We start from the raw sequence: 57,671 nt of genomic DNA, 5'->3' as shown, positions 1-57,671 counted from the left end.
AGACAAGGTGCTTGATCCAGCCTGTGGCACAGGCGGCTTTTTAACCTGTACTATCGAGCATAAGCGTAAGCATTACGTTAAAACCCCAAGCGACGAGCAAGTGCTGCAAAGCAGTATTTTTGGGGTAGAAAAAAAGCCACTGCCACACTTGCTGGCCACCACCAATATGATTTTGCACGGCATTGAAGTGCCGTTTCAAATTCGCCACGACAACACTCTGGCAAGGCCGCTAATCAGCTGGGGGCCTAAAGAGCGGGTCGACTGCATTATTACTAACCCGCCGTTTGGTGGTATGGAAGAAGACGGCATTGAAACCAACTTCCCGCAGGCGCTGCGCACCCGTGAAACCGCCGATTTATTTATGACATTAATCGTCCACCTGCTAAAAGACGATGGCCGCGCCGCAGTAGTCCTGCCAGACGGCTTTTTATTTGGCGAGGGCATGAAATCGCGCTTAAAAGAAAAGCTGCTGGAAGAGTGCAATCTGCACACCATAGTACGCCTGCCCAATGGCGTGTTTAATCCCTATACCGGCATTAAAACCAACCTGCTGTTTTTTACCAAAGGCACACCCACTAAAGACATTTGGTTTTACGAGCATCAATACCCGGAAGGCGTTAAAAACTACAGCAAAACCCGGCCAATGCGTATTGAAGAGTTCGCAGTAGAAGAAGCCTGGTGGGGCAGTGCAGATGATGGTTTTGCTACGCGGGAGGAAAACCAGTTTGCCTGGAAGGTGTCAGCAGAGGATATTAAAGCGCGTAACTACAATCTGGATTGTAAAAACCCGCATATTGGCGAGCTGATAAGCCACGACCCTGAAGAGCTATTAGCCAGTTATGCCCAACAGCAGCAGGAAATACAGCAGCTGCGCGACCAGCTAAAAAGCATACTGGCCGAAGCCCTGGCACCAACTAGCGGCAGAGGTTAAGCGCATGGCCGTACAAGTAGAAAAGCTAATTACCGAGCATTTAGACCTATGGACACAAGCCCAAACCGCCAAAAGCACCAGCGGGCGGGGCAGTAATAACAAAATTGAGCTAACCGGCATTAAAAAGCTGCGCGAGCTGATTTTAGAGCTGGCCGTGCGCGGTAAGTTAGTGCCGCAAGATCCGAATGATGAACCAGCCAGTGAGCTGTTAAAGCGGATTGCAGCTGAGAAAGAGGCTCTGGTTAAAGCCGGTAAGCTGAAAAAGCAAAAGCCACTGCCGCCGATTAGCAATGAAGAAAAACCTTTTGAATTGCCTGTTGGTTGGAAGTGGGCGCGAATCGGGGAAATTGGTAATGTTTTTAATGGAAACAGTATTAATGCTAGTCAGAAAGAGTCTGAATACACTGGTTTGAGTAATGGATACCCATATGTTGCGACAAAAGATGTGGGATATGGTTTTACGGAATTGGATTACGATAATGGAGTTTTAATTCCAAAAAACATAGAAAAATTTAAAGTTGCACACAAAGGGGCTGTATTAATATGTGCAGAGGGTGGTAGTGCAGGTAAAAAGTGTGGAATAACCAATAGGGATATTTGCTTTGGTAACAAACTATATGCAAACGAATTATTTTGTGGAATTTCACCTAAATTTGTACTGAGTTGGTATCTAACTCCAACGTTGTTTTCGATTCTAAGTGAATCAATGACCGGGATTATCGGCGGTATTTCTACTGCAAAATTTTGTGAACTTGTTATACCTCTTCCGCCAATTTCATACCAAAATAGGCTGATAGAAAGAATAGACAATTTAATAGAGCTTTGCGATCAACTAGAGCAACAAAGCTACCAGCAGCTTGACGCTCATAACCAACTGGTTGATGCTTTGCTCGCCACCTTAACCCAAAGCCTGAATGCTGACGAACTGGCCAGTAACTGGCAGCGCCTTGCTGCACATTTTGATACGCTATTTACCACCGAATACAGCATTAACGCGCTAAAACAAAGCATCCTGCAACTGGCTGTAATGGGCAAGCTATGCAAACAAGACCCCAATGACGAACCTGCCAGCGAACTGCTAAAACGCATCGCCTATGAGAAAGACGCCCTGGTAAAAGCCGGTAAAATCAAAAAACAAAAGGCGCTACCGCATATAACTGACGATGAAAAGCCGTTTGAATTACCGGATGGGTGGGAGTGGGTAAGGTGCTCAGATATCTGTTTTAAAATAACTGACGGCGAACATGCCACACCTAGAAGATCAGAGATAGGACATTATCTTTTATCTGCAAGAAATGTAACTAATCAGGGAATTGTTCTCCATGACGTAGATTTTGTACCCGCAGATGAATTTGAACGAATTAGACGCAGGTGTGATCCAAATATCGGTGATATATTAATTTCTTGCTCAGGGAGTATTGGTCGTGTTGCATTAGTGGATAAAAGTGACACATATTCGATGGTTAGAAGTGCGGCAATGATTAGACCAGCAACAACCTTAAATATCGATTATCTTGCAATGATGCTTCGTAGCCCCTTCTTGCAAATCCAAATGACTAACAAGTCTAAACAGTCGGCTCAAGCAAATCTATTCTTGGGAGCCATCTCCCAATTAGTTGCAATAATTCCTCCCGTAAATGAACAGGCACGCATAATAAGCCGTGTTAATGAAATTTTCAAAATATCTGGGTTACTGTGTTGTCAACTTGCTTCGACAAAAAATACCCAAGCTGTTTTAGCTGAAGTACTCGTAGAACAGGCGGTGCCATGAGCATTTTAGATGAACGCTACAACCGCCTGCTTCCGTCAATTGACTTACTATCAGACGAAGCTGTTTTAGCCCAGGCTTGGAAAAAATCCGATACATATATTCGGTATCGCAATTCTTACGCCGATATTTTAGAGCTCGAAGAAACGGCAATTTGTCTACCCAATAAGCTAACCGAATGGTCTGAACAAATCAGAACAGCTAATCATGCAGATAAATGCCTAGCTAAGTATGTACCGTGCCCCAAAAATGCTGAATGGCAGTTTAATGATAAATCGTCTTTAAAAACTGCGTGGAAGGTGAGTAAAAAGGGTCAGGATCTGAGACCTCTTGCACATCTTTCAGTGAGAGATCAGGTTATGGCGACCTGCGTCATGTTGTGTTTAGCTGATACGATTGAGAGCTTGCAGGGAAACCCAGATCATACAAGTTACTTGAGTAAGAAGAATGCCCGTAAACAAGTTGTTAGTTACGGAAACCGGCTGTTTTGTGATTGGTCATCCAATAAAGCATCAGATCAGCAGCAAGCAAGATTTCGTTGGGGAAATGCTGGTGCTTACTCGCAATACTATACCGATTATCAATTATTTTTAGAAAGGCCTGTTGAAGTTTGCATAGACGCTGATCAAGATGCTGATTTGCTTTATATTATTAGCCTTGATTTTGAGAAGTTCTTTGACTCCATCAGCCAAGCCGACCTTGCAGCACGTTTGAAGAAAGCATATGAACAGTATTGTGCAGCTTTCCAAGAACCAGAACTGAAAGATGAGACATTTTGGGATTCGATAACGCAAATATTATCGTGGCAGTGGGATCCTGAGTCATTGAACTTACCTGAAGAGCAACCATTAGGTATTCCTCAGGGGCTTGTCAGTGGTGGTTTTTTTGCAAATGCGTACATGCTGGAGTTCGATACAAAATTAAAAGGCTCAATTGGAACATCGCACTTTATTAATCCCGGAGAGTTTGCAAGCTTTCAGTTACTGGATTATTGCCGCTATGTCGATGATATTCGGCTTGTTGTAAAAGTTGATAATCGGTTTGATGGTTGTATTAAGTCTCTTGCAGATGCGGTAACAAGTTGGTTTGAAAACATTATCTTTATGGTTTTCGCTAATGATGACTCTGAGCCTAGAATTAAAGCGGAAAAAACCCAGATTACTGCATACCGTAATTTTACTTTAAACGGTGCGACTTCTGCTTTAATGAAAAATGTTCAGAATCGAATAAGCAATGCACCTGATCAAGAGGTTTTAGAGCAGACAGCTGCCGCTCTTGACCATTTGCTCGTTATTTCAGAATCAAAAACGGCTGAAAATAAAGATACAAATCCTCTTAAATTGGCACATATTGTGATTCCGCAAGCGGATGTGCGAGATGACACCATCAAGCGGTTTTTAGCATACAGGTATCGAAAAGTACTACGTCAAAGAAGGTTGATGGCGGATTCAATTACACCTATCACAAACCCTTCAAATGGCAAACTTTTCACTGAACTTGATCTCGTTGATCATGAAATTGAAACGGTAGCAAGAAAGTTAATTTCAGTTTGGTCTCGTAACCCTTCATTAGTTACCGTGTTGAGATGTGCTCTAGATTTATATCCAAGCACTGAGCTTGTCTATCCAGTTATTGAAGCTCTAGAAAGCAAGTTGGATGCAAAAAATAGCAGCGAAAAGTTAACGGCCTATTATATTGCTTCTGAGCTGTTTAAAGCTGCAACAGTTGAGACGGGTTTAAGTGATACCGTTGAATATCCACAAAAGTCCAATATTACTGCATACAGAATGGAGCTTAAAAAATTTGCTTTACGTCTGTTGGATAGATCTTCGAAGTTACCTTGGTATTTAAATTCGCAAATTCTACTGTTTTTAGCAGTTATGAAAATTCCTGTAGACATTTCGAATACACAAGGTCTCGAAAAATATGTAGGTCTGCATAAGGCAATGAATTTTAGGGATAAACTATCAGCTGGGAGTGCTATTGCAACGCTTGTTCTTAGTTTAATTGCGACGCGACAATCTCAAAATTGGAATCAGTTCCACTTGTGGTTTGGTGATGGCCTCACCAAATTAAAAAGCAATAAATTGAAAGACCAACTCATCCAGATATTTTTGTCTGCTCAACCGGATCAAATTCCCTTTTTAATTAAGACCTGGCAAACGAGTAAACCGAAACTCGCACACAATTGGCTAAGTAAAATTTCTCTTTATCATCATGAAGTTGAAAAAGATTTTTTAGCACTTCCTCTTAAAAAATGGCCCTCATCGCCTTTAGCACTTATCGATGTTGTGATGCACACCGAGAACCCGTTTACGCATGAAAACGCGCTCACTAAATTGGCAAAAGCACTTCTGTCTAATGAATCCTTTCTTGAAGAAGATGGCGTTGAGTTAGCAGATTTTAGAATTTTTATGAAGGATTGGAATGATATACAAAATCCTAGGGTTGAAAGCATCACGCTGGAGTTTGACTCAAGTTGGCGAAATGGGACAAATAAAAATTTAAATATTGCTCCATCGTGGGTGATGCAGGATAAGCAATTTGCATATCGATTGGGGCGATTATTAAGAGCTGCGGTTGTTGGTGAAATGGATTTTACCTCACGTAGTTTTATTGTAAGAGAACACCAAGTGGGTCGTTTTGTTGGCTTAAACACTAATTGGTTTAAACGAAGAATGGGACTAATGCCTGTAAACTCTGGATTAGGTAAAGAAAGTGTTCCTATATCGCCATGGTTGACACAAACAATTATGTCTTTATTACAATGGCCTGGTTTGTATTTAAGTGATGACTAGAAGCTAGGGAAAAGGATTTAGCATTATGAATATAAAACATTCAGATATGACTAACAGAAAAACACTTAAAAAGTTCTTTTCATCTAGGCAAAATGAACAGGCGAAAAGGTTTGGGTATCAGTCAGATACTCCTGGGTATGTAATTCCTGTCAATATGTCGGCTGATGGATTACTCAGTAATTTTAGGGTTGCAGTTGTTCAGACGCTAATGCCTTATGTAAAGGACTTCTCGGAAACGCATCCTACAGAGTGGTCTCCAGAATATCGGGCAAAGCACAGGGCTCATTTAGCCGCTACATGTAGACTTATATCGCAGAAACTCAGGGCAGGGCAAGTAGCAAATCGGACATCAAATGAAAATAGGAACAATAAGATTGATTTGATTGTTTTCCCTGAATTATCCGTGCACCCAGAGGATGTTGATATTTTAGAGAGACTCTCCGACACTACTAATGCCACAATTTTTGCAGGGTTAACTTTTGTAAAGCATCCTCATTCTGGTGAGGTAATTAATAAAGCCGTTTGGATAATTAGACAACGTATAGGTAGAACACGACGACTACAACGTATATACCAGGGAAAGAAATTCCCGATGCTCTTAGAAGAAAAGCTTGGAGTTGTTGGTCACCGGCCTTATCAACTGATTATTGAGTTTACTGACAAGGCAAGAAAGAAGGCTTGTCTAACAGGCTCAATCTGCTTTGATGCTACAGATTTAAGGCTTGTCGCGGATTTTAGAGAGATTACAGACGGTTACGTTATAGCTGCTTTAAACAAAGATATAAGCACTTTTGATAACATGGCAGCAGCGTTGCAGTTTCACATGTATCAGCATGTGATTATTGCTAATACTGGTGAATATGGTGGTTCAACTGCTCAGGCTCCATATCATGAACCATTCCATCGAAATATTGCGCATGTTCATGGAAATCATCAGGCGGCGGTAAGTCTATTTGAACTGGATTTACTCGCATTTAAAACCGGTAAAAAAGCTAAGTTGTTAAGAGATATTAAATCACCACCAGCAGGGTATAGAGGTCGATAAGGGATTTACTATGCAGCAACAAGGAAAGTTGATTTGGCATATAGCCTGTGATGAGTCAGGGACAGGTGGGCAAAGATATTATGGATTTGGAAGTTTGTGGATGCGATGGCAGCGTCGAGGAGATTTTGCTGAGGACATCAGACGACTGCGCGAACGACATAACTACCACTATGAAATCAAATGGCAAAAGGCCCATGACAAAATTTATCATGAGTTTTATCTTGATCTAATTAAATATTTTTTTGAGACATCATGGTTAGCTTTTCACTGCATTCTCATTCGAAAAGAGACTGTTAGAAAAGAACTGCATGGCGGTGATTATGATTTAGCCCGTAGAAAACATTTCACCAAATTTATTTCGAGAAAGGTACATAGCTGTATTAAGTCTCACCCGAACAGAGAGTGTGAGTTTCGAGTTACGGTTGATCCAATTGCATCACGGTACAAAAAGGCTGATGAGGCTGTACACGTGATAGCTAATAATCAGCTTGCTAGAGAAATTCAGGATTCAGCACCAATTCAAAACGTTCTGACCAGAGATTCTAAAGAGTCTCAACAGATTCAGCTTTGTGACTTGTTATTGGGTGCTGTTATGGAAGCGTGGCAGAATAACAGCTCAAATGAACGTAAAAAAAAGATAGTCAATTACGTTGCTGAACATTTGGGTTGGACTGATTTGCAAGCCGATACATACCCTTTCGAGAGAAAATTCAATATTTGGTACTTCTACGACAAATCATTGGGGCCACGTGAAGCAGAAGTACGCCCAATTAAACTTAAGTACCCTTTACCAACAACGAAGTAATCTGTTGAAGAGTTAGAGTGTCCACAGGGAGTTAGAATTGAAGGACTTACATTCAGAGAAAAAAATTGCCGTACTGATTGATGCTGAGAATGCGCAGTACTCTGTGTTAGCGGCTGTGCTATCTGAGCTCGCCAAGCATGGTCATATCATAGTTAAAAAGGCTTACGGCGACTGGAGTAGCGCGCATCTAAAGAACTGGAAAGAAACTCTCAACGAATTAGCGATAAATCCAGTTCAGCAGTTTTCTTACACCCAGGGCAAAAACTCTTCTGATGCGGCAATGATTATTGATGCGATGGATTTGCTGTACTCAAATAAGTTTGACGCATTTGCGTTGGTATCCAGTGACAGCGATTTCACGAAGCTTGCTTCCCGGCTTAAAGAGTCACAAATATACGTTTTTGGCGTAGGGGAGAATAAAACACCGTTGGCATTTCGTAACGCTTGTGATGATTTTATTCATACCGAAGTGCTTAGAGCGCCTGAGGTGGATGAAGTAACTTCAACGACACCCGCCAAGCCACAAAGTAAGGCCGGTGACGGTAAACGATCAAAACGTGATCTTTGCTGTGATACGCGATTAATCAACATTCTGAGAAATTCAGTTCGTGATATCGCTGACGAAGATGGTTGGGCTCATATGGGCGCTTGCGGTGCCTTGATTAAACGGCAGTATCCAGACTTTGACTCACGCACGTATGGCTTTCCTAGCTTTACCAAGTTATATGAAGCTACCGAGTTATTTGAAATTGAAAAGCGTAAATCAGGTAGCACTAGGTTATCTGATGTATATGTAAAAGATAAACGGGCTTAGGTGTAAGTTTGGATTGTGGGTAACGAAAAGTGTTACCCAGTTCAAGTGAATAGTGTTTGCTGATAATATTTTAAAACTAAATATTATTCAGAACGTTCTACACATTTAAATAACAGGCTAGCTTCTGGCCAGCCACCTAAAGGACGCGACTGCTTAGATTCCATGTTTACTGTTTCTACGATTTTGCCTAGCTTTGCGCAAAACACAGATGCCTCTTGATATGCATTTTTCTGCAACGTGTTCGAATTAGTAAACCCGGTATCACCTGTATACATAATTCTGTAAGAGTCTTTGCCATCCGGAATCACACCTGAACTTGACGTGCAAGCGGATAAAAATAAGCAGATCAGCACTGCTAAAGTGAGCTTATGTTGATTCATGTACTTCCCATATATAACTTTTTTGAAAAAACGTATTTTCGGTGTGTGCACAGATTTAACCGTGGTGTTGTTCATCACATTACGCTGCATAAGGGAAATTTACAACAATTTATAGGTACAGGATCTTGCAGGTAATTCAGCTAATTTTGGCATTTCTATGTGAAAGAACATAAATAACTCGAACTTACCCTGTTACCCAGATGGGTAACTAAAAAATTACCCATGGTTGCATCAGAAAATCCCCTCTGATATTCTCAGCTTGCTTTCGAACCATAAAGCAAAAAGTGTTATGGGTAGCAAAACGGGTATATAGGCGTTTTTTAAGAAAACGACATTTAGATTCAGTGAGTTACGATTCGATCGGGAGACCTCTCTCTCCGCCATATTAAAACAAAAACCCCGAGCCAAAAGCTCGGGGTTTTTGTTTTAACGCGGTGAGCGAGGTCTTGACGAGAACCCTACGGTTCGACAAATTCGCCGGGAGCGAATTTGGACGCACTTCAGTGCGGCCCGCAGGGCCAGCGCCATGGATGGTGCTGGCACAAATTCGCCGGGAGCGAGTTGGAACGCACTTTAGTGCGGCCCCGAAGGGGTGGAGGGCAGGAAGCCCGGAATAATCCCTCGGTCTCGCCAAAAGCGTGGGCCTTTTTCATTTAAGCGTCGAGACTGAGGAATTGGTTCGAACCCTACGGTTCGACCAACTTACTTATCCTTTTTCCCGCTATTATCAACCACAATCTTAACCCGCTCATGTGGCTGGTATTCTTCCGGTTCATCAGGAAAGGCTTCAGCATCGGTATTGGTCATACTCTCCAGGCTACCGGACAATATACCGAATTCATCTTCTAGCTCGGGTAGATTTTCCAATTCTTTAACCCGTTTAGCTATCCGCTTGTCCAGCCAGCTATCAAACTCAGGAGTACCGGGTTCTGGTCTGTCAGAACGATGTTTCATAGTAGATCCTTCACGCAATAGTCACTTTTACCACCTACATAAGTGAAGCCCATTGCTTCATAATGTGAACGCACTTTGCTATTTATCGGATGCATTATCCTGATTTGGTCTGCACCTATCATGTCAGCATAGGTTTCAGCTACCAAAACAGTCAATTTTACCGTTTGTCCGCTTAGAGGCGTTTTCTCCGGAGAAGATTCAATCATATCCAGTCGCAATTTTCCTGCGCCCCAGGTTGGTCGGCCCAATGATGCGCTACAAAGAATACTATGAAACCAGATTGCCAGCTCAAATCGCTTAGGGTAAATAGCCGCATAGCGATTGGCCCACTGCGCCCAGGACCACATAACCCGACGATCGGGATGATCTTCCCAACGTGATAACTGCGACATTGCTCTGCCAGTTATATCATCAAGCTTAACTGACTCCTGGAAATTTAACGGCATTTTGAGTAATGATTTTGAACGGCTTTGCTCCCTTAATTGGGCATAGGTACTATCTGTTAACTGGTGGCTTGGCTGCTTCATATTGCATCCTTGTAATTTAAAGTTAAAAAATAGTAACTTTTGGTGGGTGATTGAGCAAGCAAAATGTATTGTTTGTGCGAAATGGCTTTCCCTGCTTATTGAAATTGGAGGTTGCTGTTTTGCTTAATATTTATTGCCGCTAGTCTGCCGTTTCTAAATGCGTTAAATTACCTGCATATCACTGGCAACCTTGCCGAGCTAATACAACTGCGCGTGCGCGATGCACGACATAAGGACATACCCCATCCATGCTACAAGACATCAAGAAAACCCTGTGGGCTACCGCCGATAAACTGCGTGCTAACGTTGATGCCGCCGAGTACAAACACATAGTGCTGGGGCTGATTTTTGTTAAGTTTATCTCCGATGCTTTTGCCGGCCGCCGAGCTGAATTACTTAAGCGCTTAAAAGACGCCAGCGACGAGCTGTATTTTGCCGATGCCAGCGAAGACGACTTAGCGGCCGAGCTGGAAGACCGTGACTACTTTAAAATGGTTAACGTGTTCTGGGTGCCGGAAGGTGCGCGCTGGGAGGCGCTGCGGGCTAATGCCAAGCAGGCCGACATTGGCAAGCGTATAGACGATGCCTTAGCGGCGATAGAGCTGGAAAACCCTACCTTAAAAGGCATTTTAGATAAACGCTATGCACGGGCACCGCTACCCGATGGCAAGCTGGGTGAGCTGGTGGATGTTATTTCTACCATTGGTTTTGGTGAAGACCAAAGCAAAGCACGCGATATTTTAGGCCAGGTGTACGAGTACTTTTTAGGCCAGTTTGCCAGTGCCGAGGGCAAGAAAGGCGGCCAGTTCTATACGCCGCAGTCTATCGTTAACACCTTAGTGGCCGTGCTGGATCCGCATCAGGGCAAGGTATATGACCCCTGCTGTGGCAGTGGCGGTATGTTTGTGCAATCGGAAAAGTTTATTGAAGCGCACGGCGGCAAGCTGGGTGACGTGTCGATTTACGGCCAGGAATCTAACCCGACTACCTGGCGCCTGGCAGCAATGAACCTGGCCATTCGCGGTATCGATTTTAACTTAGGCCGCGAGCCGGGCGACACCTTTACCAAAAACCAGCACAGCGATTTGCGTGCCGATTATATTTTGGCCAACCCGCCGTTTAATATCAGCGATTGGTGGCACGGCAGCTTGGAAGGCGACTCGCGCTGGGTATATGGTGCACCGCCACAAGGCAATGCCAACTATGCCTGGCTGCAACATATGTTGTACCACCTAAAACCAACCGGCCGCGCCGGCATTGTATTAGCCAATGGCTCGATGAGTTCCAGCCAGAACAGCGAGGGCGATATACGCCGCGCCATGGTCGATGCCGATGTAGTCGAGGTAATGGTGGCGCTACCGGGCCAGCTGTTTTTTAACACCCAAATACCGGCCTGTTTGTGGTTTTTAACCAAGCAAAAGCAGCAGCGCCAAGGCGAAGTACTGTTTATCGACGCACGTAAACTAGGCAAGATGATCAGCCGCGTGCAAAGTGAGCTGGATCAAGCCGCCATCGATCGCATTGCCAATACCGCTAAAGCTTGGCGAGGTGAGGATATGACAGGAGTTGAAGGCTTCGCTCTTGAAAATGGAGAGTGGGGCTATACTGACATCCCCGGCTTTTGCCGCAGCGTGCCACTTTCTGAAATTGCCGAGCATGGCCATGTGCTTACGCCAGGCCGTTATGTTGGCGCGGAAGCAGTGGAAGATTGCGATGAAGCCTTTGCTGATAAGATGACTATGCTCACCGAGAAGCTTGGTGAGCAAATGGCCAAAGGGGCAGAGTTAGACCAGTTAATCCGCCAGAAGTTAGGAGGGCTGGGCTATGAGCTCTGAGTGGAAAACTTCGAGTCTGCTTGAACATTACGATGTTAGATCTGGTTTATCTAAACCAGCGAAAGATTTTGGTAGCGGTCATCCATTTTTGAGTTTTAAAGATGTTTTTTACAATTTTTTTGTTCCCCAAGAACTCGGTGATTTAGTTAATTCAACCGATAAAGAGCGTGAGGCGTGCTCAGTAATGCGTGGAGATGTGTTCTTAACAAGAACCAGTGAAACGATGCACGAGTTAGGTATGAGCAGTGTTGCGTTGCAAGATTACCCCAATGCGACTTTTAACGGATTTTGTAAACGTCTAAGGCCAAAGGCGGAAAGTGGCTTGGTGCCTGAATTCGTGGGATATTATTTGCGAAGCCCTCAGTTCAGGCAGGTGATGCTGTCGTTTTCAACAATGTCCACAAGAGCAAGTTTGAACAACGAGATGATCGGTAGATTAACTATCACTTATCCACCGATGGACGAGCAACGCAGAATTAGCAGTGTTCTAAAGTCATTGGACGACCGCATAGCCCTACTACGCGAAACCAACACCACCTTAGAAGCCATCGCCCAGGCGCTGTTTAAATCCTGGTTTGTCGATTTTGACCCGGTGCATGCCAATGCTGGTAACCAAGCCCCCAGCCTGCCAGCCGAGATCCAAGCACTATTCCCCTCCCGCCTGGTGGAATCGCCGCAGGGGTTAATACCGGAGGGGTGGGAGGTTTGCACTATTGCAGATGTGACTGAAACTTTAGGTGGCGCGACGCCTAACACGAAAAATGACGAGTTTTGGAATCCACCAGAGGTATCTTGGACATCACCAAAAGATTTGTCTGGGTTAAACTCACCGGTCTTCCTGGAAACCGAGCGTAAGATTTCCAAACTAGGGTTATCGAAAATCAGTTCTGGCCTTCTTCCGATTGGCACTTTATTGATGTCATCAAGAGCGCCTATTGGTTATTTAGCGATGGCACAGGTTCCTCTTGCGATTAACCAAGGTTATATCGCTATGCCTCCTGGGGGGAAATTACCGCCTCTATTTATGCTTTACTGGTGTCGTCATAATATGGAAATTATTGAAAACAGGGCGAATGGTTCAACCTTTATGGAGATCAGTAAAAAGGCATTTAGGCCGATTGAGATTATTTTACCGCCTAGCACTGTTGTAGATGCTTTCATGGCAACTGCTGAAACACTTTTTGACCGACTGGTTGAAAATGAAAAGCAAATTAGGTCACTGTCTGATCTGCGCGACACTTTACTTCCCCGCCTAATTTCTGGTCAGTTGCGCTTGCCAGAGGCGGAAGCGGCTTTGGCGGAGGTTCTATAACTTGGTTAAGCTTCACTCACGTGCAAACGAGGCGCTTAAAAGAGTCAACGATACCGGTTATAAAACCCATATCAATAAATTATGGAGTGAAAAAGAGTATGCATTTGCGCTGCTGGTTCTTTGGTGCCAAATAGAAACGCGCCTGAAGTTAATTCGATACTTTGATAAAGTTAAAGATGGTTGGCCTGACAAACTCACCTTTATCCGAAAAGACTGGGCACCATTAAAAAGACTCGTCAACGAACGCGAAAACTATTACTTAAGTACCTTTGTTGGTCAACGGTCTATGTGGAAATTGCGTGATTTAATTGCGCATGCTGCAATTTCAATCGATCTGCATGAAGCAACTTTATTGCGTAAGTCTGGAGAATGGGTCTTGAGCCAGTTGGACAGTATTAAGCCAGAACGAGCTGCTTTGTTGGAAAAGAAACGGCGTAGTGACGCACAGATTAATCGAAGTAAAACTAAAACTGCTATTTGATATAGAGGCAGAAGAAGCTGCTAAAGACTTGATTTTACAGCTACAACAAGGTATCAAACATAGGTTACAGCAAGTAAGCTGATTTAGGGACGACGGATGACAGAAGACCAGTTAGAACAGGAAGTACTGGGTTGGTTAGCTGAAATAGGCTACACGCCAGTTAATGGCTATGACATTGCCCCTGATGGCCCTGCGGCCGAGCGTGCCGATTACCTGCAGCCTTTGCTGCTTGAACGCTTAAAAGCCGCTATTGCCCGTATAAACCCCAGCATCCCCCTGGTTGCGCAGAACGATGCGCTGGCGCAGCTAAAAGAGCTGGGCATACCGGCGCTGTTATCCGCCAACCGGCGTTTTCATAACCTGCTGCTGGGCGGTGTGCCGGTGCAGTACCAAAAAGACGGCGAAACCCGCGGCGATTTTGTAAAGCTGATTGATTGGGAAAACAGCCCCGGCAGCAATGAGTTTTTGGCGGTTAACCAATACACCTTAAAAGGCCCCAAGCACAGCCGCCGGCCCGACATTATTTTGTTTATTAACGGCTTGCCGCTGGTGCTGATAGAGCTGAAAAACCCGGCTGATGTTAACGCCGACATCTGGAAAGCCTTTGATCAAATTCAAACTTACAAAGAGCAAATACCCGATGTATTTCAGTACAACGAAATACTGCTGATAAGCGATGGCTCTGAGGCACGCATGGGTTCGCTTTCGGCCAATGCCGAGCGCTTTATGCAGTGGCGTACCATTGATGGCGTAAACCTGGACCCGCTGGGCCAGTTTAACGAGCTGGAAACCATGCTACGCGGTGTGTTTACGCCAGAGTACTTGCTGGATTACCTGCGCTTTTTTGTGCTGTTTGAAGATGACGGCACCTTAGTTAAAAAGATTGCCGGTTACCATCAGTTCCATGCGGTGCGTGCCGCTATAACGCAAGTTGTCACCGCCTCGCGTCAGGATGTGCAGCTGAGTAAAAAAGGTAAGGGCGGGGTGGTGTGGCACACTCAGGGCAGTGGTAAAAGCATTACTATGACTTGCTTTGCCGCGCGGGTAATGCGCGAAGCGGCGATGGAAAACCCCACCATAGTGGTGATCACCGATCGCAACGATTTAGACGGCCAGCTATTTGGTGTGTTCTCGCTGGCGCAAGATTTACTGCGCGAGCAACCGGTGCAGGTTGATACCCGGCAAGACTTACGCGAAAAACTCAGTAACCGGCCTTCGGGCGGTATTGTGTTTGCCACTATTCAAAAGTTTGCCCCGGGGGCTGATGAAGATAAATTCCCGGTGCTGTCTACCCGGCATAACATCGTCGTGATTGCCGATGAAGCGCATCGCACCCAGTATGGCTTTGAAGCCAAGCTAAAAGAGCGAACCCTGCCCAGTATTGCCGCCGAACCAGGAGCGGCCTATCAGGTAAAACAGAATGTATTTCAGGTGGGCTATGCCCAGCATTTACGGGATGCGCTGCCAAATGCCACCTTTGTGGCTTTTACCGGCACGCCGGTATCAGGTGAAGACCGCGACACCCGTGCGGTATTTGGTGATTACATTCACATTTACGACATGCAGCAGGCGAAAGAAGATGGCGCGACTGTGGCCATTTATTATGAGTCACGCCTGGCCAAGCTCAGCCTGAGGCAAGATCAGCTACCGCAAATTGATGATGAAGTGGACGAGCTGTCGGAAGACGAAGAAGAAGGCCAGCAAGATAAGCTGAAAAGCAAATGGGCGGCACTGGAGCGCATTGTTGGCGCCGAGCCGCGCATTAAGCAGGTAGCGCAGGATTTAGTGCAGCACTTTGACGAGCGCAATACGGCACAGCAAGGCAAAGCCATGGTAGTGGCCATGAGCCGTGAGATCTGTGTGCACTTGTATAACGAGATTATTGCGCTGCGCCCCGAGTGGCATAACGACGACCCTGAGCTTGGCGGTATTAAAGTGATTATGACAGGCTCTGCCAGCGATAAAGCCTTGCTGCGGCCACATATTTACCCCAAGCAAGTGAAGAAACGTTTAGAGAAGCGCTTTAAAGACCCGAAAGATCCGCTACAGCTGGTGATCGTGCGCGATATGTGGCTCACCGGTTTTGACGCGCCCTGCGTGCATACGCTGTATGTCGATAAGCCGATGAAAGGCCATAACCTGATGCAGGCCATCGCCCGGGTTAACCGGGTATTTAAAGACAAGCAGGGCGGCCTGGTGGTCGATTACATTGGTATCGCCAACGAGCTTAAGGCTGCCCTTAAAGAATACACCGCCAGCAATGGCCGCGGTAAACCTACCGTTGATGCCGCTGAAGCCTGGGCGGTACTGGAAGAAAAGCTCGATGTACTGCGCGCCATGTTGCATGGCTTTGATTACAGCGACTTTGCCATCAGCAGCCATAAGCTAATTGCTGGCGCCGCTAACCATGTGTTAGGTATTAAAGACGGCAAAAAACGCTTTGCCGATACCGCACTTGCTATGAGTAAAGCCTTTAGCCTGTGCTGTACGCTGGATGAAGCCAAAGCCGTGCGCGAAGAAGTTGCGTTCCTGCAAGCGGTGAAAGTACTGCTGACCAAGCGTGACATCAGTGCGAAAAAGCGCAGTGACGAAGAAAAAGAGCAGGCCATCCGGCAGATCATCGGCAATGCCATAGTGTCGGATCAGGTGGTCGATATTTTTGATGCGGTGGGCTTAGATAAACCTAATATCGGCTTGCTGGACGATGCGTTTTTAGAAGAAGTACGCAACCTGCCAGAGAAAAACCTGGCGGTAGAGCTATTAGAACGTTTGCTGGAAGGCGAAATAAAAAGCCGCTTTGCCAGCAATGTGATCCAGCAAAAAAAATTCTCTGAGCTATTAAGTAACGTAGTCAGCCGCTACCAGAACCGCAGCATTGAAGCGGCCCAGGTGATGGAAGAACTGGTGGAAATGGCCAAGAAATTCCGCGAAGCCGCCAATCGTGGTGATGACTTAGGCCTTAGCGAAGACGAGATAAAATTCTATGACGCGCTGGCCAATAACGAAGCGGCAGTGCTGCAGCTGGGTGATGAAACCCTAAAGAAAATAGCCCACGAGCTCACCGATAACCTGCGCAAGAATATCAGTATCGACTGGAGCAAGCGCGAAAGCGTGCGCGCCAGCCTGCGCCTGATGGTAAAGCGCATACTACGCAAATACAAATACCCGCCAGATATGGCCGACGACGCCGTGCAGCTGGTGCTGCAGCAAGCAGAGGCATTGGGGGAAGAGTGGGTATGAGTTACTCCGCTGAAGAACAGGCAATAGTCAAAACTGCTCTCGAATTTGCCAAAAGAAATAAGGAGCGTATTGCTAAGCAGTTAACCAATGTTGCGCTATATCCTCCGGTAGATAGGCCAACTGCTGTCTTTATGGCAGGTGCCCCCGGAGCTGGTAAAACAGAAGTATCAAAGGATCTGGTTAGTCAGTTTATGCATACACTTAGAATAGATGCTGATGATTATCGTGCCTTTTTCCCTGGGTATGATGGTAGCAACTCTCACTTGTTTCAGGGACCAGTTTCGCTAATTGTTGAACGTGTACTTGATAAGGTATTCAATCGAAAACAAAATTTTGTGTTGGATGGTACCTTCGCAAGCTTAAGGGTTGCACAAAAGAATATCGGTAGAGCACTTAAGCATGGTCATTCTGTAGAGTTGCTGTATGTATTTCAAAGTCCTGTTATCTCATGGGCTTTTGTTGGTGCACGAGAGGAGCAGGAAGGCCGGCGTATTTTAATAGATATTTTTATCGAACAGTTTCTAACCTCAAAAGACGTTGCGAATCAAATTAAAGCTGAGTTTGGTGATGCCGTTAATTTAAGGTTGTTAGTTAAAGATCTTGACATCGATAGAACTGAGTATATTAATGTATACAAGCGCATTGATGATCACATCCAATGGGAATATAATGCCGCCCAATTAAAAGCCGACTTGATTCGAGCTTGTTAAATCAGATTGAGGAGAGGTCTATGACTGCTACTAAGACAAACTCGGGAGCCAGCTACGGGTCTATCTCTGATTTTTTCCGTAATGCGAGCGAGAGCCAGAAAAAAGAAGTGTTTTTGTCTACTTTGGCTCGTGCAAATAAAGCACAGCGTGAAGTTATGGAAAAGTCATCCAAATACTCGGTTAAACGCTAAGCCTTAGGGGTATATTTGGGGGTGTGCTCACTTACCCTTTTTATAAAATGCTTTAATAATTAATGAATTAGTTTAATTATTCGAGCGACTCTCTCCGCCAATTAAATGAAAAAGGCCCACGCCAAAGCGTGGGCCTTTTTCATTTAACGCGGCAGAGATCGAGGATTTGACGAAAAACCCAAAACCTCACTCACTCCAATACCAACTGGTGACGTTATAGCGATACTGAGTGGTACTTTCTGTTGTCAGCGCTTTTACCCAGTGCTCTGCGCCTGGCGAGGCGGGGTTAAACAACACACAGCGGTTGTATTGCGGGGTAATCGTAATGGGCTTATCATTTTTACCCATAAAAACTAATTCACCGCCATTATTTTGCTGCCAGTCTTGATTGAGATACAGCAACATACATACTTCCCGGCCGGGTGAGTCATCGGCATGTTGATTAACAAAGTCACTGGCGCTTAAGCGAAAGTAATTGGTATTGATCTCCGGCTTTGCCACATTGATATCGGTTAAACCCACCTTAAAGAGGCGTGATAATAGCGCCAGAAATTCAGCGCCGCGTAAATACTGCAAAAACTGCAGGGCGATATTGGCGGCGGTATCGGGCGCACCGGGCGCCGGACGCTGCCAGAGATCCCGCTGCACAAAACGTTGCTTATCTGGCGTTTTTTGCCAGCTGGCATTGTCGACATATAACTTAGAGTAGCTGTGTTGCTGGGTTTGCCAGTGCTGGTCCTGCTGTAAAGCACTGAGCACCTGCTCAAGCAGACCCTGATTAAATAAATTGTCAATCACCACATGCTGCGGACAGCTGCGCCTTAACGTTTTACGATAGGCATGTATTGCCGCATCGGTTAGGTGCTGTTGATTTAACCACATGACAACGGCTCGCTTGTGAGAAGTGGTAAGGTTTTAAAATCATGATTATACAGTATTTGAGTGCTAGTAATGTACATGGTGTTGTGGCGCTGAAAAGCCCACCTCAGCTTGCTCTGCCATTTATATCAATAATTTTCTTACAATTCAGCTACTGCTCAGCTTGCCGGCCCTATGCTTGAGTCATATTCGCGGTTCAGGAAGTGTCAGCAAGACTTTTCTCACACCGCATTGGGTTTAACATGCAGGAGTCTGCTATGAGTGTTTCTAAACAACATGAAGTACCACACCAACAGTTTATCTTTCAACAGCAGCAAACCGTTGATTTAACCCAGCAAGAGCGCACGGCGTTAAGTTTAGTGTGGAACGACGATATCACGGATGAGCAAAAGCCTGCTCGGCCAGAGATGGACACCGCACACTGTGCTGTGTTGGGTTATAACTGAATTAACCAGATCTGCTACTTGCCTGGAGTTGGTTGGCTGATTAGAATCAGCGCCTTACTCTCTTGACGTTTTTGAGACCAGGCATGAATAAAAATTTTATTACCAATGGCTTAGCCGCTGTAATAGTGGCAACAGGCTGGTTCTGGCAGCAACCGCTGTTGTTAAGTGTTGGCTTATTTGCGCTGTCCGGTGCCTTAACCAACTGGCTGGCCGTGCATATGTTGTTTGAACGAGTGCCCTTGCTTTACGGCTCGGGCGTGATACCTGCGCGCTTTAATGAGTTTAAAGCCGGTATATATCAACTGGTGATGACGCAATTCTTCAGTAGCGATAATATCGACCGCTTTTTAACCGATAAACAGCAAAGCCAACCTGGCCAACAAGCAGGTCCGGCCTTTGATTTTGAACCGGTGATTGCTAACAGCGATTTATCACCGGCTTTTGATTCCCTGTTAAAAGTGGTAGAGCAATCTTCTTTTGGCGGCATGCTCAGTATGTTTGGTGGCAATGCCGCCTTACTGCCATTAAAAGAGCCTTTTATTGCCCGCTTAAAAGACGCCTTAACTGAAATATCCCGCAGTGACGACTTTAACCAGCTGGTGCTGGCGCAACTGGATCAGCCCGAGCAGTTGGAAAATATTCGCAGCCAGGTAGACACCATAGTGCAGCAGCGGCTGGCAGAATTAACCCCTGAACTGGTAAAAGACATTATTCAGCAGATGATCCGCCAGCATTTAGGCTGGTTGGTGGTATGGGGTGGTGTTTTTGGCGGTTTAATCGGTTTGCTGGCTGCGTTTATCCAGTAATCTGATACTTAAAAACTGAGCCTTATCTTAAACTTGCCCTGATTGATCTGAAATTGCAGTCTGACCACTATCGAAAAAACAGCCTGGTTGGCTATCTGCGACTACACTTAGCCTGCTAAGAGCTCAGTGCTGTGCTCCTGGCAGTCGGCAGCCGAGTTTTCGTAATGACGGCAACGCTGCCTTAGGTTTAGTTCTCTGTCGACGGAGGGTAATAACCATGGGCTATAAATACTACGAAGGCAACTGGAGTGATCAGCGTGCCATGGCAAAACTGCAATGGGACAGGCTCAGTTATGCTGAGCTGGAGCAAACCAGGGGCAACTTTGAAGAACTGGCAGATCTGATCCAGGAACGTTATGGTGTTGATCAGGAAGAAGCTATGGCGCAAGTTGAAGATTTTTTCAGCCGCTACTAAGTGCCCGATCCACCTGGTTGCAGGCGCCGGCTTATCGGCGCCTTATTTTTACAGCTTGTCATTGGCCTGGAGCGCCACTGCAGGCAGGCACCGTTCTGTGTTAAACTGTGCTCCTCAATTTTCCGCCCGGAGCGTCACCATGTTTAGCCGTAATTTTTTGTGTGTGTTGTTACTGCTGCCGCTGCTGGCGATAGCAAGCAATAATGTTAATCTTGAGACCACCATGAAAAGCATGGGGCTGGCCTTAAAACATGCCAGAGAGGCCGCCAGCACCGAAGTTGCCCTGCCTTATATCAGTGAGTTGCTTGAATTAACCGGGCAAGCCAAAACGGCACTTTTTCAGGACGATAAGGCCCAAACTTACATTGAGGGCCTGGACAAGGTGCTGCTCACCTTACAGCAAGCGCAAACAGCGGCAGAAGCAGGCGATCAGGCTAAACTTAGCCAGGCGCTGGCTGAGGTTGAACAATTGCGCCGCCATTATCATAAGCAGCGTAGGGTCAGTTTCTGGCAAGTATTGTTTGGCTGAACCGTACTGGCCAGAATGTAAAAAGCCATCTGTTTAGATGGCTTTTTAGTCGTTAGGGTTAACTTAACCGGCTAGACCGACGTAAACGTTTTGTACATCATCATCAGCATCTATGGCATCCAGAAAGGCTTCCACCTCTGAGCGTTGCTCGTCGTTTAAACTGACCGGGTTATTGGCCCGATAAACCAGCTTAGCGGTCAGCACCTTATAGCCAAACTCAGGTAGTGCCTTGGCGACTATATCTAAATCGGTCGCTTCGGTTAAAAACACCACTTCGTTATCTTCACCGCTTTCAAAATCCTGCGCGCCAGCTTCAATGGCCGCCAGTTCCATATCAGCATCATTGCTGCTGGCTTCAGCTTCAATCTGGCCTAGGTGCTTAAAGTCCCAGGACACGGCACCCGAGGTAGCCAGCTGGCCTTTGCGGAATAACTGGCGGATACTCTGCGCGCTACGGTTTTTATTATCGGTTAAACACTCAACAATCACCGGTACCTGATGCGGCGCAAAGCCTTCATATACCACGGTTTCATAATTCGCCGGGCCATCCAGCAAGCCTGCACCTTTTTTAATCGCCCGCTCCAGCGTGTCTTTTGGCATTGAGGCTTTTTTGGCCGTATCAATAGCCGAACGCAACTTGGCGTTCATATCCGGATCCGCACCGTTACGGGCAGCGACGGCAATTTCTTTTGCCAGTTTGGTAAATATCCGGCCTTTGGCGTTAGCGGCATCTTGTTTATGTTTGGCTTTCCATTGTGCGCCCATCATCGCGCTCCTGTAATAAAAGGTATAAAAACGAACAGGGCGCTAGTCTAGCCAATTGCAGGCTTTTATAGCAAGCTTATGCGCTAATCTGGCACTGAATTTCCAGTCACGATTAATTATTGCAGTACACCGAACTGAAATGGTGCAAACTACGTTTAACGACAATGTTCTCTGAAGATACTGCGGGTGATCTGAATTATGGCTTCAACTCCAATTAAAGCGGTGGTGTTTGATTTAGACGGCACCCTGGTAGATTCCCGGCTGGACTTTGCCGCTATTTGCCATGATATCGGCTGGCCAGCAGGCACGCCGCTGCTGGAACAACTGGCAACGGTCAGCTGTCTGACTGAGAAGTCGCGGGTCGAGCAAATTATTCGCCGGCATGAGTTAGCCGGCGCTGATGCGGCCAGCTGGATCCCCGGAGCGCTGGCAAGCCTGCAACAGCTGCAGCAGCAAGGTTGGCCACTGGCTATTTTAACCCGCAATATGCGCAGTGCTACCGAGCGGGTGATCAGCCGTTTGCAAATTCCAATAAGCCTGGTTCTCACCCGGGACGATTGTGCCGCCAAGCCTGATCCGGCTGGGCTAATGATGATTGCCAGCGAGTTACAACTTAGCTGTGCTGAAATATTGTATGTTGGCGACTATTTATTTGATTTACAGGTTGCTGCCAATGCGGGTAGTCAGTCTTGTTTATATCTAAATGGCCTTAATCAGCATTTTGTTGCGCAGGCTGATTATCATATCAGTCATTTTGATCAGTTACCGGCGTTAGTGTCGCAACTGGCCTGATTGAATGACAACAGCCATCTGGTGGCCGTTGCAGTTATCTGCTCACTATTTAAACCAATTGGTTGCATTAAGGCCGGTAAAGCCCCTATATTAGCGACATAATTATAAAAAAAATCAGGACAGATAAGTTTGCTGGCACGGTTAAAAAACAATTTTTATCTGGCGATGTTAAGCCTGGTAGGGTTGATAATTACGCTATGCGTGACCCCCTACGGTATCTACCGCCTGCTAAGCGGCAATACGATAGTGGGCGTTGCTGATTTGGCCATGGTATTGGTGAGTATCTGCTGTGTGCTGTTTGCCTGGCGCACTAACAACACTAAGGGCCCTGGCTTGGTGATGGCAGCCGTGTTTTGTATTGGTGCAATTCTGGTATGTATTAACCTTGGCATCGATGGCGTATTCTGGGTTTATCCTTTTATTGTCTTTATCTTCTTGTTGGTGTCACCGTTAAAAGCCCTGTTAATGCTACTTTTATCTTTATTGGTATTAGTGAGTTATGCGCTGCTTAATCCAGGGCAGATTTTTGCCAGTCCCTTTCAGCTGGTTTCATTTACTGTTACCTGCTTTGTTACCAGTTTATTTGCTTATGTCTTTGCTTATCGCACACAGACCCAGCGCGAAGCGTTAAAGGTGCTGGCAACGACCGACAGCCTGACTGGTGCGGCCAATCGGCGTACTTTAGATGAAGCTTTGATAACTGCTATTAACCAGCATAAAAAGCACGGCACCGAATTTGGCCTGATGTTGCTTGACCTCGATTTTTTTAAACAAATAAATGACAACTACGGCCATAAAACCGGTGATAATGTACTGAGCGACTTAGTGCCTATTTTAAAAAAAATGGTACGGCAGCGAGATACGGTGTTCCGCTTTGGCGGTGAAGAGTTTGTGGTGTTGCTGGCTGACATTAAACAGGCCGACTTAGCAAAGCTGGCTGATAAAATCCGGTTGGGTGTCAACGCTCTGCTATCGTTACCAGATGGTAAAAAACTAACCACCTCTATCGGCATCGCGGTGTTACAAGATGCAGAAAGCTGGGAAAGTTGGTTACATCGGGCTGATATCGCATTATACCAGGCTAAAAATCAGGGCAGAAACAAAGTGGTGCTGGCAGAGTAAGACCTATTGACAGCCGGGTGCTCTGATATAAGGTTGTAATATGTCTGCCATGCCATTAAGTACCTGTAGCGGTAAGGCTGACGTAAACGAAAAACCTTCTGCCGCGCTGCCGGGAACATAGACACTGATCACCCCAAAATAGTTATCGGCCAGATAAAACGCAAAAGTAGCAGTGCGATTAATTGCGGTAGATTGGATGGTGTCGCCGCGGGCTGATACTAAAGACAAACGGTTGTCACCGGTGCCGGTTTTGCCACCAATAAAAGGTGCCAGCCGGCCAGCAGGGGTAGGGTAAGCGCTTTGTAAGCGTCGCCCCGTACCCTCAGTTACCACCTCAGCCAACGCCTGGCGCAACACTTGTGCTACTTCTACCGGCAGCACTTGCACGGCTCTTTCGCTTCGGCGCGCTAAGCTGGCAAAGTAGGGCGTGTTTTTGGCAAAGTCTAATTGTTCTATACGATACAGCGGTTGGCGACGCCCGTCATTAACAATAATGCCCATAAGTTCCGCCAGCGCAGCCGGTCTGTCGCCAGAGCTGCCCAAGGCCGTGGCTAAGGAAGGCACCAGAAAGTCAAACGGGTAACCCAACCGCTGCCAGCGCTGGTGGATATCCCAAAAGGCTTCAACTTCCAGCACAGTTCGGATGCGGGTGTCACGGGCACTACGTGACTGGGTTCGGAACAGCCATTGGTAGGCCTGTTGTCTGGCATTGGCACTGGCCGTTATGGCTTCTGACAGGCTGGCAGAGGGGTGCTGCTCTACATAGGCTAATAACCACAGCTCTAAGGGATGACTGCGCGCCAGATAGGCTTGATCGGCCAGACTAAAAGAAGCATCTGCTGCGTATTTTTTATATAAATTGCGCCACTGGATGTCCGTCAGGGGGCTGTCGGGAAGTTGTTGGCGCATGCGCTGCAGAAAGGTTAGCTCATCGTGTAACGGATAGATAAAACGGTAGCTGGCAGCTAAGCGCTCCGGTGTTTGGCGCAGGCCACTAAAAAAGGTCTGCAAGCGCTGTGCGGAGTCCTGGTTGCGATACTTACGCCAGAACCGGCTCAAAAAAACCACACCTTCCTGCTCAGCAAAGCGACGTAAATACTGATCCCGCCTTGGGTCCTGATCATTTTTCAGTAACTGGTAGCTGCTGCTTTCGCCATGGTGAATGCTGTATTGCACGATATCCTGGGTTAACCGCACAAAAGGCAGGTTAATAGACTCTTGCAATGCCTGGCGCAGGGTGGGGGTCAGATTGTTATCTTCACGTCTGAAATTGCTAAAGGTATGTAAGCCACCACCGGTAAAAAAGCTGCTGCGCGGATCGGCCGAATAAGTGCGTTCCAGTGCCGCTTCCAGCATGCTGGTTAAAGAGACTCCCGGCTGGTCTATCAGGTAACTGATTGCCCACTGCGTCAGTTGATCTTGCGGCGCGATATCCAGGAAGCGCAGCTGCTCTGGCGCTTCTTCGGCGTATAACTGGTGCAGCTCGGCAATGATTTCCAGATAGGTCACCAGCATGCGTAGTTTAGCGGTTGAGCCCAGCTCCAGTTTACTGCCTTCGTTTAAATCAAAAGGTTGCTGGCTTTGATTATCTGTTTGGATCCGCAGTTTGTTACCCTCAGCGGTGCTTTGGTACAAGGTAAAACTATAACGCACCCGGCCAAGTTGCTCTGAGGATAGCAAGCGCTGACCAATTAAACCGGCTTTATTGGCACCCTCTTCACTGCTCAGTTGCTGTAAGTAGTTACCAACGGCTTGTTGCATCCTTAAATCCAGTGTGCTGTGAGCGGTTAGATCAAGGCGGTCAAGTTGATATACACTTCGATTAAGCAGACTGGCCAGTCTGCTGCGCAATATGGTGGCAGTTTTATCAAAGTCCCGGTGTTGACTGAGGCTGGCCTGTGTATCAAAAGTGAGTGTACTCTGGGTTGCCGCTTCAAACTGGCCTTGACTGAGCAATTTATGCTGGCGCAAAAGGCGCAAATGACTATCGACCAGCTGCATTAAATCGGCGCGGCCTTGCAACAGATAATAAGAGGGGCGGCGCTGGCCAATAATCAGCGCCAGACTTTGCCGCAGTGCCAGGCCTTGCTCGGCAGAGGGTTGCTGTTGCTGCAGCAGTCTGTTGACCTCTGCCGGGTTGGCATTAAACCAGGCTTGCAGGCCTTCCCCCAGACCATGGACTTCCCCTAATTGGGGGGTCGCCGCCAGTGGCACCGTATTAAGATAATGCAAAATAATCTGCCGCCGGCTGTCTTGCGTATCGCGGTCGGTTAAATAGGCGCGAGTACTGGCAGAGATCAGTTGTTGGAATTTGTCGCTAAAGCCCGAGGTAAAACCCTGATCAGAGTGCTGGTATTTCTCGATTTGAGTTGCCAGAGTGCTACCACCGGCCGCTGGAGTATCAAAGCCCAGGCTCTTTTTGGTTTGACTGAGCATGGCTGCAGCCAGCCGGTTCCAGTCAATGGCCGGATTGGCATAGGGCGGGTCTTGCAGCAAGTGACGGTTTTCGATAAACAGCAGCATATCAACCAGTAACGGTGCCACCTGCGTATAATCAGCAAACTGATATGCGGGTTTTTTAAACTCAAATACGGGTTCGGCCCGGCAATCATAAAGGCTTAATCCAAATTGCATTTTTTGCCGGTAGGGCGGGTTAAAACCCCAGTCATGGTAGCGTAGCAACGCTGGCGAAAAACGGTTTTGCTGCAGGATGTGAAAACCGCTTTGCGTCAGCAGTGGTAACCAATCAGCCAGCAGACTGTAACCTGCGCGCTGATCATAAGGGCCTGAACCAGGGTAGCGAACAGCTGCAGTGGCACCCGGTTCGGTTTGATAGGTTAAGCGTTGCGCCAGCTGCTGCCAGAACAACGATTGTAGCGTGCTATGGCGGTACTCCAGATAGATACCAGATAGCAATGCCAGCACCAGCAAGCTGTATAACCAACGCTCATAGCGGACAGGTTTTGCCGGTGGCTGCGGCGGCTTATCGCGAACATTATCAAACTTCATTCGCTGCAAGTGCACTGGTATCACTACCTGCTCTGCAGACGTTTTGCCGGATCGGGGCTTGCTCATACTATCGCTTATATTACCTGTTAGCTTGTACCATTTTGTTGTTGCAGCTGCTCAGCCCGGATTGCCCGTTCTGGGTCGGTTGATACCTGCCAGCCCTGTAAATTCTGATTGATAAGCTGATACAAAGCCGTAATATGCGCCGGGCGGTCATTTAAGGCGCTGATGTACTGATACTGCTGGCCACCGGCCTCGATAAAGTATTCGCGATTCTCTTCGCCTATCTCTTCAATGGTTTCCAGACAATCGGCGGCAAAGCCGGGGCAGAATATCTGCACCGATTTTACCCCCTGGCCAGGTAAGGCCTTTAACGTTTCGTCGGTATAAGGCTTTAACCATTCTTCCCGGCCAAAGCGTGACTGAAAGGTAGTCATATACTCTTCTGTTGCCAGCCCCAGCGCTTGCGCAATCAACCGCGAACTTTTATAGCACTCACAATGATAAGGGTCACCGTTTAACAAGTAGCGTTTGGGAATGCCGTGGTAGGAAAACATCAGCTTATCGGCGCGGCCATGTTCGGCCCAGTGTTGTTTAATGCGCTCGGCGCAGGCTGCGATATAGCCGCTGTCATCGTGATAATGTGAAATAAACCGGATGTCCGGCAGCCAGCGGCGTTTAGTAAAGTTATTGGCCAGTTCATCAAAGGTCGAGGCTGAGGTAGCCGCAGAATATTGCGGGTAGAGCGGCAACACCAGAATTTTGCGCACGCCCTGAGCAAACATCTTATCCAGCACTGAGCTAAACGACGGGTTGCCGTAGCGCATGGCAAAATCGACTACCACATCGGTTCGGCCATCTTTGGCAAATTCGCTGGCTATCGCTTCTGCTTGTGCCCGGGTATGAAACAATAGTGGCGAACCCTGCTCGGTAAATACTGTAGCATAGGCTTTAGCCGAGCGCCGTGGCCGGATTTGCAAAATCACGCCGTTTAAAATTAACCACCATAGCAGGCGTGGCACTTCGACCACCCGCGGGTCAGATAAAAACTGTTTCAGATAACGCTTTAAGGCTTTAGGGGTTGGGGCGTCCGGTGTCCCCAGGTTAGTCAGCAGTACGCCAATTTTGTCAGCTTGCTGATGCGTATAATCTTTACTGTTAATATAAGCCATAACCTACTTTTTCTTATGTTATTGAATTTTTTTGACTGACTGCGTAGGCTGCTAGCTTATCACAGGAGAACTCAGAAATGCCTCAGGCCCGATTTTCTTTTACAACTGTACTACGAGCAACAGGTTGTTTTGGTTTTGCTCTGCTGCTGGGCGCCGTGCTTGGCTCTTTGCTTCAAAGCCAGCTAAATCTTAGCGCTATTGCCGAACTTAGCGGCCCGATAAGCTGGCAGGATAAACGCGGTACTATGTGGTTTGATCTGCAGCATTTTATGCCGGTATTAGCCGGCTTAATGCTACTGCCTTTGCTGCTGGCGGTGCTACTGGCCGGCTGGTTACGCCGCCGGCAACCTATGTTGCCACGCTCGCTGTATTTTCTGCTGGCAGCGCTGGGCTTTTATCTTACCCTGCTGCTGGTTAATCAGTTTGCGCCGATGCCGACCCTGCTTGCCGCCAACCGCACGGCACGCGGTACGCTTGGCTTGCTGGCTGCTTGTGGTCTGGCGGGATGGTGCTTTGCCTGGCTTAATGAACGTTTAAGGAGTAAGCCATGAAACAACGTTGCAGCCTTGGTCTGTGTGCTGCCCTGCTCAGTGTCAGCGCGCTGGCAGCCGATAGCTATCAACTGGACACTATCGCCAGCGACTTGCATTACCCCTGGGCACTGGCCCCGCTGGCTGACGGTAGTTTTTTAGTTACCGAGCGCACAGGCCAGCTGAAAAAACTCTCTGCCAGCGGTGAAACCCTGTTCAGTATTCAGCCAGCCCTACCTGAGCTATATGTCGCAGCCCAGGGCGGTTTACTGGATATGTTGCTGTTGCCCGATTTTGCCGCTAGCGGCCGGTTGTTACTCAGTTACTCCTGTGGCACTCAGGCAGCGAATAGCACTTGCCTGGCCAGCGCCACGCTCAGGGCAGATCAGTTGGCGGACATTCAGCCGTTATTTCAGGCTAAACCGCTACGCCGCGGAGCGGCTCATTATGGTGGGCGAATGGTGTTGTTGCCCGACAATACTGTGCTGCTAACGCTGGGCGATGGTTTTGACTATCGGGAGCAGGCGCAGAATAAAGCCAATCATCTGGGCAAGATTGTGCGCTTGCAGCTGGATGGCGCAGCACCAACCAATAACCCTTTTGTCAATGAGCCTGCCACTGCGCCAGAAATATATACTCTGGGCCATCGTAACGTGCAGGGCATCGTGTTCGACTCACTAAACCAACAGGTTTATAGCCATGAGCATGGCCCACGCGGTGGTGATGAACTGAACCTGCTGCGAGCAGGTAGCAACTATGGCTGGCCGGTCGCCACCCAGGGAATAGATTACACCGGTGCCCGGATTTCGCCTTACACTGAGTTCAGCGGTATGACTAACCCGCTGTACGTCTGGACACCATCGATTGCCCCTTCTGGCATGGCATTGTATCAGCATCAGCGTTACCCGCAGTGGCAAGGCAATGTCTTTATCACTGCGTTAGCAGGCAAGCGTTTGCATCGCCTGGAGCTGGTTGAGGGCCAGGTGGTGGCAGAGCATATTATGCTGGCTGAGCTTGATAGCCGGCTGCGCGATGTGCGCAGCGGGCCGGATGGTGCAGTGTATGTGCTAACGGATAGCGCGCAGGGCAAGTTATTACGTGTAACGCCCCCTTAACCCGGGGCGCAACCGCCACCGGTTTAGTGCTGGTGGCCACCTTCACCATGGGCGTGGCCATGGGCAATTTCTTCGCTGCTCGCTTCGCGCACATTTAAAATCTCAAGCTTGAAGGTCAGGGTTTTGCCAGCCAGCGGGTGGTTAACATCAATCTGTGCTTTAAACATACCTACTTTAACCACGGTAACCTGACGCTGGCCCTCTTCGGTTTGGATCCAGGCTTTCATGCCCGGCCGCCATTTTTTGGCGCCATGCAGGTATTTTACCTGAATGTCCTGAATGGCATTGGCTTGCACCTCGCCGTAGGCATCTGCCGGCGCCAGTGTTAACTCCAGGGTATCGCCAGCGGCTTTGCCTTCCAGCGCCGCTTCTAACTTAGGTAACATTTGCTCTTGGCCGTGCATATAGAGTAACGGCGCGCTGCCTGTTGAGCTTTCCAGCTCGCCGGTTTCGTCGCTTAGGGTGTAGTGAAACTGAACTACGGCGTTATTACTGATATTCATAGTGGGGTTCATTCAAGTAGAAAAGTATGGCGCATTATAACTAAGCGCAGGGCAAAACCAAATACTCTTAGCAAACCAAAGCCCCCGCTCTGCACAAACGGGGGCGGCTCAGTTAGGTAGCGGCCTTCATTTGCTGAATAAAGCTTTTCAGCTCACTCAGAAGTTTGTTGGGTTGCTGCAGGTTTTGCTCCAGAATTTTAACGATAGCTGAGCCACAAATGGCACCGGCGGCACCGTTGGCTATCGCATCTTTCACATGTGCTGGCGTTGAAATACCAAAACCCAGCAACGGCGGCGCCGGATTATAGGCCCGAATACGGCCAATCAGCTCGGCGGTGGGCATGGTCGCCTGGGTTTCGGCACCGGTTACCCCGGCGCGGCTAAGCAGGTAGGTATAGCCGCGGCCATAAGAGGCAATGGCCCGCAGGTCATCATCATCCACATTAGGTGGCACAATAAAAATAGGTGCAATATCGTGTGCTATGGCCGCCTGGCGGAACATTTTACTTTCATGCAGAGGGACATCAGCAATTAATACCGAATCAACCCCGGCAGCGGCTGCCTGGCTGTAAAAGCTGTCTAAACCACGCGCCATCACCAGGTTTGAGTACAACAATAAACCAATCGGAATATCGGCGTTATATTCGCGAATTTTGCGGATAATCTCAAAGCTGATGGCTGGGGTGACCCCAGCCTGCATGGCACGGATATTGGCATTTTGAATAGTCGGGCCGTCAGCAATAGGATCAGAGAATGGAATACCCAGCTCCAGTGCATCGGCGCCGCCGTCGATCAGGGTTTTGATGATCTCAAAAGACAGCTGTGGGCCCGGATCGCCTACGGTAACGAACGGTACAAAGGCACCGCGCTGTTCTGCAGCCAGCCGGCTGAACATCTGTTGATAACGTTGCATTTAGTGCGCTCCCTCGGTTGTGCTGGTCTGCTGCTCAGCTGCCTGTTCTGCCAGAATACTGTGTACATGGCTTAAGTCTTTATCACCGCGGCCGGATAAATTCACTAACAACACCATCGGCTCTGTGGCGGCCTGTGCCATTTTCAGGGCGTGGGCCAGCGCATGCGAGCTTTCCAGTGCAGGGATAATGCCCTCCGCTTTGGCTAAATGCTGAAAGGCCGCTAAGGCTTCATCATCATTTACCGCGACATATTCGGCGCGACCGGTTTGCTGTAAATGCGTATGCTGCGGGCCCACCGCCGGGTAATCGAGGCCGGCAGATACTGAGTACGATTCTTCAATCTGGCCATCGCTGGTTTGCATAATGGCGGTGTACGCACCGTGTAAAATGCCATAACTACCAGTACTTAGTGCAGCGCCATGCTGATGGGTATGAATGCCTTTACCACCCGGTTCAACCCCGATTAAACGCACGCCCTCGTCTTTAATAAAATCAGCAAAAATACCAATGGCATTTGAGCCGCCGCCGACACAAGCAATGACCGCATCGGGCAATTTACCTTCCGCTTTCAGAATTTGTTGTTTGGCTTCTTCGCCAATCATTTTCTGAAATTCGCGCACAATAGTCGGAAACGGGTGCGGGCCGGCTGCCGTACCCAACATATAGTGAGTGCTGTCATAAGTTGCTGACCAGTCGCGCATCGCTTCGTTCACCGCATCTTTTAAGGTGCCGCTGCCACTGGTTACCGGTATTACCGTAGCACCCATCAGCTTCATCCGAAACACGTTAGGTTGCTGGCGCTCAATGTCTTTGGCACCCATGTAAATGCGACACTTTAACCCCAGTAAGGCACAGGCCAGGGCTGTAGCCACACCGTGCTGACCGGCACCGGTTTCGGCGATCACTTCTTTTTTACCCATGCGTTTGGTCAACAGGGCCTGGCCCAGTACCTGATTGGTTTTATGGGCGCCGCCGTGCAGTAAATCTTCCCGTTTCATATAAATTTTCACCAGCGGGTTGGGCGATAAATTGCGGCACAAGGTCAGTGGCGTGGGCCGACCGGCATATTCGGTAAGCAGGTGCTGAAATTCGGCGTCAAAGGCCGGGTCTTGCAGGGCATCAACAAAAGCTTGTTCCAGCTGCTTCAGGGCTGGCACCAACAGTTGTGGTACAAACATGCCGCCGTACTGGCCAAAATAGGGGTTTAGTTTAAGCTCGCTCATAATACTACTCTCTGTTCTGTTTGCTCTGAATGCTTGGTCTGCTCAGCAGATAAGGTCCCCCGGTACTGCATCGCCCGGATCCCGGCAAAAGCTGCCTGTATTTTTGCGCTGTCTTTAATACCAGGTGCGCTCTCCAGGCCTGAATTCATATCCAGCCCGGCGACGGGCAGGGTAAGTGCCTCGCTCAGGTTGTCTGGGCTAAGGCCACCGGCTAACATCACTGGCAGCAAAGTAGCTGTTTCCAATTGCGCCAGCAGCTGCCAGTTAAAAACCTGGCCACTGCCACCATGGGCGCTGGGGTGATAAGCATCCAGTAACAGCTTATCTGCCAATGCAGTAAAGGATGGCAGCGTATCGGCAATGCGGTAGGCTTTCCAAATCTGGCACGCTGGCGCCAGCTTGGCACGCAGCGCTTTAATATAGTCATCGCTTTCACAGCCATGCAGCTGCACGGCGCTTAACTGCAGCTGGCTGGCAATTACTGCAACCTCATCAACTGGCGCATCAACAAAAACACCGACAAATTTAAGGGGGGCAGCCTGTACCAATTCGCTGGCCAGTGCCATGCTGACGCAGCGCTTTGAGGCGGGGGTAAAAATTAAGCCACCATAATACGCCCCTGCGGCATAAGCGGTTTTAACATCTGCTGGCCGGGTCAGGCCGCACACCTTATGTTCGCCGATAATAAGCTTACGGGCGGCGGCCGCTAAATCGGCCTGGGCCATTAATGAGCTACCGACTAAAAACGCATCCGCTACCCTTTGCAAGTGCCGTACCTGCTGATTAGTATAAATACCTGACTCTGATACCACCGTAACGTCAGTGGGGATCAATGCCGACAGCACAAAACTGGTATTTAAGTCGGTACTCAGATCACGTAAATTGCGGTTATTAATGCCAATTAGCTTAGCCCCCAGTGCTACCGCCCGGCGCGTTTCAGCTTGGTTACTCACTTCAGTCAGTACCGTCATATTAAGTTCTGCGGCCAGTTCCGCCAATGGTCGATAGGCGTCGTCACTTAACACCGATAACATTAGCAACACCGCATTGGCACCATAGTAGCGGCCCAGGTAGATTTGATAAGGGTCGATAATAAAATCTTTATGTAGCAGTGGTTTATCAGTTAGCGTGCGCATGATGGCCAGATTCTGATAACTGCCCTGAAAGAAATGCTCATCGGTCAGCACTGAAATGCAATCGGCGTAGTGGTTATATACCTGGCTGATTTCGGTTAAATCGAACGGCTGCCTGATTAGCCCTTTAGACGGGGATGCTTTTTTGCACTCCAGAATAAAGCGACTGCCAGGCTGTTGCAGCGCGGCTAAAAAGTCATGCGTGCCAGGCGTAATATCATCTATAAACTGCGTTAGCGGTCTGGCTTGTTGCAGCTGCGCCACTTCGGTTTTTTTGTACTGAATAATCTTTGCTAATACGCCGGTTAGCTGCTCGCTGATAAGTTGCTCAGCCATGGCTTAACTCCTTAAATTGTTGCAAGGTTTGCATCGCCTTGCCACTGGCTAAACACTCCAGCACGGCCTGGGTATTAATAGTCAGATTATCGCCAAGGCCGGCTATTTTCAGCATAGCAGCCACATTGATTGCCACCGCCTGGTTGTGGGCGCTTTGGCCAGTACCCGCGAGAATGGCCAGCGTGGCCGCGGCATTGTCGCTTGGCATACCACCTGCCAGGCTGCTTAGCGGCTGTGCTGTTAAACCAAAATCGTCCGGGCTCAGGCTAAACTCGGTCAGCTCGCCATCTTTTAGCTGACAAACATAGGTATTGCCATGCAGCGCTATTTCATCACAACCACTGCCATGCACCACCCAGGCCGCTTTGGTGCCTAATTGCTGCAGTGCTTCGGCCATTACCCGGCAGAGCGCCGGATCATACACCCCCAGTAGCTGAAAATCAGGGGCTGCCGGGTTAACCAGTGGCCCCAGTAAGTTAAACAGGGTGCGGCTTTTCAGGGCCTGACGCACGGGCATGGCGTGCTTAATGCCGGCGTGGTACTGCGGCGCAAATAAAAAGCTGCAGTTACTGGCTTGCAGGGTAGTGAACGCTTGCGCTGCCGATTGCTGAATATTCACCCCCAGTTGCTCCAGTAAATCTGCTGAGCCGGAGCGGGATGACACACTGCGATTACCGTGCTTAATTACCGGCAGCCCCATGCTGGCACCGACAATAGCGGCGGTAGTCGAGATATTAATGGTATTGCTGCCATCGCCACCGGTACCACAGCAATCGATACTGCCGGCGACTTTCTGTGGAAACGGCAGCGCGGCCTGGCGTAATGCTTTGGCCGCGCCTGCAATTTCTGCAGCGGTTTCACCGCGCATTTTCAGCGCCACCAGTAGGGCGGTTAATAAAACCGGCTCAACTTCGCCCCTGACCACGGCACTGAAAAAATCTTCGCTCTGGCTCTGCGTTAAAGCTTTGCCGGCCAGTGCTTGCTGCACTAATTGTTGTAGCATCAGTTGTTGTTGCACCAGCAGAACGCTCATGCGTCACTCCTTAATAAATAGCGGATACTTTGCTGCAGTAAGGGCTTACCCAGCGTGGTCAGAATAGACTCAGGGTGAAACTGGAAGCCCAGCATACGTTGTTGTTCATGAATAATAGCCATCGGGATATGCCGGTCTATACCAATACAGCTCAGGCTATCGGGCAGTTCAGTGGCCATCAATGAGTGATAACGGGCCACCGAAAACGGATTGGGCAGGCCGGCAAATACCGGGTGCGGCGTAACAGTGATACTGGCCGTTTTACCATGCACGGTTTCACCGGCGCGGCCGACAACACCACCATAATGCTCGGTAATCGCCTGGTGGCCGAGGCAAATTCCCAGTACCGGATAAACACCGGCGACCAGTCTGAGTAAAGCAGGCATACAACCGGCATCAGCCGGGGCACCGGGCCCGGGTGATAACACCAGCAACACCGGGCCAGCCTCTTGCTGCATCTTGTTAAAAATGTAGCTGGCTGGCACGGTATTGCGGTACAGCTTCAGATCAAAGCCTAACTGGGCAAACTCATCTACCAGGTTGTAGGTAAAGGAGTCGATATTATCTAATAAATACAGGGTGGTCATACAACTCCTTATTGGCCTGCAGCCATAATAGCGCTGATCACGGCTTGTGCTTTATTGCGGGTTTCCTCGGTTTCCAGTTCGGCTACTGAATCAAATACCACGCCGGCTCCGGCCTGAATGTAGGCAGTATTATTGGCAACATAGGCCGAGCGGATGACGATACAGCTGTCGAAATCGCCATTGCCGGTTAAATAGCCGACGGCGCCACCGTAACTGCCGCGGCGCTGACCTTCTACCTGACGGATCAGCTCAGCAGCTTTAACTTTGGGCGCGCCAACTAAGGTGCCCATATTCATACAGGCCTGATAGGCATGCAGCGCATCAAGTTCCGGCTTTAAGGTGCCTATCACCCGTGACACCAGATGCATTACATAAGAGTAGCGGTCGACTTTCAGCAGCTCTTTGACATAACGGCTGCCCGGCACGCTGATCCTGGCCACATCATTGCGGGCTAAATCGACCAGCATTAAATGCTCGGCTTTTTCTTTGTCATCCTGGCGCAGCTCCAGCTCAATCCGGCTGTCCAGATCGCGGTCAATGCTGCCATCCTTGCCAAAGCCACGGCGGCGGGTGCCGGCAATCGGGTAAATTTCCACCTGGCGGTTGCTGGCAGTAAATTTTAAGGCTGACTCTGGCGAGGCGCCAAACAATTCAAAAGCCGGATCTTTTAAATAAAACATATAGGGGCTGGGGTTAAGCTGCTTTAGTTTGGCATAAGCGGCCAGCGGGTTGGGGCAGGGCAGGTTAAAACAGCGCGACGGTACCACCTGAAACACATCACCGCTGACAATATGCTCTTTTAACGCTTCTACCTGGCGGCTGAATTCGGCATCACTGATATCCACCTGCAGTGTGCTGTCATCGACCGGTTTACCGGCGGCTAACGGCGTGATTTCGGCCAGGCGCTGCTGCAGCTGCTCCAGCCTCTTGCCAATCACAAAATAAGTAGCGGGGGCTTGCTCGCCACAAAACACATTGCCAATAAGCTGGCTTTGCTGATGCTGATGATCCAGCACCAGCAAGGTTTCCGCCAGGTAAAACAGATAGTCCGGACACTGGTTGTTACCATTGCCAACCTCGGGCAACTGTTCAACATTGGCTACCATGTCATAACCAATAACGCCGGCCAGCATAATGGCAAAGTCGGGCTGATTGTGTTGGGCCGCTGTTTGCCCGGCATGGCTGGTTAACTGGTGCTGGATAACCCGCAGTACGGTAAACGGATTGGCTACCACCAACCGGCTGACTTCATCCAGCAACGGATCCGGCTGGCTGAAACTCAGCTGCAAACTATTATCAGAGCGTGTGACGTCAGCTACGGCCGCCAGCTGCTCTGCCAAAAATGGCAATAAGGTACTGCCATTCTGACTAAGGGCTGTTACGGCTACCTGCATACCGTTGCATTCAATACGCAGCGCCGCATCAATCAGCATCAGACTTTTCAGGTTATCTTTGCTGTCTATTTCGGCCGATTCCAGCAGCACAGCGCCTTTGCTGTCGGCGCTTAAACTGGCAAAGCTGGCCAGGGCATCAGCCCGGTAGGGTACCGGCATGGTGATGCTGGCAACTTCGCCTTGCTGGTCGGTAATATGACTAAAAATCATAATGTTCGTCTCTTAAAATGAAAAAACCCGCTTCTTATCAGGAAACGGGCTTAGGTAATTAAAGCTAATACAACGCCTACACACGCCCGTTGGGTATGTGCCACCACCAGTTAGTCAGGTTGAAAGCGGTTGTATATTGCATTAAATTTAATCACTGTATTATTGCTATTACGATGCCACATAAAACCGCGAAATGCGCTGCGCGTCAAGTGCTGTTTTGTTATATCGTGGAAATAAAAACGTATAAGCGGCCAGATGGCTTTGCCAGCACGGCTTTATCTGGCGCTGGCAAGGCGGCTTTACTTGCCGTTTGCTTTCTCCAGGGCTGTAAGTTTCTGCCAGATTTGCTCACTCTCTTCGGTTAAATCCGCAAAGAGCCTCATATCACCGTTACGCTGGGCGTGCATAGCCTGCTCCAGCTTGCTGTCGTAAGCCTTGCGTAATTTTTTTGCCGGGTTGGGTTTTAAAAAGCTAAACATAACAGCACCTGTTTTTGGAATTTGCTGTGAATACGGTGGTTAGCGCTCTTTGGTTCAGCAGGCCAGCCAGTGATGCTTTGCCAAATGGCAGGCCTGTGCGACAATAGTTACCTTATAAAGAGGTGCCGATGAAATATGATTTACACAGCCATACCCTGTGCTCTGATGGCTTACTAACGCCTGCAGAGCTGGTTGCCCGGGCGGCAGAGCGGGGCGTCGATGCGCTGGCCATTACCGACCATGACTCTGTGGCCGGCCTGGCGCCAGCGCAACAGGCGATTACAGAGCAGCAGTTAGCGTTGCAACTGATTAATGGTGTGGAAATCTCCACCAGTTGGCAGCAGCTGGAAATTCATATTGTCGGCCTGAATATCAATCCGGCGTGCCCGGTATTGCAGGCGCGCTTAGCCAATCAGCAGCAGCGGCGGCTGGAGCGGGCTGAAGAAATGGCGCGGCGGTTGGCGAAAAGCCAGATCCCGGATGTGCTGCCGGCTGTGCTAGCGCTGGCAAAGGGCGCGGCGATTACCCGGGCGCATTTTGCCCGCCATTTGGTGAGTATTGGCGTGGCCAGCTCAATGGACAACGTATTTAAAAAGTATCTGGGCCGTGGCAAGATTGGCTATGTGCCGAATAACTGGGTCGAGATGGCTGAAGCCATTAGTTGGATCCATGACGCCGGCGGTGTGGCTGTGCTGGCGCACCCACTGAAATATAAATTTACCACTAAGTGGGTTAAGCGCCTGGTGCAGCATTTTGCTGCTGCCGGTGGCGATGCGATGGAAATTATTTCGCCGCAGCAAACCCCGGTGCAAAAACGCGAGCTGTGGGCGCTTTGCCAGTTGCATGGTTTAACTGCCTCGGTAGGCTCAGACTTTCATCAGCATACCAGCTGGAATGATCTGGGAAAAAACCTATATTTAACTGATGATGTTACGCCGGTTTGGCATAACTGGGCGCTAAACTAAAGCGGGCTGTTCAGACTACACAGCAAAGGCATGCCGCCTGCTGACAATAAAAAACAACAACAGAAGAACTACAGATGAGCCAATTTTTTCATATTCACCCCGAGAACCCGCAGCAACGTTTGCTCAAGCAAGCGGTACAAATTATTAAGCAGGGCGGCGTGGTGGTTTACCCCACCGACAGTGGTTATGCGCTGGGTTGTCATGTGGGCGATAAAAACGCCATGGATCGGATCACCAAAATTCGCCAGATCAGTGGTGATCACCATTTTACGCTGCTGTGTCGTGATTTATCTGAATTGTCGGTCTATGCCAAGGTAGAAAATACCGCATTTCGGCTGATCAAAAATAATACCCCTGGCGCCTACACCTTTATTTTAAAAGGCACCAAAGAAGTACCACGGCGCTTATTAAACGATAAAAAGAAAACCATAGGGTTACGCATTCCTGAGAATAAAGTGGCCCTGGCATTGTTGCAGGAACTGGGCGAACCTTTATTGTCTACCAGCCTTATTCTGCCCGGCCAGCAATTTGCTGAAGCCGATCCGGATGATATGCGCTCGCAGCTGGAGCGGCAGGTTGATTTAATTATGCATGGCGGGGTAATTGGCGAAGATCCTACTACCGTAGTGGACTTGTCAGAAGACGGTGCCACTGTGCTGCGTGAAGGCCGTGGCGACCCCACTCCGTTTTTGTAAACAGTGAACTGTAACAAGAAATGAGCAGCCAACCCGCTAACTTAACCGTGCAACCCCCTTTGCCGCTGGCGTTTGTCCGCGGCGAAGCGGTGCATCAGCGGCCGGACGATTTATATATTCCGCCCGATGCGCTGGAAGTGATGCTTGAGGCATTTGAAGGGCCGCTTGATTTTCTGCTGTATTTAATCCGCAAGCATAAGTTTGATATCGTTGATTTACCGGTGAACGACATCACCCTGCAATATATGGAATACATTGACCTGATGCAGGGCCTGAATTTTGAGCTGGCCGCCGAATATCTGGTAATGGCAGCCATGTTAGCTGAGATAAAATCGCGTTTGCTGCTGCCCAGGCATACCCAGCAAGATGATGACGAGCACGACCCCAGGGCAGAACTGATCCGCCGTCTGCAGGAATATGAAGTATATAAGCAGGCTGCTACCGAACTGGACAATTTGCCGCGGGATGAGCGTGATTATTTCAGCGCCCGTGCCACTCTGGCCGATAATTTCAGCCCACTGGTGATCTTGCCCGAAGTCGAACTGACCGAGCTGGTGCTGGCGTTAAAAAGCATTATGCGCCGGGCGAAAGATTTTCAGCATCATCATATCAAGCGCGAGCATTTATCCACCCGCGAGCGGATGAGCCGGATTTTAGATTTACTGCAACAACATCAGGGCTATCTGGCCTTTGCCGATTGCTTTGAGCTGAGCGAAGGGCGGGAAGGCGTGGTGGTGAGTTTTCTGGCGGTACTGGAGCTAACCAAGGAAAAAATGGTCGAGCTGATTCAGGTAGAGGCTTATGGCCAAATTCATGTCAAATTAGCTAAAGAGCAGCGCTAATGGCCCAGAAAATCAATGATATTCAATTGTTGCAGCTGATCGAGGCGGCCATTTTTGCCAGCGAGCAGGCGCTGAGTGTCGCCGAGTTGCAAGCATCGGTGCTGCAACGTTTTACTGTCAGTAAAAGCCGGATCGATGCTACAATTCGCCAGTTGCAAGACGATTACAGCGCCCGCGGCATTGTGCTGCAGCAAACCGCGTCGGGTTATCGCTTTCAAACCCGGCCCGAACTCAGTGATGATCTCGCTCAGCTCTGGCCAGAGCGCTCGGCGCGTTATTCCCGCGCTGTGCTGGAAACCCTGGCGTTGATTGCCTATAAACAACCTCTTACCCGGGGTGAAATTGAAGAAGTACGTGGCGTAACGGTCAGCACCCAAATCATGCGTACCTTACTCGATCGCGGCTGGGTAAAAGTGGTCGGGCATAAAGAAGTACCGGGCCGGCCCGGGCTCTATGCCACTACCGCGTTATTTTTAGATTATTTTGGCTTAAAAAGCCTCAGCGATTTGCCGCCACTGCCGGAATTTACCGAGCTGACGGCCGATCTTCTTCCCACCGTCGAGATGACAGGAGAGTTACACTAATGAGTGATAAAATCAGCAGCGAAAAACTGCAAAAAGTATTAGCCCGGGCCGGCGTAGGGTCGCGCCGGGAAATGGAAGACTGGATCAGTAAAGGCCGGGTTACCGTTGACGGTAAACCTGCCACACTGGGTGACAGGGTCAGTACCACTCAGGCGGTGCGGGTTGACGGCCACCCGGTGCAGTTGGCCAGCGAAGAGCAACAAATTTGCCGGATCCTGGCTTACCATAAACCCGAGGGTGAAATTTGTTCGCGTACCGATCCGGAAGGCCGGCCTACAGTATTTGCCCGTTTACCAAAAATAAAAGGCGCCCGCTGGATAGCCATCGGCCGGCTGGATATTAACACCTCGGGTTTATTGTTGTTCACCACCGACGGTGAACTGGCCAACCGCTTAATGCACCCGAAATTTGAAGTGGAACGCGAATACGCGGTGCGGGTATTTGGTGATATTAACGATGCCATGATCCAGCGTTTGCGCACCGGGGTAGAGCTGGAAGACGGCAAAGCCAACTTTAAAAAAATCAAAGCCCTGCCAGGCGAGGGCATTAACCGCTGGTTCCATGTAGTACTAACCGAAGGCCGTAACCGCGAAGTTCGGCGGATGTGGGAGTCGCAAGGCGCGGTGGTTAGCCGGTTAATTCGGGTACGGTACGGTGATTTACTGCTGCCAAAACACATTCCGGCCGGTGGCTATGCCGAGTATCCGCTGGACGAAGTGAATTACCTGCGTAAATTAGTGCACTTAGGCCCGGAAGAGCAAACCCTGGTAAAAAGTGAAGACAGAACCGAGCGCCGCCGTCGCTTAGCCGGCATGAAGCGCGCGGTGCGTAAGCACCAAATTGCTGAGAAAACCCCGGCTAAAAAAGCCGAGCCCAAACCAAAGCCTGCAGCCAAGCCACAACGCGCGCCGGCCAGTAAGGGTAAATCTACTCAGCGCCAGCCCACCGGCAAAAAGCCCACCCGCCAGGGGCAAAGCTGATAGTTAACAAGCAAAAAAGGCGCTGCGGCGCCTTTTTGTTTAGACGAAAAGCTGGGAGCATTAAGGCGCGCTATAAATCACTCTTGACGCAAACAGCAAAGTAGTCAGCGCCAGTAATACTCCGGCCAGGGCGATTAGCGGGCCTAAAATTACACCGCCAAGCTGAAAATAACCCATCACCGAACCGATTATTAACACCACAGAACCGACGTTTCTTAGGATCGCAGCTCTCTGGCATTCATGACTCCACTCTTTGCACTTACCGCATTGCAGCATAAAGGTACCCTTGACCTTTTTAGTTGCTGCCGCTTGTTTTAAATTTATTTTATGGCCGCAGGCAGGGCACTGTTGTATTTTCACTCGTTTATTTCCCTCACCAGCCTGAAGCCCACAGATGAATATCTACTTTCAATGCCAATACTGACTCTGTTTGACAATCGGATGATATGGGCTCTGTCTGAGTAACTTCCGCCTTTTACAATACGGCTATCACAGTCACCTGTTTTAACAGGTGTCATATCGTTTGAACGATTGTCCTCATCATCACAATCGAGTACCCACTCGGCCACATTAGATGATACGTCGTACAGGCCAAAAGGGTTTGGCTGATAACGGCCCGAGACCCAGGGTTGCGCTGCTTCGGTACCCTGTGTGCAGTTACCAATATCACGATCGCAGTGCTCTTTACTTTGTATATAATTGTTGCCCCACCAGTACACCGTTTTGGTGCCTGCTCTGGCAGCATATTCCCATTCCGTTTCTGACGGCAGCCGATATTTTTGACCTGTTTGCTCCGTTAACCATTCGGCGTAAGCAGTGGCATCAAGCCAGCTAACATTAATCACCGGCATATCGTCGCGTCCCCAGCCTTTGTCATCAGGTACAGGTCTGTTGGTAGCAGTAGCAAACTTGTCATACTGAGCAAAGGTAATTTCAGAGCGGCTAATGGCAAAGGCTGCCGGGATTTCTATTGTGCGTTGTGGGCCAAAATAGCCATAGGAAGAATTATAATCTTCTCCAACAACTCCTTTCCCTGCAGGGACAATACTTAGCTGAGGGCCCTCACTGCCATCGCTCAATTTATCTGCAATAAATTCAGTAGAGTAGTTATGGCTTTTACCACACGATATGATGAAAATTGATAATGTTAACGCGGTGGATGCTTTTGTCAGCAAAGACATATGTTTCCTATTCATTAACGCTGTAACCTATAACAAAGCTACGAGCACTTTCAGCTTTAGTCGCCAAACTTGCACCACTGCCGTAGCTGGTTACACTTGCGCCAACTAACTCAATAAACTTAGTGCCAAGCAGTGCTTGTACTTGCTTTTGTGAATACACTTTTGTTGCTCTAGTGCCATCATCCAGAAGTTTACCGTGTAGCATAACTGCCTTAAGCGCCTTTTTAGATTTTTCCAATTGACGGAATTCAAGCTTTAAGATTTCTTCAGCTAAGCGTTTGCGGTCTGCTCTGGACAAGCTTTTATACATTTTCAGTATCCCTGCTTTGCCTATGCCCTTTTTGCGTATTGCCGTTGCCAGGATAGCCTGACTACCCAGTGTTTTAGTAACGTCAGCCAGTTGCACCACATCAGTTGCAATAATTAATGCATTAAATAAAGGCGATTCATCCAACTGGTCATTGTAGTGCGCATTGCCTGAGAGAGCGTTATAGGACCGACCAATGCCAGTGCCACATTGAAAGGTTGCAGCACCTGTAGCTGTAAGAGTTAACGGCATTGCAGCCCAGCTAGCACCTACGGTTACCGTGCCGCCACCCGCTTCAACAACGAGTAAGATCCAGCCAATGGCAGCACCAGTACAGCTTATTCCGGCACCTTTTATCTCGGCGCCTACAGTTGATTTTGTTGTTTGCAGCGCTTTGTCAGCGGATTGGTATTTAGGCAGTTTTATTTCACGAATATAAACCGTTTTGCCATCAGCTCTACAGCTATTACGCAGTATTTTTGCAAAAAATATAGACTCACGTTCAATACTGGTGACGGTATAATTTGGCATTTGTGAGTTGTAACCGATAAATGTTACGCCAGCCCCCGTAAATTCTGGGTGGTTATCTAACGCTGCGTAAATTTTTTCTAATCTGTCTACCGGGAAAAGTTGTTTTGTTTTCTGTTCTGCATAGCTTCCGCTAACGAAGAGTGCTGTAAGTGCCATACCAATTCCATTTGCGATAAATTTTGCTATTCTATGGTCATTTATGAAAACTGTAAATCAAATAGTTGTTAAATTGGTTTTGTTATTACTTATTGATTTGTCTATTTGCAAAATAATCTGGGTAAAATTACCGTTAACCTTTAATTACAAAAAAGCTTTTGATTTAGGTTACAGTAGCTTTATTTTTCCGCAAACACGGAGTTAGCGATGAGCGTTAAACGTTTCTGGATGGGCTGTGGGCTTGGTCTTAGCATATTGGTTGTCAGCTCCTGTGGTGGCAGTAGTACTCAGGTGCAGCCGCCAGCTCCGGTGCCACCACCGCCTGTGTCACCCGCGCCACCGGTTAGTTTAAGTTTTCAGGGGCTGGATGGCTTTATTGTGCATCAGTTGTATCAGCATAGTGGCGTGCTGGTGGCCGCCAGTGATAATGGTGTTTATCGCCGGAACAATTCGGGTAGCTGGATTGCTGCCGGTCTGGTGGGCTATGACATTATGGCGCTGGGGTTATTAACCGAGCAGCATTGGCTGGCATCCAGTTACCAGCGCGACCAGGATGGTTACCCGGTTTATTTATTGTTTGAAAGTTTTAACGCTGGCAGTGACTGGCATCAGGTGAATTATCAGTTTGGTCAGGCCGGCGAGAACGAAGCCATTTATGCCATGCTGTTTGATGAGGTGGCGCAGGTGGTTTACGCTACGGGTATTCAAGTGCTGGCCAGTTCGGCCGATATGGGGCAAAGCTGGAAAGTGGTGCATGGCGATTTTGGTGGCTTTGGCCAGCCGAAAACGGCGTTAACCCAGGCAGCGGATGGCCAGACGATCTGGTACGGTGGCCAGGGAGCCATAGAAGACGGTATTCTCTATCAGGTTGATCTGGCAACCCGGCAAGGCGCGATACATACCGGGCTGTTTCCTAATCCCAGCTCTATTCAGGCCATTCGTTATGCGCCTGACGACCCGCAAACGGTTTATGTCAGCTCTGAAGGTGGCATTGTTCGAAGTACCGATCATGGCCAAAGCTGGCAAACTATTTTAGGCGATGTCGATTACCGGTTTTACTTTGATCTGGTGATAGATCCGAACGCACCTAATCGTATTTTTACCGCCGGTTGGAAAAAGGAGTTTAGCGATCCGCAGCCGCTTATTATTGAGTGGACTGAAAACGGTGGCCAGAGCTGGCAGCAATATGAATATCCGGAGAGTAACTTTTTTGGCGGCGTGCGTAGCATGATGCTGGTGGAAGAAAATCAGCAGCAGGTGATCTATTTCGGGCTGTATAAAGGCGGCATTATGCGCATGCCGCTACCTTAACCACACACTGCGGCGGCTGGTATTAGCTGTTGCCATAACCCCCGGGGTTCTGGCTTTGCCAGCGCCAGCTGTCGCGCACCATATCGTCCAGCGTTTTTTCGGCCTGCCAACCCAGTAAATTTAATGCTTTGTCTGGTTTGGCGTAACAGCTGGCAATATCTCCTGGCCGGCGGGGGGCGAACTGGTAGGGTACGGCCACCTGATTAACGCGGCTAAAAGCATTCACCATCTCCAAGACGCTGTAGCCGGTGCCGGTGCCAAGGTTAATGGCGGCAATACCATGATATCTTTCCAGATATTGTAAGGCTTTTAAGTGGCCGGCGGCTAAATCGACCACATGAATATAGTCACGCACGCCGGTACCATCCGGGGTAGGGTAGTCGTTACCAAACACACTGAGTTTATCGCGTTTACCTACCGCAACCTGCGAGATAAAGGGCATCAGATTATTTGGGATACCGTTTGGGTCTTCACCAATCTGGCCACTGCTATCGGCGCCCACCGGGTTAAAGTAACGCAGCAGGGTAATACCCCAATCAGGCTCAGCATTCACTAAATCTTCCAGTATTAACTCGATCATCAGTTTGCTCTGGCCGTAGGGGTTGGTGGCAGAGCGCGGCGCTGTTTCGGCGATGGGCACCGTTTTGGCATCACCATAAACGGTAGCGGATGAGCTGAATACCAGCTTTTTAACGTTACATTCGCGCATTACCCGACACAGCGTTATGGTGCCGGCCACATTATTATCGTAATAATGCAGCGGCATAGCAGTTGACTCACCCACCGCTTTTAAACCGGCGAAATGTACCACAGCGCTAATCGGGTACTGGCGAAATACCGCATTGAGCGCGGCTTCATCGCGAATATCGCCACTGATGCTGATAAGGCTGCACCCGGCTAACTGTTCCACTCGTTGAAGAGCTGTGGTGGAGCTGTTGCTGTAGTTATCGAAACTAATAACCTGATAACCAGCGCGCAGCAGCGCGAGGGCCGTGTGGCTGCCAATGTAGCCTGCGCCACCGGTAAGCAGAATATATGCCATAACAATCCTTGTATTAGGGTAGTACTTTTTTAAAGGGTTTTACCGTTGATTTCACGTAAACGCCTGCGGCTAAATAGGGATCGCTGTCAGCCCAGGCTTGTGCATCAGCCAACGAGTTAAACTCTGCTACCACCAACGAGCCGGTAAAACCCGCGCCGCCGGGTTCATTACTGTCTATGGCTGGCAGTGGCCCGGCGAGGATTAAACGGCCCGCTTCATTTAACGCCTGTAACCGGGCAACGTGGGCCGGCCGGGTTGCCAGCCGGTTTTCCAGACTATTGGCCGCATCTTCAGAGTAAATCATATAGAACATGGTAAAACCCGCTTACTGTTTTGTCGCTGCAAGATAGCAGATCCGCCGCTCAAAACCAATTAGCAATGCCTTTGTAGCAGGTCGGGCTAGGATTTGCTGCAACCTGCTGTTAGCATGCGATGCGAACATTATAAAAATAGCAAAATAACTATTCTAAGAAAAAAATTCAGGGAGTCCGCAATCCAATGAAACGTGAACAATTCAGCTCCAGTCTGGGGTTTATTCTGGCCGCTGCCGGGTCAGCCGTCGGTATCGGAAATCTGGTGGCTTTTCCGGTGATGGCCAGTAAAAATGGCGGTGCCGCTTTTTTAATCATCTATGCCTTTTTCGTATTTTTCATCTGTTTACCGGTGATGCTGGCCGAGATGAGCCTGGGCCGGCATACCCGGCAAAACCCGTTGGGCGCTTATACTGAAATTGGCCAGAACCGCGCCTGGCGCACCGTGGGTTGGCTCAGTGTTATTACGCCCTTTATGATTGGGGTGTTTTATCTGGTAATTACCGTCTGGATTGCCGGCTATCTGGGCAAAGCCCTCACCGGCCAGCTTGATCAGCTGGCCGAACCCGCTAGTTTTGATGTGTTTACTAACAGCAACGAGCTATTTATTTATATGGCACTGGTGGTTGGCCTGACCTTTTTAATTTTGCAGGGCGGGGTGAAAAAAGGCATAGAAAAAGCCACCACTGTGCTGATGCCATTGTTGTTTGTGATGCTAATTGCGTTAGTGATTTATGTGCTGACCCTGGAAAATGCCATGCTGGGCGTTAAGTTTTTCCTGGTACCAGACTTTAGCAAGATCACCGGTCAGGTATTAAATGGTGCACTGGCCCAGGCATTTTTCTCGCTGTCGCTGGGCATGGGTATTTTAATTACTTACGGCTCTTACATTCAGAAAAACAACAATATAGTCACTGCCGGTAAAATGGTCGCCGCCTTATCGTTATTGGTGGCGTGTTGTTCTGGCTTACTTATTTTACCTGCGGCGTTTTCGTTTAACCCTGATATTGAAATCAGCGAACTGTCAGAATCGAGCATTGGCATGATTTTTATGTTCCTGCCAAAAATCTTTTTAGCGCTGCAAGCGGATATTGGTTATTTTGGCGCCTCCTTTATTGCTTCGTTTTTCTTTTTGCTGGTGTTTTTTGCCGCCATGACATCCCTGGTATCGATTATTGAAGTGCCGGTTGCCAGTTTAATGGATGGCAAAGGCTTAAGCCGGCGCAAGGCGCTGTACTCGCTGGGTGGCGCTATGATCGTGCTGGCCGTTATCAGTGCGCTGTCGTTTGGGCGTATTGAATGGTTAAGCAATATAATGAGTTATGGTGATAACACGAAGTCGTTTTTTAATCTAATTAACGACATGTTCTATGAAACCATTTTGCCATTAAATGGCCTGTTGCTCTGTTTGTTTGTTATTTATCGCTGGAAAAAGCACAATCTGGATGCGGAAATGAGCCAGGGTAACGATAGCTTTGCCGGGTCTTTTCTGCAAAAGTACGTTAATTTCTCGCTGGGTACCTTTATTCCGGCCATTCTGGCCATTATCTTTGTCAACACCGTGCTGACCATCTATTTTGGCTATAACATGCTTTCCTTGTGGTTCGAAAAAATGGGCTTTAACTAACTCATATACATATTTGAAAAAAAGCACCGCATATGGGGTGGCGTTTTGGCTTCCTCATATTGTTGATGCCCAGATAGTTCTTCGCAGCACAAAGTCTATGTTAGAAATTTGAGTTAAATGTCGTACCAAAAGATAACCAAAGATTTACTTCAGATTAAAGGAAAGCCTCGGTTTTTTACACCGGGGTTTGGTTTTTGAAAGGACGTAATTTTTTATGCCGTTTTTCCTGTTAAACATAGCTAGAGAGGCGTTTCCCACACGTGCCCCGATAAACCTTGTAAAAAATGTCTTTTAATCATCATTAAAGTGCATTTATAACGGTAAAAAAGCGATACAAAGGCCAGCAAGGCAATTTTCTTAATATTTTGAGCGCCGCTGCCAGTAAGCACTGCATCTGAACTTTGAACTTGTCCGCAGCACCTCGTATCGCGACGGCCACGGTGTTGCTTTGTATTGACGGTGACATTCGGCCGCCGGTAAGCGATTATCGGTACGTTTTTTCGCTCACGAGTTAAGTGATATCACCAATGCGGTGGTCAAGGTAGAGGAAGCCTTGAGGTTTGTCTTATCGGTCATCAGTTTATTAGTGTTTTAGGGGAAGTCGATCAAACCGTCTTTATTAGATACGATGGGCATTTTTACTAAGTATAGTTCCCTTCGAAAAGTACGTGTTTGTTAATTAAATTGCAACAAGATTGGTTGATAAGGCTTCAATGGTGTAACAACTTCATTGCCAGATGATCCATTTTCGTATATCGTTGTGGTGTTCTGATATAAGTCGCTTTGATAGTAATTGTTATTTACTCAATATTATTTTTCAATAGCCCTATTTCTCAAATAGGTCGATAACGGAAATGATGGCCAACGTGAACGAATAAAATTAAACTTAAAATCTGACTTATAAAAACCAAGTCGTGTTCAAAGAGCAGACTTCAAATGTTGGTAATGATACCTGTAGTTTTTGTCCTTTACTTAAATTTTTTTGTCCGACAAAACCTCTTGTTTTTAACCATCCTGATGGCGGAACCTTGATTTAAAGTAATCATCGAGGAATCTATGTTAGTTATGAAAGAACTACCAAAGATTTTCCGTGAGTAAAAAAACTTAATAATAAGGATAATGGTGAATATCGATACTGAATACCTCAAATTCGAGAATAAGCATCTGATGGAGCTTTTACTGCAATCTTTAGTTGATAAAGTCAAAGAGTCAAGCTCAGTAAGCTATTCGCTATTTTCAGGCCGTTCTGGGGAGTTATTGTTTTTGTATGAAGCCGCTAAGTATCCCAACTGTCGGGTAGATTTGAACTGGTTGTCTGATGAAATCAGCTTACTTGTTACTAATGCAAATAAAGTTTTACCTAATTGTAGTATGGCTTCGGGCATGGCGGGAATTGCCTGGTTTTATCAATACGTGTTACAAGACCAGCAAGAAACCGATGATGAAAATGGTTCTGTTGATATTTTATTCAATGAAATGCTAGCATCTGATAAGTGGCACGGTGAATATGAATATACCCTAGGTTTAGCAGGCTTTGCTCCTTATTTGGCAAGGCGAACTCATACGCCGCAAGGTAAAGTTAATGCACGAGTTTTGATTGAGCACTTTTCCAGATTGGCTGTCATTGAAGAAGGACTCGCTTATTGGCCTACCTTACCTGAGTCAACTTTTCGAATTAACAACAACTTATCAGAAGTGCCCGAAATCAATTTAGGTTTGGCACATGGCCATACTGGGGTGCTAGCAGCTTTACTGTCTTTGTCAAGAGAACCATCAGTTGCTCAGGCGGCACTGCCATTGCTTGTAGCAGGGTGCGATTGGTTGATATCACAACAGCAAGAGGTAGGGGCATTTCAAAGCTATTTTGCTTACCTGAGCAGTGTGCCAGCGAAGAGTCGGCTTGCTTGGTGTTATGGCGATTTGACTATCTCATTGACTTTATCAAGGGTGGGTAAGTTTCTCGAACGAAAGGATTATACTGACTTCGCGTGCGCAGTTGCTTTGCATTCAGCCCGCCGTGACGCATTAGATGCTCGGATCAAAGATATCGGGTTATGTCATGGTAGCAGTGGTTTGGCTTTGATTTTTAGATTGTTATATCGGGAACTGCAAGCCCCAGAGTTATTAGAATCTGCGAAGCGTTGGCAGAACTTTAATTTGCAACAATATAAGGAGCATGGGTTGACAGCTTTCCATAAGTGGACTGGTAATAAAGATGGGAGGGAGCGGAAGGAGGAGGATTTTGGTTTACTGGAAGGTTATGCCGGTATTGGATTGAGTTTATTGACAGGATTAGCTCAAGAACCTAACTGGGCTGACGCACTTTTGTTAGCATAAAAAATAGTAGGTTGACGTATGAGCAGTAAAACAGAATGTAAAGCTGAGTTTTTCGTAGTTCGGGTGCCCAGGTTAAGTTTGGAAAAAATCTGCAACCTGCCAAGTGCGGACGAAGCCCTAAATGATTATTTAACCAGCTGGCTAGCGACCCCAGGGATACAAGAAGCGATTTATTTAGCCAGTCCGTCTTTGATTGAACGATTGCCTGTGTGGCGGGATAAGCCAGAAAGTAAATCGGGCCGTAAGGTTACTTCTGCTTTACTAAAGTACCTAATACGAATGAGCAGCAGGCCAACGCCTTTCGGTTTATTTTCCGGTGTCGCATCAGGCACATTAGCTACTGTAACGAATATTAAACCGGCATACCTGCAACACTATAGTCGTAAAACTCGATTAGATATGTTTTATCTCGGAACTATTCAACAGCAATTGACAATCAGCCCTGTAGGGAAGAAACGATTGAACTATTTACCTAACTCGACTTTATATCAGTTAGGCTCACATTTGAATTATATTGAACCATACCAGTCGTCAGCTCAGCGATACTATCGGCTAAGTACTGTGGAGTTCGATGATGCTTTGCAAACTATGCTAGAGCTTGCTAAAAATGGCGTACGACAGCATGATCTGGTACTTCAATTTTGTCAGCGTTATCCCGATGTAATTAAGGAGGATGTTGTAGAATATGTGGACCAGTTGGTGCAAGAGCATGTACTGGTTGCGGATTTGAAATTGCCGTTGACAAGTGGTCAGCCTGATCAAACATTTGTGCATTCTTTACTGAATTCTGGTTGGCGAAAAGAGTCAGATGAGTTGCAATCAGTGTTGTTGCGGCTGGCTGATTTTGATCGGCGTGACGTTGAACCCGAAGAGTATCGGGCGATATGCCAGCAACTGAAGCAACTTCCTTATCAAGTCTCAGAAAATAAGTTGTTTCAGACTGACTTATACAAATTACTGACTGAAGCACAATTGGATGAAAGTATCCTTTCAGATATTGAGCGTACTTTGCTGGTATTAACATCGTTGACCCCCCCTTCTAAGAGCATGTTTCAAGAGTTCATTAATAATTTCCAGCGGCGTTTTGAAGGGCGTTTTATGCCCCTAATGCAGTTATTGGATGAAGAGGCGGGCATTTCATTTTCAGCCGATACTGGCTACGAGACTCCGTTGTTGGCGGGTATTAATATCGCCAGTCCTCAGCGGAATGCTCAGAGTCAATCACAAAGTGAACTGGAACAGCAAGTGTTAAAAGCTATGCAACAGCAAGCTGGGGCTGAGTGTATTTACATGAACAGCGATGTATTTCTGAAACACGCGGATATCCCCGGGCTTTGGCAACAACTGCCTGCGTCTTTTGCCGTTAATATCAGTTGCTATCAGGATAAAAAAGGACAGCCTTTATTACACTTTCATGGGTGTTCAGGACCATCAGGTGCAAATTTGCTGGGACGCTTTTGCCATCTGAATAAGAAGTTAGAGGAACAGGTGCGTGACTATCTGGCAGCAGAAGAAGCTTTATCGCCTGAGGTGATTTTTGCTGAAGTGGTGCATATGCCAGACGGCCGACCAGGAAATATCATTGCTCGGCCATCGCTGCGAAAGTATGAAATCGTGTTCCTCGCAGATACTATGCTGCCAAAAGAGCGGCAGATACCTGTGCAGGACTTATATGTATTTATTGAAGCTGGTCATGTCAAACTTTGGTCTAAAGTGCTGAATAAGCAGGTTATTCCTCGTTTAACATCTGCGCACAACTACTCTGCACGTAGCCTTGGTGTGTATCGCTTCCTTTGTATGTTGCAACATCAGCAAGGGCAATTGCCCCACTTTAGTAACCCTGCAAATTTCTCGCAGATGGAATCTCAGCCACGTGTGCAACTTGATCATATTATTCTGCAAGAAGCCCAGTGGCTAGTTGACCGTGGCATGCTAGAAGCTTTGGTTGCGAACAAAAAATGGCAATCTGCAGGCTGGCAAGAGTTGGAAGTCAGGTACAAACTGCAACGCTATGTCTGTTATGCCATTAGAGATAATGTGTTGACTATTGATTTACACAATCCGGCAATGATTGAGTTGTTACTTGGCGAGACTATGGGCCAGAAGCAAGTCTTGTTAAAAGAGTCTTTGGCAATGCAGTATCAAAGCATTGTAGAAAACGAAGAGGGGGCTTTCGCCCATGAAATCCTTGTCCCTATGCTGAATGCTAAAGCCAAGCCCTTTGTGACCATCCATCAAAACCCTGAAAAGCAGCTGGAAACGTCGATTCAGCGACATTTTTCTCCCGGCTCAGAATGGCTCAGTTTGAAAGTCTATGCGGCGCAAAGTACTGCAGAACTTGTTCTTACCGAGAGCATTGCTCCTTTTTTACAGCGTTGCCAGGAGCAGGGGCTTATTCTGCACTGGTTCTTTATTCGCTATGGCGATCCAGATTGGCATCTACGGCTGCGATTGTGTGGTAAGCCCACGGTGCTAACAGGGCAAGTATTGCCGCTCTTACAAAAACAGTTAGCACCATGGCTCGATAGTCAACGCGTCAGTAAGATGGAGGCATTTACTTACCAACGGGAGGTCGAGCGTTACGGTGGTGACAACGGTATAGCACTTGCGGAGCGAGTGTTTCAGGCTGATAGCTCCCTGGTGCTAAAAAGTTTGTCATTACTACGCCAGCATGGCGAATCAGTGCGTTGGCGCATGGCTTTACTAGGGGTTGATGCGATGCTCACTGCCTTTGGCTATGATTTAGCTCAAAAGCTGACGTTAATTAGTGATTTACGACAAGGTTTTGGTCAAGAGTTTCAGGAACATGCTCAGTTACGTAACCAACTAGGTAAGAAATACCGTGACTATCAGGCACTGTTGCGACAGGACTTTAAGGCTTTGGACTCTAGTTCTAATGAACAACCCTTGCAACAGATGTTGATGATACGCGAGCAATTATTGCAACAATTGCAACCCATAGTGTCTGAAATTTTGGACTTGCAGCAGCAAGGTCAGCTTAGCTGTACACTCGATTTCTTGCTGCACTCATTGCTCCATATGTTTAACAATCGTATTTTTAAAGCTTACGGGCGAGAACAGGAATTTGTGGTTTACGACTTTTTGCGGCGATATTACTTGTCTTGTCAATCCCAACAAAAAATGAATTAATTTATGCTAGGAATTACGCAAAGGTGGTTAATACCTGCATCTTGTCCAGTTTATGCTGATAGAATTACGAAGGGGCAATATTCTTTTGAAAAGATTTAAATTTCTATGAAATCTTTATTCCGTGAGCAAGTATTAGCACAACAATCGTCACGAATGCAGGGTGAGGTAAGTTTGGTGCAGGTGCCCGCATTTGCCTGGCTAACTGGCTTGATTGTATTTATTGTAGTGTGCTCAATCATTTTTTTACTAAGTGGTAGTTATGCCCGTAAGGCGGTTGTGTTTGGCGTATTGCAACCAGAGCAAGGTGTGATCCGAGTTCAGACATCACAGCCAGGTACCGTACAACAGCTATTAGTAAAAGAAGGTGACAGAGTCGAGGTTGGTCAACCGTTGATAGAACTTGCTATGCAGCACTATTCATCTGAGAAGACCGAGCTGAATACGTCACTACAGCAGGAGTTGGCCGCTATTCTGGCTAATTTACAGCGACAAAAGCAGCGGGAAATAGCGAGGCAGCGTATACGAGAGCAGGAACTTATTGAGCGTACTGCCAGTGCGGAGCAACAACTTCGCCAGGTAATTCAGCAGCAAGCAATTTTTCAAAAACGGCTGGAATTAAATCAGCATTTGGTTGAGCAGGTTTCCCAGCTATCAGGTACCGGCTTCATTTCTAATCTGGAGTTAAGCAGACAACAAGATACCCTGCTTTCATTGCAGCAGCAGCAGCAGGTGTTGCAAGGCCAACGCGTTACGCTTGATGAACAACTAAAACAACAGCAAAGCCTGCAACAACAGCTACCTATTGACCACCAAGCCACAATGGCACAATTAGAAAATCAGATTTCAGAACTACGTAATCAACTGACACGCCTGGAGCATGAGCATAGCAGCGTGATCAGAGCACCTAAAGCGGGTACGGTTAGTGGTATTCTGCCAAGAGCCGGTCATTTCATCAATGTGGGTAGTATCGTCTTAAGTTTGCTTCCAGAGGGGGATGAGTTAGAAGCTATTGTCTACGTCCCTACCAGTGCCATCGCTTTTATTGAGCTCGGGCAAGATGTCCGGCTTCGTTTTCATGCTTTTCCTTACGAGCGCTTTGGGGTGCATCTGGGCAAGGTGCATGAAGTTAGCGATACGGTACTGCTGCCCGGGGAGGTCGAGGCTTTAACCCTGCAGGAGCCAAGCTATCGAATACGAGTGCGGCTTTCATCCCAGAAAATACAGGCTTATAATCGCCAACTACCGCTAAGAGCTGGTATGAGTCTGGATGGTGATGTGATTACTGAGCGTCGCAGTTTGCTGCAATGGTTGTTTGACCCGATTTATAGCATAAAAGGACAAATGTAGTGCAGGCACTGACCGAAAAACTAACTTTTTGGCAACGCAGCAGCCTGCCAGTGATATGTCAAACAGAAGCGGCCGAGTGTGGCCTGGCCTGTATGGCGATGGTGGCGGGCTTTCATGGTTATAAAGTCAATTTAAATGAATTGCGGCAGAAGTTTTCATTGTCGATTGAAGGCTGTACTTTGCTGGATTTGATGAATTTTGCAGAAAAACTGCAGCTTACTTCCCGTCCTTTACGCATTGAGTTGGAAGATTTGCCCGCCTTGAAGGTGCCGTGTATTTTGCACTGGGATCTTAATCATTTTGTGGTGTTAAAATCTGTGCATGTCAGACATATTGTCATCCATGACCCGGCTTTGGGTCTGCGGAAGCTGAGCTTGGAAGAGGCTGGCAAACATTTTACTGGTGTGGCGTTAGAATTGTTGCCAACTAATGAGTTTGAGCTAAAGGAGGGGCAAAGCAAGTTAGGATTATCGAATTTCTGGTCAAAAATTATCGGGCTTAAACGCTCTCTACTATTGCTATTTACACTCTCAATATTGTTACAGGTTTTTACACTGATGGCGCCATATTATATGCAATTGGTGATCGATGATGTGATTCTAAGTAGTGACACCAGTCTATTGTTAGTTTTAGCATTAGGTTTTTCGTTAGTGTTGTTGTTTGAAATTGCTACAAATGCATTACGGGGTTTTGTAATGCTGCATTTTAGTAATTTAATGAATATTCAAATGTCCGGTAATTTATTTCATCATCTTGTGCGCTTGCCGTTAAATTACTTTGAAAAACGACACATGGGAGATGTGGTATCGCGGTTTGGTTCTTTACGGCAGGTTCGGGAGCTACTCACTACAGGGATGATTGAAGCTTTGATAGATGGTCTGATGGCGTTTGCTATTTTAGTTGTTATCTTGATTTACAGCCCTATGTTAACTTTAGTAATACTAGCCGCTGTAATACTGTATGCACTGTTTCGTCTGGCAATGTACAACTCACTGCGGGCAGTTTCAGAACAGGAAATCCTTGCCCAGGCCAAAGAGAACTCAAATTTTATGGAAACTGTTCGTGGCATTCAAACCATTAAATTATTTGGCTCAGAGGTCAAGCGGGAAAGCATCTGGCAAAACCATTTTGTCGATGCGACAAACAAGTCTATTCAGCTTGGCGTTTTCAATATCTCATACCAGACGGTAAACCGGCTACTATTTGGTTTTGAAAATATTCTGGTGGTTTATCTTGCTGTTCATTTGATACTGGCCGGTGGTTTTAGTACCGGTATGCTATTTGCATTTTTGGCATATAAAAGTCAGTTTATGGACAGGATGGCGCGCTTGGTGGAAAAGCTTATTGAGTTTCGAATGCTCAGTCTGCATTTCGACCGTTTAGGTGATATTGCGTTAACTGTAAAAGAGAACGTGCATCCGGAGCAGGAGCGCGAACAAAAAACACTGGAGGGCCACATTGAACTGCGAGGCATTAACTTTTCCTACAGTGACACTACTAATCCGGTGTTGCATAATGTTAATCTCAGCATTAGATCTGGAGAGTCTGTGGCTTTGGTTGGCCCATCAGGTTGTGGCAAAACCACCTTAATGAAAGTAATGTTGGGATTACTAATGCCTAATAAGGGTGTCGTATTGATAGACGGGATCCCGTTAACACAATTAGGCTTGGCTAACTATCGAGGACAAATAGCAGCAGTAATGCAGGATGATCAGCTGTTGTCTGGCTCTATTCGAGAAAATATTATATTTTTTGATGACCAATATGATATGGCACGAGTGATCGACTGTGCCAATATGGCCGCAGTACACCAAGACATTGAGCAGATGCCAATGGGCTACAATAGCCTGATAGGTGATATGGGGTCAGCGTTATCTGGAGGTCAGAAACAACGTATCCTACTGGCGAGAGCACTCTACCGGCAGCCACGCATTTTATTTATGGATGAAGCTACCAGCCATCTAGATACCAAGACTGAATCCTATGTTAGTAAAGCAATTCAGCAACTGAATGTCACTAGAATCGTGATTGCTCATAGACCTGAGACAATTGCTTCAGTCGATCGAGTTATTGATTTAAAGTTGGGGGAGGAACTGAAGTACAATGGAGTTGCTTAAATAACAGATACTAATTTTGTTACACCCGCTGTAAGCCTTGACCGTCCTGCAGAAGAATTGGACGAAGTAGGTGCAGATCTTAGGCAAACGGTTTCGGATTTTTGCAAGTGTCATGTCTTTAGTATCTGGAAATCAGGATAAAATTTTAGATGGGCAGTTGATAAGACGATACCTGAAACTTATGTGTAAAAAATTGATACTGTTTTTAAATTGATGGTGTGCCCTCAAGGAATTTTATAGAGCAATATAACGCTTGCTTTGAATAGTCAGTGAGCTCGAGAAGATGAAATTTTCATAACTATCTTACCGCTAAGCTACTAAAAATAAATAAATAAATAATTAATTTCATAATGTTGTCTGTTGCATTGTCGAAAGTCGCAAATACTGGATATGGCAAAGTTAGAATTAGTTTTTTATTCGAATTAACAAATTGGCGGTATCTTAGTACCAGTTATTGAAAAAAGGTAGCGACTTCGCCACCTTCAACTGATGCACTAAATTTTTAACTTTAAGGTCATTGTCACCTAGTAACTATAGTACCTCATGAGATAAATGCCTGAGACTGAAATAATCATCCCTGTCATTATCTTGTTGGGTGCCCAGTTTGTTTTGCAATATGGTTTATAGCGTCATCCCGCATGTAAACGAATTCCAGTCACCACCATCTCCGCAAGGTCCACGACTGTGGCAATAGACTTCCGTCGTATGTCTAGTGATGACTGTAAAAGTGATAGTAATTCCCCCAGCAACCTGCGGAGTCAGATCATCAGGTAGTTTTTTATCATCCATTGATAAATTTACAAGTTCGGTTTTTTTAAGTTTCAAATTCATAATAAATTTCCTTCAAAAATCATTGATAAAAGAGAAAGCTCATGCTCCTCAGTTCAAAAATTTAACACGAAGTAAAGTATAAGGGAATGAATTAATTTCAATAAATATAAAAATGTAATATAAAATTTCTATAGGATGTGTGATTCGTAAGCGTAACCCCAACCACACATTCCA

At 47.5% G+C, this 57,671-nt stretch carries 52 protein-coding genes (1 of these 52 running past the window's edge); 31 read left to right on the top strand and 21 right to left on the bottom strand.

The features are described from left to right. The 6 genes in view from WG68_RS08550 to WG68_RS08525 are tightly spaced (at most 37 nt apart) and all read left to right on the top strand, a layout consistent with a single transcriptional unit that may run on beyond the window. On the top strand, positions 1-931 hold the 3' portion of the coding sequence (locus tag WG68_RS08550) for a type I restriction-modification system subunit M (protein ID WP_046557274.1). Its footprint begins 545 nt before the window's first position; only the last 931 of its 1,476 coding nucleotides appear in the window; the start codon falls outside the window, past its left edge; the stop codon is at positions 929-931. Between the two features lie 4 nt (positions 932-935). After that, a complete protein-coding gene (locus WG68_RS08545; protein WP_046557273.1) occupies positions 936-2,702 on the top strand; it encodes a restriction endonuclease subunit S in 1,767 nt (588 codons plus the stop codon). Further along, a complete protein-coding gene (locus WG68_RS08540; protein ID WP_046557272.1) occupies positions 2,699-5,497 on the top strand; it encodes an RNA-directed DNA polymerase in 2,799 nt (932 codons plus the stop codon). The genes WG68_RS08545 and WG68_RS08540 overlap by 4 nt, the downstream gene beginning before the upstream one ends. Before the next feature lie 25 nt (positions 5,498-5,522). Beyond that, positions 5,523-6,542 (top strand): hypothetical protein, encoded by a 1,020-nt coding sequence (locus tag WG68_RS08535; RefSeq protein ID WP_052749021.1) that lies wholly within the window; start codon positions 5,523-5,525, stop codon positions 6,540-6,542. 10 nt (positions 6,543-6,552) lie between these two features. Continuing rightward, on the top strand, positions 6,553-7,347 hold the full coding sequence (locus WG68_RS08530) for a DUF3800 domain-containing protein (RefSeq protein ID WP_046557271.1): 795 nt from the start codon (positions 6,553-6,555) through the stop codon (positions 7,345-7,347). 37 nt (positions 7,348-7,384) lie between these two features. Beyond that, positions 7,385-8,161, top strand: coding sequence for an NYN domain-containing protein (locus WG68_RS08525; protein ID WP_046557270.1), 777 nt, complete (start codon positions 7,385-7,387; stop codon positions 8,159-8,161). An 83-nt stretch (positions 8,162-8,244) separates the two neighbouring features. Here WG68_RS08525 and WG68_RS08520 read toward each other — a convergent pair whose 3' ends face one another. The 3 genes from WG68_RS08520 to WG68_RS08510 all read right to left on the bottom strand — a co-directional run bounded on the left by WG68_RS08520 (position 8,245) and on the right by WG68_RS08510 (position 10,022). Beyond that, complete coding sequence (locus tag WG68_RS08520; RefSeq protein WP_046557269.1) at positions 8,245-8,541, bottom strand: hypothetical protein; 297 nt, start codon at positions 8,539-8,541, stop codon at positions 8,245-8,247. Positions 8,542-9,243: 702 nt separating this feature from the next. Continuing rightward, positions 9,244-9,495 carry a hypothetical protein gene (locus WG68_RS08515; RefSeq protein WP_046557268.1) on the bottom strand — a complete coding sequence of 84 codons (252 nt, stop codon included), beginning with the start codon at positions 9,493-9,495 and terminating at the stop codon, positions 9,244-9,246. Further along, a complete protein-coding gene (locus tag WG68_RS08510) occupies positions 9,492-10,022 on the bottom strand; it encodes a hypothetical protein (RefSeq protein ID WP_052749020.1) in 531 nt (176 codons plus the stop codon). The genes WG68_RS08515 and WG68_RS08510 overlap by 4 nt, the downstream gene beginning before the upstream one ends. A gap of 248 nt (positions 10,023-10,270) precedes the next feature. Here WG68_RS08510 and WG68_RS08505 point away from each other — a divergent pair, with 248 nt between their 5' ends. The 6 genes from WG68_RS08505 (at position 10,271) to WG68_RS19650 (ending at position 17,791) form a co-directional block, all read left to right on the top strand. Beyond that, positions 10,271-11,857: a class I SAM-dependent DNA methyltransferase gene (locus WG68_RS08505; RefSeq protein WP_046557267.1), complete on the top strand. Its 1,587-nt coding sequence runs from the start codon at positions 10,271-10,273 to the stop codon at positions 11,855-11,857. Then, positions 11,847-13,169 (top strand): restriction endonuclease subunit S, encoded by a 1,323-nt coding sequence (locus WG68_RS08500; RefSeq protein WP_046557266.1) that lies wholly within the window; start codon positions 11,847-11,849, stop codon positions 13,167-13,169. The genes WG68_RS08505 and WG68_RS08500 overlap by 11 nt, the downstream gene beginning before the upstream one ends. Before the next feature lies 1 nt (position 13,170). After that, entirely contained in the window at positions 13,171-13,650 is a 480-nt protein-coding gene (locus tag WG68_RS08495; RefSeq protein ID WP_046557265.1) for a hypothetical protein, read from the top strand. A gap of 96 nt (positions 13,651-13,746) precedes the next feature. Beyond that, a complete protein-coding gene (locus WG68_RS08490) occupies positions 13,747-16,890 on the top strand; it encodes a type I restriction endonuclease subunit R (protein WP_046557264.1) in 3,144 nt (1,047 codons plus the stop codon). Further along, positions 16,887-17,600: a zeta toxin family protein gene (locus tag WG68_RS08485; RefSeq protein WP_046557263.1), complete on the top strand. Its 714-nt coding sequence runs from the start codon at positions 16,887-16,889 to the stop codon at positions 17,598-17,600. Before WG68_RS08490 ends, WG68_RS08485 begins: the two co-directional genes overlap by 4 nt. Positions 17,601-17,620: 20 nt before the next feature. Continuing rightward, positions 17,621-17,791: a hypothetical protein gene (locus WG68_RS19650; RefSeq protein WP_161796360.1), complete on the top strand. Its 171-nt coding sequence runs from the start codon at positions 17,621-17,623 to the stop codon at positions 17,789-17,791. A 186-nt stretch (positions 17,792-17,977) separates the two neighbouring features. On the opposite strand, the gene WG68_RS08480 is transcribed toward WG68_RS19650, so the two are convergent. After that, on the bottom strand, positions 17,978-18,673 hold the full coding sequence (locus WG68_RS08480; protein WP_046557262.1) for a 2OG-Fe(II) oxygenase: 696 nt from the start codon (positions 18,671-18,673) through the stop codon (positions 17,978-17,980). Positions 18,674-18,927: 254 nt separating this feature from the next. Between WG68_RS08480 and WG68_RS08475 the strand changes: the two genes are divergently transcribed. The 4 genes from WG68_RS08475 to WG68_RS08460 all read left to right on the top strand — a co-directional run bounded on the left by WG68_RS08475 (position 18,928) and on the right by WG68_RS08460 (position 20,866). After that, entirely contained in the window at positions 18,928-19,116 is a 189-nt protein-coding gene (locus WG68_RS08475; protein ID WP_046557261.1) for a hypothetical protein, read from the top strand. Positions 19,117-19,199: 83 nt separating this feature from the next. Then, complete coding sequence (locus WG68_RS08470) at positions 19,200-19,922, top strand: hypothetical protein (RefSeq protein ID WP_046557260.1); 723 nt, start codon at positions 19,200-19,202, stop codon at positions 19,920-19,922. A gap of 217 nt (positions 19,923-20,139) precedes the next feature. Then, positions 20,140-20,337, top strand: a complete 198-nt coding sequence (locus WG68_RS08465; protein WP_046557259.1) for a CsbD family protein — start codon at positions 20,140-20,142, stop codon at positions 20,335-20,337. A 139-nt stretch (positions 20,338-20,476) separates the two neighbouring features. After that, complete coding sequence (locus WG68_RS08460; RefSeq protein WP_046557258.1) at positions 20,477-20,866, top strand: cytochrome b562; 390 nt, start codon at positions 20,477-20,479, stop codon at positions 20,864-20,866. 63 nt (positions 20,867-20,929) lie between these two features. Here WG68_RS08460 and WG68_RS08455 read toward each other — a convergent pair whose 3' ends face one another. Continuing rightward, positions 20,930-21,634: a YebC/PmpR family DNA-binding transcriptional regulator gene (locus WG68_RS08455; RefSeq protein WP_235357701.1), complete on the bottom strand. Its 705-nt coding sequence runs from the start codon at positions 21,632-21,634 to the stop codon at positions 20,930-20,932. A gap of 195 nt (positions 21,635-21,829) precedes the next feature. On the opposite strand from WG68_RS08455, the gene WG68_RS08450 reads away from it, so the two are divergent. Continuing rightward, positions 21,830-22,423 carry an HAD family hydrolase gene (locus tag WG68_RS08450; RefSeq protein WP_046557256.1) on the top strand — a complete coding sequence of 198 codons (594 nt, stop codon included), beginning with the start codon at positions 21,830-21,832 and terminating at the stop codon, positions 22,421-22,423. Between the two features lie 129 nt (positions 22,424-22,552). Further along, a complete protein-coding gene (locus WG68_RS08440) occupies positions 22,553-23,545 on the top strand; it encodes a GGDEF domain-containing protein (protein ID WP_046557254.1) in 993 nt (330 codons plus the stop codon). Between the two features lie 3 nt (positions 23,546-23,548). On the opposite strand, the gene WG68_RS08435 is transcribed toward WG68_RS08440, so the two are convergent. Both WG68_RS08435 and hemH read right to left on the bottom strand, forming a co-directional pair. Further along, the gene (locus WG68_RS08435; protein ID WP_046557253.1) at positions 23,549-26,620 is read right to left on the bottom strand and encodes a transglycosylase domain-containing protein; all 3,072 of its coding nucleotides are present in this window, start codon (positions 26,618-26,620) and stop codon (positions 23,549-23,551) included. A gap of 20 nt (positions 26,621-26,640) precedes the next feature. Further along, complete coding sequence (gene hemH, locus WG68_RS08430) at positions 26,641-27,726, bottom strand: ferrochelatase (protein ID WP_046557252.1); 1,086 nt, start codon at positions 27,724-27,726, stop codon at positions 26,641-26,643. Positions 27,727-27,803: 77 nt separating this feature from the next. Between hemH and WG68_RS08425 the strand changes: the two genes are divergently transcribed. Then, positions 27,804-28,277, top strand: a complete 474-nt coding sequence (locus WG68_RS08425) for a hypothetical protein (RefSeq protein ID WP_046557251.1) — start codon at positions 27,804-27,806, stop codon at positions 28,275-28,277. Further along, entirely contained in the window at positions 28,274-29,371 is a 1,098-nt protein-coding gene (locus WG68_RS08420; RefSeq protein ID WP_046557250.1) for a PQQ-dependent sugar dehydrogenase, read from the top strand. The genes WG68_RS08425 and WG68_RS08420 overlap by 4 nt, the downstream gene beginning before the upstream one ends. Before the next feature lie 23 nt (positions 29,372-29,394). On the opposite strand, the gene WG68_RS08415 is transcribed toward WG68_RS08420, so the two are convergent. The 8 genes from WG68_RS08415 to WG68_RS08380 all read right to left on the bottom strand — a co-directional run bounded on the left by WG68_RS08415 (position 29,395) and on the right by WG68_RS08380 (position 37,183). After that, positions 29,395-29,874: an FKBP-type peptidyl-prolyl cis-trans isomerase gene (locus tag WG68_RS08415; protein WP_046557249.1), complete on the bottom strand. Its 480-nt coding sequence runs from the start codon at positions 29,872-29,874 to the stop codon at positions 29,395-29,397. 112 nt (positions 29,875-29,986) lie between these two features. Further along, on the bottom strand, positions 29,987-30,787 hold the full coding sequence (gene trpA, locus WG68_RS08410; protein WP_046557248.1) for a tryptophan synthase subunit alpha: 801 nt from the start codon (positions 30,785-30,787) through the stop codon (positions 29,987-29,989). After that, positions 30,788-32,011, bottom strand: a complete 1,224-nt coding sequence (gene trpB, locus WG68_RS08405) for a tryptophan synthase subunit beta (protein ID WP_046557247.1) — start codon at positions 32,009-32,011, stop codon at positions 30,788-30,790. After that, complete coding sequence (gene trpCF, locus WG68_RS08400) at positions 32,008-33,480, bottom strand: bifunctional indole-3-glycerol-phosphate synthase TrpC/phosphoribosylanthranilate isomerase TrpF (protein ID WP_046557246.1); 1,473 nt, start codon at positions 33,478-33,480, stop codon at positions 32,008-32,010. The genes trpB and trpCF overlap by 4 nt, the downstream gene beginning before the upstream one ends. After that, positions 33,473-34,513: an anthranilate phosphoribosyltransferase gene (gene trpD / locus WG68_RS08395; protein WP_046557245.1), complete on the bottom strand. Its 1,041-nt coding sequence runs from the start codon at positions 34,511-34,513 to the stop codon at positions 33,473-33,475. The genes trpCF and trpD overlap by 8 nt, the downstream gene beginning before the upstream one ends. After that, positions 34,510-35,100: an aminodeoxychorismate/anthranilate synthase component II gene (locus tag WG68_RS08390; protein WP_046557244.1), complete on the bottom strand. Its 591-nt coding sequence runs from the start codon at positions 35,098-35,100 to the stop codon at positions 34,510-34,512. Before WG68_RS08390 ends, trpD begins: the two co-directional genes overlap by 4 nt. Before the next feature lie 8 nt (positions 35,101-35,108). Continuing rightward, positions 35,109-36,704, bottom strand: a complete 1,596-nt coding sequence (locus tag WG68_RS08385; RefSeq protein WP_046557243.1) for an anthranilate synthase component 1 — start codon at positions 36,702-36,704, stop codon at positions 35,109-35,111. Between the two features lie 299 nt (positions 36,705-37,003). Then, positions 37,004-37,183 (bottom strand): DUF6435 family protein, encoded by a 180-nt coding sequence (locus tag WG68_RS08380; protein WP_046557242.1) that lies wholly within the window; start codon positions 37,181-37,183, stop codon positions 37,004-37,006. 128 nt (positions 37,184-37,311) lie between these two features. Between WG68_RS08380 and rnm the strand changes: the two genes are divergently transcribed. The 5 genes from rnm to rluB all read left to right on the top strand — a co-directional run bounded on the left by rnm (position 37,312) and on the right by rluB (position 41,249). Further along, positions 37,312-38,148 carry an RNase RNM gene (gene rnm, locus WG68_RS08375; protein WP_046557241.1) on the top strand — a complete coding sequence of 279 codons (837 nt, stop codon included), beginning with the start codon at positions 37,312-37,314 and terminating at the stop codon, positions 38,146-38,148. 74 nt (positions 38,149-38,222) lie between these two features. After that, positions 38,223-38,843 (top strand): L-threonylcarbamoyladenylate synthase, encoded by a 621-nt coding sequence (locus tag WG68_RS08370; RefSeq protein WP_046557240.1) that lies wholly within the window; start codon positions 38,223-38,225, stop codon positions 38,841-38,843. 20 nt (positions 38,844-38,863) lie between these two features. Then, a complete protein-coding gene (locus WG68_RS08365; RefSeq protein WP_046557239.1) occupies positions 38,864-39,685 on the top strand; it encodes a segregation and condensation protein A in 822 nt (273 codons plus the stop codon). Beyond that, positions 39,685-40,269, top strand: a complete 585-nt coding sequence (scpB, locus tag WG68_RS08360) for an SMC-Scp complex subunit ScpB (RefSeq protein ID WP_046557238.1) — start codon at positions 39,685-39,687, stop codon at positions 40,267-40,269. The genes WG68_RS08365 and scpB overlap by 1 nt, the downstream gene beginning before the upstream one ends. After that, on the top strand, positions 40,269-41,249 hold the full coding sequence (rluB, locus tag WG68_RS08355; RefSeq protein ID WP_046557237.1) for a 23S rRNA pseudouridine(2605) synthase RluB: 981 nt from the start codon (positions 40,269-40,271) through the stop codon (positions 41,247-41,249). The genes scpB and rluB overlap by 1 nt, the downstream gene beginning before the upstream one ends. Before the next feature lie 60 nt (positions 41,250-41,309). On the opposite strand, the gene WG68_RS19645 is transcribed toward rluB, so the two are convergent. The 3 genes from WG68_RS19645 to WG68_RS08340 form a co-directional block, all read right to left on the bottom strand. Next, entirely contained in the window at positions 41,310-41,450 is a 141-nt protein-coding gene (locus tag WG68_RS19645; RefSeq protein WP_161796359.1) for a hypothetical protein, read from the bottom strand. Between the two features lie 155 nt (positions 41,451-41,605). Continuing rightward, entirely contained in the window at positions 41,606-42,424 is an 819-nt protein-coding gene (locus WG68_RS08345; protein WP_161796358.1) for a formylglycine-generating enzyme family protein, read from the bottom strand. Between the two features lie 13 nt (positions 42,425-42,437). After that, positions 42,438-43,424 carry a hypothetical protein gene (locus WG68_RS08340; protein WP_046557235.1) on the bottom strand — a complete coding sequence of 329 codons (987 nt, stop codon included), beginning with the start codon at positions 43,422-43,424 and terminating at the stop codon, positions 42,438-42,440. A gap of 207 nt (positions 43,425-43,631) precedes the next feature. Between WG68_RS08340 and WG68_RS08335 the strand changes: the two genes are divergently transcribed. Then, the gene (locus tag WG68_RS08335) at positions 43,632-44,735 is read left to right on the top strand and encodes a WD40/YVTN/BNR-like repeat-containing protein (protein ID WP_046557234.1); all 1,104 of its coding nucleotides are present in this window, start codon (positions 43,632-43,634) and stop codon (positions 44,733-44,735) included. A 22-nt stretch (positions 44,736-44,757) separates the two neighbouring features. Here the strand turns inward: WG68_RS08335 and galE are convergent, their stop codons facing one another. Next, positions 44,758-45,777, bottom strand: coding sequence for a UDP-glucose 4-epimerase GalE (galE, locus tag WG68_RS08330; RefSeq protein ID WP_046557233.1), 1,020 nt, complete (start codon positions 45,775-45,777; stop codon positions 44,758-44,760). A gap of 13 nt (positions 45,778-45,790) precedes the next feature. Next, positions 45,791-46,090: a YciI family protein gene (locus tag WG68_RS08325; protein ID WP_046557232.1), complete on the bottom strand. Its 300-nt coding sequence runs from the start codon at positions 46,088-46,090 to the stop codon at positions 45,791-45,793. 185 nt (positions 46,091-46,275) lie between these two features. Between WG68_RS08325 and WG68_RS08320 the strand changes: the two genes are divergently transcribed. The 5 genes from WG68_RS08320 (at position 46,276) to WG68_RS08300 (ending at position 56,666) form a co-directional block, all read left to right on the top strand. Beyond that, on the top strand, positions 46,276-47,715 hold the full coding sequence (locus WG68_RS08320) for a sodium-dependent transporter (RefSeq protein ID WP_046557231.1): 1,440 nt from the start codon (positions 46,276-46,278) through the stop codon (positions 47,713-47,715). Between the two features lie 1,119 nt (positions 47,716-48,834). Continuing rightward, positions 48,835-50,052 carry a lanthionine synthetase LanC family protein gene (locus WG68_RS08315; protein ID WP_046557230.1) on the top strand — a complete coding sequence of 406 codons (1,218 nt, stop codon included), beginning with the start codon at positions 48,835-48,837 and terminating at the stop codon, positions 50,050-50,052. Between the two features lie 18 nt (positions 50,053-50,070). After that, positions 50,071-53,202 (top strand): lantibiotic dehydratase, encoded by a 3,132-nt coding sequence (locus WG68_RS08310; RefSeq protein WP_046557229.1) that lies wholly within the window; start codon positions 50,071-50,073, stop codon positions 53,200-53,202. Positions 53,203-53,307: 105 nt separating this feature from the next. After that, positions 53,308-54,549, top strand: a complete 1,242-nt coding sequence (locus WG68_RS08305) for an HlyD family secretion protein (RefSeq protein ID WP_046557228.1) — start codon at positions 53,308-53,310, stop codon at positions 54,547-54,549. Beyond that, the gene (locus WG68_RS08300) at positions 54,549-56,666 is read left to right on the top strand and encodes a peptidase domain-containing ABC transporter (protein WP_046557227.1); all 2,118 of its coding nucleotides are present in this window, start codon (positions 54,549-54,551) and stop codon (positions 56,664-56,666) included. Before WG68_RS08305 ends, WG68_RS08300 begins: the two co-directional genes overlap by 1 nt. A 621-nt stretch (positions 56,667-57,287) precedes the next feature. Here WG68_RS08300 and WG68_RS19530 read toward each other — a convergent pair. Beyond that, positions 57,288-57,497, bottom strand: a complete 210-nt coding sequence (locus WG68_RS19530) for a hypothetical protein (protein ID WP_152663061.1) — start codon at positions 57,495-57,497, stop codon at positions 57,288-57,290. Between the last annotated feature and the right edge of the window lie 174 nt (positions 57,498-57,671).

The sequence above is a fragment of the Arsukibacterium ikkense genome (assembly GCF_000987775.1).
Classification (GTDB): domain Bacteria; phylum Pseudomonadota; class Gammaproteobacteria; order Enterobacterales; family Alteromonadaceae; genus Alishewanella; species Alishewanella ikkense.
The sequence above is the reverse complement of the archived record's forward strand: the minus strand, read 5'-3'. Positions and strand labels throughout refer to the sequence as shown.

Excerpts from the sequence above, each read along its gene's own strand:
- WG68_RS08545 (WP_046557273.1), top strand. The coding sequence starts at position 936 with ATGGCCGTACAAGTAGAAAAGCTAATTACCGAGCATTTAGACCTATGG.
- WG68_RS08540 (WP_046557272.1), top strand. The coding sequence starts at position 2,699 with ATGAGCATTTTAGATGAACGCTACAACCGCCTGCTTCCGTCAATTGAC.
- WG68_RS08535 (WP_052749021.1), top strand. The coding sequence starts at position 5,523 with ATGAATATAAAACATTCAGATATGACTAACAGAAAAACACTTAAAAAG.
- WG68_RS08530 (WP_046557271.1), top strand. The coding sequence starts at position 6,553 with ATGCAGCAACAAGGAAAGTTGATTTGGCATATAGCCTGTGATGAGTCA.
- WG68_RS08520 (WP_046557269.1), bottom strand. The coding sequence starts at position 8,541 with ATGAATCAACATAAGCTCACTTTAGCAGTGCTGATCTGCTTATTTTTA.
- WG68_RS08515 (WP_046557268.1), bottom strand. The coding sequence starts at position 9,495 with ATGAAACATCGTTCTGACAGACCAGAACCCGGTACTCCTGAGTTTGAT.
- WG68_RS08510 (WP_052749020.1), bottom strand. The coding sequence starts at position 10,022 with ATGAAGCAGCCAAGCCACCAGTTAACAGATAGTACCTATGCCCAATTA.
- WG68_RS08505 (WP_046557267.1), top strand. The coding sequence starts at position 10,271 with ATGCTACAAGACATCAAGAAAACCCTGTGGGCTACCGCCGATAAACTG.
- WG68_RS08500 (WP_046557266.1), top strand. The coding sequence starts at position 11,847 with ATGAGCTCTGAGTGGAAAACTTCGAGTCTGCTTGAACATTACGATGTT.
- WG68_RS08490 (WP_046557264.1), top strand. The coding sequence starts at position 13,747 with ATGACAGAAGACCAGTTAGAACAGGAAGTACTGGGTTGGTTAGCTGAA.
- WG68_RS08485 (WP_046557263.1), top strand. The coding sequence starts at position 16,887 with ATGAGTTACTCCGCTGAAGAACAGGCAATAGTCAAAACTGCTCTCGAA.
- WG68_RS19650 (WP_161796360.1), top strand. The coding sequence starts at position 17,621 with ATGACTGCTACTAAGACAAACTCGGGAGCCAGCTACGGGTCTATCTCT.
- WG68_RS08480 (WP_046557262.1), bottom strand. The coding sequence starts at position 18,673 with ATGTGGTTAAATCAACAGCACCTAACCGATGCGGCAATACATGCCTAT.
- WG68_RS08475 (WP_046557261.1), top strand. The coding sequence starts at position 18,928 with ATGAGTGTTTCTAAACAACATGAAGTACCACACCAACAGTTTATCTTT.
- WG68_RS08470 (WP_046557260.1), top strand. The coding sequence starts at position 19,200 with ATGAATAAAAATTTTATTACCAATGGCTTAGCCGCTGTAATAGTGGCA.
- WG68_RS08465 (WP_046557259.1), top strand. The coding sequence starts at position 20,140 with ATGGGCTATAAATACTACGAAGGCAACTGGAGTGATCAGCGTGCCATG.
- WG68_RS08460 (WP_046557258.1), top strand. The coding sequence starts at position 20,477 with ATGTTTAGCCGTAATTTTTTGTGTGTGTTGTTACTGCTGCCGCTGCTG.
- WG68_RS08455 (WP_235357701.1), bottom strand. The coding sequence starts at position 21,634 with ATGATGGGCGCACAATGGAAAGCCAAACATAAACAAGATGCCGCTAAC.
- WG68_RS08450 (WP_046557256.1), top strand. The coding sequence starts at position 21,830 with ATGGCTTCAACTCCAATTAAAGCGGTGGTGTTTGATTTAGACGGCACC.
- WG68_RS08435 (WP_046557253.1), bottom strand. The coding sequence starts at position 26,620 with ATGAGCAAGCCCCGATCCGGCAAAACGTCTGCAGAGCAGGTAGTGATA.
- hemH (WP_046557252.1), bottom strand. The coding sequence starts at position 27,726 with ATGGCTTATATTAACAGTAAAGATTATACGCATCAGCAAGCTGACAAA.
- WG68_RS08425 (WP_046557251.1), top strand. The coding sequence starts at position 27,804 with ATGCCTCAGGCCCGATTTTCTTTTACAACTGTACTACGAGCAACAGGT.
- WG68_RS08420 (WP_046557250.1), top strand. The coding sequence starts at position 28,274 with ATGAAACAACGTTGCAGCCTTGGTCTGTGTGCTGCCCTGCTCAGTGTC.
- WG68_RS08415 (WP_046557249.1), bottom strand. The coding sequence starts at position 29,874 with ATGAATATCAGTAATAACGCCGTAGTTCAGTTTCACTACACCCTAAGC.
- trpA (WP_046557248.1), bottom strand. The coding sequence starts at position 30,787 with ATGCAACGTTATCAACAGATGTTCAGCCGGCTGGCTGCAGAACAGCGC.
- trpB (WP_046557247.1), bottom strand. The coding sequence starts at position 32,011 with ATGAGCGAGCTTAAACTAAACCCCTATTTTGGCCAGTACGGCGGCATG.
- trpCF (WP_046557246.1), bottom strand. The coding sequence starts at position 33,480 with ATGGCTGAGCAACTTATCAGCGAGCAGCTAACCGGCGTATTAGCAAAG.
- trpD (WP_046557245.1), bottom strand. The coding sequence starts at position 34,513 with ATGAGCGTTCTGCTGGTGCAACAACAACTGATGCTACAACAATTAGTG.
- WG68_RS08390 (WP_046557244.1), bottom strand. The coding sequence starts at position 35,100 with ATGACCACCCTGTATTTATTAGATAATATCGACTCCTTTACCTACAAC.
- WG68_RS08385 (WP_046557243.1), bottom strand. The coding sequence starts at position 36,704 with ATGATTTTTAGTCATATTACCGACCAGCAAGGCGAAGTTGCCAGCATC.
- WG68_RS08380 (WP_046557242.1), bottom strand. The coding sequence starts at position 37,183 with ATGTTTAGCTTTTTAAAACCCAACCCGGCAAAAAAATTACGCAAGGCT.
- rnm (WP_046557241.1), top strand. The coding sequence starts at position 37,312 with ATGAAATATGATTTACACAGCCATACCCTGTGCTCTGATGGCTTACTA.
- WG68_RS08370 (WP_046557240.1), top strand. The coding sequence starts at position 38,223 with ATGAGCCAATTTTTTCATATTCACCCCGAGAACCCGCAGCAACGTTTG.
- WG68_RS08365 (WP_046557239.1), top strand. The coding sequence starts at position 38,864 with ATGAGCAGCCAACCCGCTAACTTAACCGTGCAACCCCCTTTGCCGCTG.
- scpB (WP_046557238.1), top strand. The coding sequence starts at position 39,685 with ATGGCCCAGAAAATCAATGATATTCAATTGTTGCAGCTGATCGAGGCG.
- rluB (WP_046557237.1), top strand. The coding sequence starts at position 40,269 with ATGAGTGATAAAATCAGCAGCGAAAAACTGCAAAAAGTATTAGCCCGG.
- WG68_RS08340 (WP_046557235.1), bottom strand. The coding sequence starts at position 43,424 with ATGGCACTTACAGCACTCTTCGTTAGCGGAAGCTATGCAGAACAGAAA.
- WG68_RS08335 (WP_046557234.1), top strand. The coding sequence starts at position 43,632 with ATGAGCGTTAAACGTTTCTGGATGGGCTGTGGGCTTGGTCTTAGCATA.
- galE (WP_046557233.1), bottom strand. The coding sequence starts at position 45,777 with ATGGCATATATTCTGCTTACCGGTGGCGCAGGCTACATTGGCAGCCAC.
- WG68_RS08325 (WP_046557232.1), bottom strand. The coding sequence starts at position 46,090 with ATGTTCTATATGATTTACTCTGAAGATGCGGCCAATAGTCTGGAAAAC.
- WG68_RS08320 (WP_046557231.1), top strand. The coding sequence starts at position 46,276 with ATGAAACGTGAACAATTCAGCTCCAGTCTGGGGTTTATTCTGGCCGCT.
- WG68_RS08315 (WP_046557230.1), top strand. The coding sequence starts at position 48,835 with ATGGTGAATATCGATACTGAATACCTCAAATTCGAGAATAAGCATCTG.
- WG68_RS08310 (WP_046557229.1), top strand. The coding sequence starts at position 50,071 with ATGAGCAGTAAAACAGAATGTAAAGCTGAGTTTTTCGTAGTTCGGGTG.
- WG68_RS08305 (WP_046557228.1), top strand. The coding sequence starts at position 53,308 with ATGAAATCTTTATTCCGTGAGCAAGTATTAGCACAACAATCGTCACGA.
- WG68_RS19530 (WP_152663061.1), bottom strand. The coding sequence starts at position 57,497 with ATGAATTTGAAACTTAAAAAAACCGAACTTGTAAATTTATCAATGGAT.